General features: G+C 67.8%; 51 protein-coding genes (2 of these 51 only partly in view). 10 read left to right on the top strand and 41 right to left on the bottom strand.

The window, feature by feature from the left end; translation table 11 throughout:
* The 3 genes in view from AC1DOQ_RS14815 to AC1DOQ_RS14805 are tightly spaced (each overlapping or abutting the next) and all read left to right on the top strand, a layout consistent with a single transcriptional unit that may run on beyond the window.
* Window positions 1–1,549, top strand: the 3' portion of a protein-coding gene (locus AC1DOQ_RS14815) for a GH92 family glycosyl hydrolase (RefSeq protein ID WP_477365406.1). Its footprint begins 785 nt before the window's first position; only the last 1,549 of its 2,334 coding nucleotides appear in the window; its start codon lies off the left edge, out of view; it ends in the stop codon at window positions 1,547–1,549.
* Window positions 1,546–3,834 carry a GH92 family glycosyl hydrolase gene (locus tag AC1DOQ_RS14810; protein WP_477365403.1) on the top strand — a complete coding sequence of 763 codons (2,289 nt, stop codon included), beginning with the start codon at window positions 1,546–1,548 and terminating at the stop codon, window positions 3,832–3,834. The genes AC1DOQ_RS14815 and AC1DOQ_RS14810 overlap by 4 nt, the downstream gene beginning before the upstream one ends.
* On the top strand, window positions 3,834–4,808 hold the full coding sequence (locus tag AC1DOQ_RS14805; RefSeq protein ID WP_477365400.1) for a LacI family DNA-binding transcriptional regulator: 975 nt from the start codon (window positions 3,834–3,836) through the stop codon (window positions 4,806–4,808). Before AC1DOQ_RS14810 ends, AC1DOQ_RS14805 begins: the two co-directional genes overlap by 1 nt.
* On the opposite strand, the gene sigJ is transcribed toward AC1DOQ_RS14805, so the two are convergent.
* On the bottom strand, window positions 4,796–5,692 hold the full coding sequence (gene sigJ / locus AC1DOQ_RS14800; protein ID WP_477365397.1) for an RNA polymerase sigma factor SigJ: 897 nt from the start codon (window positions 5,690–5,692) through the stop codon (window positions 4,796–4,798). The genes AC1DOQ_RS14805 and sigJ overlap by 13 nt on opposite strands.
* Before the next feature lie 110 nt (window positions 5,693–5,802).
* Between sigJ and AC1DOQ_RS14795 the strand changes: the two genes are divergently transcribed.
* Window positions 5,803–6,240 carry a carboxymuconolactone decarboxylase family protein gene (locus tag AC1DOQ_RS14795; protein ID WP_477365395.1) on the top strand — a complete coding sequence of 146 codons (438 nt, stop codon included), beginning with the start codon at window positions 5,803–5,805 and terminating at the stop codon, window positions 6,238–6,240.
* 44 nt (window positions 6,241–6,284) lie between these two features.
* Here the strand turns inward: AC1DOQ_RS14795 and AC1DOQ_RS14790 are convergent, their stop codons facing one another.
* From AC1DOQ_RS14790 to AC1DOQ_RS14765, 6 genes are all read right to left on the bottom strand, one after another.
* Window positions 6,285–6,611: a hypothetical protein gene (locus AC1DOQ_RS14790; protein WP_477365392.1), complete on the bottom strand. Its 327-nt coding sequence runs from the start codon at window positions 6,609–6,611 to the stop codon at window positions 6,285–6,287.
* Between the two features lie 40 nt (window positions 6,612–6,651).
* A complete protein-coding gene (locus AC1DOQ_RS14785; protein WP_477365389.1) occupies window positions 6,652–6,810 on the bottom strand; it encodes a hypothetical protein in 159 nt (52 codons plus the stop codon).
* Between the two features lie 247 nt (window positions 6,811–7,057).
* A complete protein-coding gene (locus tag AC1DOQ_RS14780; protein ID WP_477365386.1) occupies window positions 7,058–7,441 on the bottom strand; it encodes a nuclear transport factor 2 family protein in 384 nt (127 codons plus the stop codon).
* Between the two features lie 26 nt (window positions 7,442–7,467).
* A complete protein-coding gene (locus tag AC1DOQ_RS14775; RefSeq protein ID WP_477365383.1) occupies window positions 7,468–8,325 on the bottom strand; it encodes a protein phosphatase 2C domain-containing protein in 858 nt (285 codons plus the stop codon).
* A gap of 36 nt (window positions 8,326–8,361) precedes the next feature.
* A complete protein-coding gene (locus AC1DOQ_RS14770) occupies window positions 8,362–8,778 on the bottom strand; it encodes a secondary thiamine-phosphate synthase enzyme YjbQ (RefSeq protein ID WP_477365380.1) in 417 nt (138 codons plus the stop codon).
* Window positions 8,779–8,797: 19 nt separating this feature from the next.
* Window positions 8,798–9,691 carry a LysR family transcriptional regulator gene (locus tag AC1DOQ_RS14765; protein ID WP_477365377.1) on the bottom strand — a complete coding sequence of 298 codons (894 nt, stop codon included), beginning with the start codon at window positions 9,689–9,691 and terminating at the stop codon, window positions 8,798–8,800.
* A gap of 102 nt (window positions 9,692–9,793) precedes the next feature.
* Between AC1DOQ_RS14765 and AC1DOQ_RS14760 the strand changes: the two genes are divergently transcribed.
* Window positions 9,794–10,786, top strand: a complete 993-nt coding sequence (locus tag AC1DOQ_RS14760) for an NAD-dependent epimerase/dehydratase family protein (protein WP_477365374.1) — start codon at window positions 9,794–9,796, stop codon at window positions 10,784–10,786.
* Between the two features lie 6 nt (window positions 10,787–10,792).
* Here AC1DOQ_RS14760 and AC1DOQ_RS14755 read toward each other — a convergent pair whose 3' ends face one another.
* The 4 genes from AC1DOQ_RS14755 to paoA form a co-directional block, all read right to left on the bottom strand.
* Entirely contained in the window at window positions 10,793–11,239 is a 447-nt protein-coding gene (locus tag AC1DOQ_RS14755) for a hypothetical protein (protein ID WP_477365372.1), read from the bottom strand.
* Window positions 11,240–11,344: 105 nt separating this feature from the next.
* Complete coding sequence (paoC, locus tag AC1DOQ_RS14750) at window positions 11,345–13,546, bottom strand: aldehyde oxidoreductase molybdenum-binding subunit PaoC (RefSeq protein ID WP_477365369.1); 2,202 nt, start codon at window positions 13,544–13,546, stop codon at window positions 11,345–11,347.
* 3 nt (window positions 13,547–13,549) lie between these two features.
* Window positions 13,550–14,503, bottom strand: coding sequence for an FAD binding domain-containing protein (locus tag AC1DOQ_RS14745; protein WP_477365366.1), 954 nt, complete (start codon window positions 14,501–14,503; stop codon window positions 13,550–13,552).
* Window positions 14,500–15,180 carry an aldehyde dehydrogenase iron-sulfur subunit PaoA gene (gene paoA, locus AC1DOQ_RS14740; protein WP_477365363.1) on the bottom strand — a complete coding sequence of 227 codons (681 nt, stop codon included), beginning with the start codon at window positions 15,178–15,180 and terminating at the stop codon, window positions 14,500–14,502. Before paoA ends, AC1DOQ_RS14745 begins: the two co-directional genes overlap by 4 nt.
* Before the next feature lie 242 nt (window positions 15,181–15,422).
* Between paoA and AC1DOQ_RS14735 the strand changes: the two genes are divergently transcribed.
* Complete coding sequence (locus AC1DOQ_RS14735; RefSeq protein ID WP_477365360.1) at window positions 15,423–18,266, top strand: PAS domain-containing hybrid sensor histidine kinase/response regulator; 2,844 nt, start codon at window positions 15,423–15,425, stop codon at window positions 18,264–18,266.
* On the opposite strand, the gene AC1DOQ_RS14730 is transcribed toward AC1DOQ_RS14735, so the two are convergent.
* The 6 genes from AC1DOQ_RS14730 to AC1DOQ_RS14705 all read right to left on the bottom strand — a co-directional run bounded on the left by AC1DOQ_RS14730 (window position 18,263) and on the right by AC1DOQ_RS14705 (window position 25,001).
* A complete protein-coding gene (locus AC1DOQ_RS14730; protein WP_477365357.1) occupies window positions 18,263–18,589 on the bottom strand; it encodes a DUF5710 domain-containing protein in 327 nt (108 codons plus the stop codon). The two genes, AC1DOQ_RS14735 and AC1DOQ_RS14730, sit on opposite strands and share 4 nt — an antisense overlap.
* A gap of 36 nt (window positions 18,590–18,625) precedes the next feature.
* Window positions 18,626–21,193, bottom strand: a complete 2,568-nt coding sequence (locus tag AC1DOQ_RS14725; RefSeq protein ID WP_477365354.1) for a response regulator — start codon at window positions 21,191–21,193, stop codon at window positions 18,626–18,628.
* A gap of 114 nt (window positions 21,194–21,307) precedes the next feature.
* Complete coding sequence (locus tag AC1DOQ_RS14720; RefSeq protein WP_477365351.1) at window positions 21,308–22,195, bottom strand: ABC transporter permease; 888 nt, start codon at window positions 22,193–22,195, stop codon at window positions 21,308–21,310.
* Window positions 22,192–23,037: an ABC transporter ATP-binding protein gene (locus AC1DOQ_RS14715; protein ID WP_477365348.1), complete on the bottom strand. Its 846-nt coding sequence runs from the start codon at window positions 23,035–23,037 to the stop codon at window positions 22,192–22,194. The genes AC1DOQ_RS14720 and AC1DOQ_RS14715 overlap by 4 nt, the downstream gene beginning before the upstream one ends.
* A gap of 15 nt (window positions 23,038–23,052) precedes the next feature.
* Window positions 23,053–24,093, bottom strand: a complete 1,041-nt coding sequence (locus AC1DOQ_RS14710) for an ABC transporter substrate-binding protein (protein ID WP_477365345.1) — start codon at window positions 24,091–24,093, stop codon at window positions 23,053–23,055.
* Between the two features lie 20 nt (window positions 24,094–24,113).
* Window positions 24,114–25,001, bottom strand: coding sequence for a TauD/TfdA dioxygenase family protein (locus tag AC1DOQ_RS14705; RefSeq protein WP_477365342.1), 888 nt, complete (start codon window positions 24,999–25,001; stop codon window positions 24,114–24,116).
* Between the two features lie 267 nt (window positions 25,002–25,268).
* Between AC1DOQ_RS14705 and AC1DOQ_RS14700 the strand changes: the two genes are divergently transcribed.
* Window positions 25,269–25,634, top strand: coding sequence for a DUF2231 domain-containing protein (locus AC1DOQ_RS14700; protein WP_477365339.1), 366 nt, complete (start codon window positions 25,269–25,271; stop codon window positions 25,632–25,634).
* Window positions 25,621–26,943: a PQQ-dependent sugar dehydrogenase gene (locus AC1DOQ_RS14695; protein WP_477365336.1), complete on the top strand. Its 1,323-nt coding sequence runs from the start codon at window positions 25,621–25,623 to the stop codon at window positions 26,941–26,943. The genes AC1DOQ_RS14700 and AC1DOQ_RS14695 overlap by 14 nt, the downstream gene beginning before the upstream one ends.
* Before the next feature lie 36 nt (window positions 26,944–26,979).
* On the opposite strand, the gene AC1DOQ_RS14690 is transcribed toward AC1DOQ_RS14695, so the two are convergent.
* From AC1DOQ_RS14690 to AC1DOQ_RS14670, 5 genes are all read right to left on the bottom strand, one after another.
* The gene (locus AC1DOQ_RS14690; RefSeq protein WP_477365333.1) at window positions 26,980–28,140 is read right to left on the bottom strand and encodes an efflux RND transporter periplasmic adaptor subunit; all 1,161 of its coding nucleotides are present in this window, start codon (window positions 28,138–28,140) and stop codon (window positions 26,980–26,982) included.
* On the bottom strand, window positions 28,130–31,327 hold the full coding sequence (locus tag AC1DOQ_RS14685; protein ID WP_477365436.1) for an efflux RND transporter permease subunit: 3,198 nt from the start codon (window positions 31,325–31,327) through the stop codon (window positions 28,130–28,132). The genes AC1DOQ_RS14690 and AC1DOQ_RS14685 overlap by 11 nt, the downstream gene beginning before the upstream one ends.
* Before the next feature lie 220 nt (window positions 31,328–31,547).
* Entirely contained in the window at window positions 31,548–32,513 is a 966-nt protein-coding gene (locus tag AC1DOQ_RS14680) for a diguanylate cyclase (protein ID WP_477365330.1), read from the bottom strand.
* Window positions 32,514–32,556: 43 nt separating this feature from the next.
* Complete coding sequence (locus AC1DOQ_RS14675; protein ID WP_477365327.1) at window positions 32,557–33,516, bottom strand: chemotaxis protein; 960 nt, start codon at window positions 33,514–33,516, stop codon at window positions 32,557–32,559.
* 154 nt (window positions 33,517–33,670) lie between these two features.
* On the bottom strand, window positions 33,671–34,156 hold the full coding sequence (locus AC1DOQ_RS14670) for a winged helix-turn-helix transcriptional regulator (protein ID WP_477365324.1): 486 nt from the start codon (window positions 34,154–34,156) through the stop codon (window positions 33,671–33,673).
* 107 nt (window positions 34,157–34,263) lie between these two features.
* On the opposite strand from AC1DOQ_RS14670, the gene AC1DOQ_RS14665 reads away from it, so the two are divergent.
* Complete coding sequence (locus tag AC1DOQ_RS14665; protein ID WP_477365321.1) at window positions 34,264–35,556, top strand: D-amino acid dehydrogenase; 1,293 nt, start codon at window positions 34,264–34,266, stop codon at window positions 35,554–35,556.
* Between the two features lies 1 nt (window position 35,557).
* The gene (alr, locus tag AC1DOQ_RS14660; protein ID WP_477365318.1) at window positions 35,558–36,664 is read left to right on the top strand and encodes an alanine racemase; all 1,107 of its coding nucleotides are present in this window, start codon (window positions 35,558–35,560) and stop codon (window positions 36,662–36,664) included.
* Between the two features lie 117 nt (window positions 36,665–36,781).
* On the opposite strand, the gene AC1DOQ_RS14655 is transcribed toward alr, so the two are convergent.
* The 19 genes from AC1DOQ_RS14655 to AC1DOQ_RS14565 form a co-directional block, all read right to left on the bottom strand.
* Window positions 36,782–39,178: a DNA polymerase II gene (locus AC1DOQ_RS14655; RefSeq protein ID WP_477365315.1), complete on the bottom strand. Its 2,397-nt coding sequence runs from the start codon at window positions 39,176–39,178 to the stop codon at window positions 36,782–36,784.
* A 10-nt stretch (window positions 39,179–39,188) separates the two neighbouring features.
* Window positions 39,189–40,013 (bottom strand): ferritin-like domain-containing protein, encoded by an 825-nt coding sequence (locus AC1DOQ_RS14650; RefSeq protein ID WP_477365312.1) that lies wholly within the window; start codon window positions 40,011–40,013, stop codon window positions 39,189–39,191.
* Window positions 40,014–40,095: 82 nt separating this feature from the next.
* Window positions 40,096–40,734, bottom strand: a complete 639-nt coding sequence (locus AC1DOQ_RS14645) for a lytic transglycosylase domain-containing protein (protein ID WP_477365309.1) — start codon at window positions 40,732–40,734, stop codon at window positions 40,096–40,098.
* A gap of 4 nt (window positions 40,735–40,738) precedes the next feature.
* Complete coding sequence (locus AC1DOQ_RS14640; RefSeq protein WP_477365306.1) at window positions 40,739–41,407, bottom strand: response regulator; 669 nt, start codon at window positions 41,405–41,407, stop codon at window positions 40,739–40,741.
* 16 nt (window positions 41,408–41,423) lie between these two features.
* Window positions 41,424–41,885 (bottom strand): type II secretion system protein, encoded by a 462-nt coding sequence (locus AC1DOQ_RS14635; protein WP_477365303.1) that lies wholly within the window; start codon window positions 41,883–41,885, stop codon window positions 41,424–41,426.
* Window positions 41,886–41,944: 59 nt separating this feature from the next.
* Window positions 41,945–42,307 (bottom strand): type II secretion system protein, encoded by a 363-nt coding sequence (locus tag AC1DOQ_RS14630; RefSeq protein WP_477365300.1) that lies wholly within the window; start codon window positions 42,305–42,307, stop codon window positions 41,945–41,947.
* Window positions 42,308–42,336: 29 nt separating this feature from the next.
* Entirely contained in the window at window positions 42,337–42,807 is a 471-nt protein-coding gene (locus AC1DOQ_RS14625; RefSeq protein WP_477365297.1) for a type II secretion system protein, read from the bottom strand.
* Window positions 42,804–45,113 carry a cohesin domain-containing protein gene (locus AC1DOQ_RS14620; RefSeq protein ID WP_477365294.1) on the bottom strand — a complete coding sequence of 770 codons (2,310 nt, stop codon included), beginning with the start codon at window positions 45,111–45,113 and terminating at the stop codon, window positions 42,804–42,806. The genes AC1DOQ_RS14625 and AC1DOQ_RS14620 overlap by 4 nt, the downstream gene beginning before the upstream one ends.
* 9 nt (window positions 45,114–45,122) lie before the next feature.
* Window positions 45,123–45,677: a hypothetical protein gene (locus AC1DOQ_RS14615; RefSeq protein ID WP_477365291.1), complete on the bottom strand. Its 555-nt coding sequence runs from the start codon at window positions 45,675–45,677 to the stop codon at window positions 45,123–45,125.
* Window positions 45,674–46,288 carry a hypothetical protein gene (locus AC1DOQ_RS14610; RefSeq protein WP_477365288.1) on the bottom strand — a complete coding sequence of 205 codons (615 nt, stop codon included), beginning with the start codon at window positions 46,286–46,288 and terminating at the stop codon, window positions 45,674–45,676. Before AC1DOQ_RS14610 ends, AC1DOQ_RS14615 begins: the two co-directional genes overlap by 4 nt.
* The gene (locus AC1DOQ_RS14605; RefSeq protein WP_477365285.1) at window positions 46,285–46,821 is read right to left on the bottom strand and encodes a PilN domain-containing protein; all 537 of its coding nucleotides are present in this window, start codon (window positions 46,819–46,821) and stop codon (window positions 46,285–46,287) included. The genes AC1DOQ_RS14610 and AC1DOQ_RS14605 overlap by 4 nt, the downstream gene beginning before the upstream one ends.
* A gap of 5 nt (window positions 46,822–46,826) precedes the next feature.
* Entirely contained in the window at window positions 46,827–47,480 is a 654-nt protein-coding gene (locus AC1DOQ_RS14600; RefSeq protein ID WP_477365282.1) for a hypothetical protein, read from the bottom strand.
* Window positions 47,481–47,610: 130 nt separating this feature from the next.
* On the bottom strand, window positions 47,611–49,311 hold the full coding sequence (locus AC1DOQ_RS14595) for a GspE/PulE family protein (RefSeq protein WP_477365279.1): 1,701 nt from the start codon (window positions 49,309–49,311) through the stop codon (window positions 47,611–47,613).
* Entirely contained in the window at window positions 49,308–50,498 is a 1,191-nt protein-coding gene (locus AC1DOQ_RS14590; RefSeq protein WP_477365276.1) for a type II secretion system F family protein, read from the bottom strand. The genes AC1DOQ_RS14595 and AC1DOQ_RS14590 overlap by 4 nt, the downstream gene beginning before the upstream one ends.
* Window positions 50,499–50,671: 173 nt before the next feature.
* Window positions 50,672–51,286, bottom strand: a complete 615-nt coding sequence (locus tag AC1DOQ_RS14585) for an SCO family protein (RefSeq protein ID WP_477365273.1) — start codon at window positions 51,284–51,286, stop codon at window positions 50,672–50,674.
* A gap of 32 nt (window positions 51,287–51,318) precedes the next feature.
* Complete coding sequence (locus AC1DOQ_RS14580; protein ID WP_477365271.1) at window positions 51,319–52,920, bottom strand: hypothetical protein; 1,602 nt, start codon at window positions 52,918–52,920, stop codon at window positions 51,319–51,321.
* Between the two features lie 13 nt (window positions 52,921–52,933).
* Window positions 52,934–55,165, bottom strand: a complete 2,232-nt coding sequence (locus AC1DOQ_RS14575) for a S8 family serine peptidase (protein ID WP_477365268.1) — start codon at window positions 55,163–55,165, stop codon at window positions 52,934–52,936.
* A 9-nt stretch (window positions 55,166–55,174) separates the two neighbouring features.
* Window positions 55,175–55,630: a hypothetical protein gene (locus tag AC1DOQ_RS14570; protein ID WP_477365265.1), complete on the bottom strand. Its 456-nt coding sequence runs from the start codon at window positions 55,628–55,630 to the stop codon at window positions 55,175–55,177.
* A 9-nt stretch (window positions 55,631–55,639) separates the two neighbouring features.
* Window positions 55,640–55,924: the 3' portion of an Ig-like domain-containing protein gene (locus tag AC1DOQ_RS14565; protein ID WP_477365262.1), read on the bottom strand. Its footprint extends 1,842 nt past the window's final position; 285 of the gene's 2,127 nt are visible here — the last part of the coding sequence; its start codon lies beyond the right edge, outside the window; the stop codon is at window positions 55,640–55,642.

Raw genomic sequence — 55,924 nt, 5'->3', positions numbered from 1 at the left:
CAAGGCGCTCGAGGCGGCGCTCGACTTCGGCAAGCTGGGCGACACCCCGCTGCTGGTGAAGGTGGCCGTCTCCGCCGTCAGCGAGGATGGCGCCCTGGCCAACCTGGACGAGATGCCGGGCTGGGACTTCGACAAGGAACGGGCGAACGCCAGCGCCGCCTGGGAACAGGCCCTCGGCGCCGTCGACATCGAGGCGCCGCAGCCGATGAAGCGCATGGTGTATACGAGCCTGTATCACAGCCTGCTGGCCCCCAGTCTCTTCATGGACCGCAACGGCGCCTACCGCGGGCCGGACAACCAGGTCCACCAGGCCGACGGCTTCCGCTTCCACTCGACCTTCTCGCTGTGGGACACCTACCGCGCCCTGCATCCGCTGCTGACCCTGATCCAGCCGGAACAGCGCAACGCCGACTTCGTGCGCTCGCTGATCGCCTCCCAGCAGGCCAGCCCCTACGGCATCCTGCCGGTATGGCAGTTCGCCGGCCTCGAAACCTGGTGCATGATCGGCTACCACGCGGTGCCGGTGATCGCCGACGCCTACATGAAGGGCATCCGCGGCTTCGATCCGGAACAGGCGCTGCGGGCGATGACCGCCAGCGCCGAATACGGTCCCTATGGCGGCTTGCAGCACTACATGAAATACGGTTACGTGCCGATCGACCTCGAGCCCGAGGCGGCCTCGAAGACCGTCGAATATGCCTTCGACGACTGGACCATCGCGCGCATGGCCGAGAAGATGGGCAAGAAGGACGTGGCCGAGCGCTATTACCGGCGGGCCCAGAACTGGCGCAATGTGTTCGATCCGAAGACCGGCTTCGTCCGCGCCCGCAAGTCCACCGGCGAGTTCCGCACCCCCTTTGATCCGGTGCAGTCGAACTTCGGCAGCGACTATACCGAAGGCAGCGCCTGGCAGTATTCCTGGTATATGCCCCACGATAACGCGGGCCTGGTGAAGTTCCTCGGCGGCGACGCGGGACTCCAGGCCAAGATCGACCAGGTCTTCGACGCCAGGGTGGACGCCAACGTCTACGCCCACATGGAAGACATCTCGGGCCTGATCGGCCACTACGCCCACGGCAACGAGCCTTCGCACCACGTGGCCTACCTGTACAACTATGCCGGCGCGCCGTGGAAGACCCAGGGGCGCCTGGCCCAGATCGTCGCCAGCCAGTACAAGGATGCGCCCGACGGCCTGGCCGGCAACGACGACCTGGGCCAGACCTCGGCCTGGCTGGCCTTCACCGCGCTGGGCTTCTATCCGGTGGCGCCGGGGACCAACGAATACGTGATCGGCCGCCCCTTCGTCGAGAAGGCGACGCTGAACCTGCCGAACGGCAGGCGGTTCACGGTGCGCGCCGTGAACCTGTCGGACGCCAACGGCTACGTCGGCGGCGTCACCCTGAACGGCAAGGCGCTGGCGCGCAGCTACCTGCGCCACGAAGACATCCTGGCGGGCGGCGAGCTGGTATTCACCATGCAGCCGACCCCGAACACCAACTGGGGCAAGGACCAATCCGCCCGTCCCTACACGCAAACGGCCTACCAATGAAACCGACTCTCTTCGCCGCTGCACTCGGCCTGGCTGCCCTCGCCAGCTTCCACGTCCAGGCAGCGCCGCTGGACCACGTGAACCCGCTGATGGGCACCGACAGCAAGCCCGAACTCTCGAACGGGAATACCTATCCCTCGGTCGGCATCCCCTGGGGCATGAACTACTGGACGCCGCAGACCGGCAAGATGGGCAATGGCTGGGCCTATACCTATACGGCCGACCGGATCCGCGGCTTCAAGCAGACCCACCAGCCCTCGCCCTGGATGAACGACTACGGCCAGTTCGCCATCATGCCGGTGACGGGTGCCAAGCGCTTCAAGGAAGACGAGCGCGCCAGCTGGTTCTCGCACAAGGCGGAGCTGGCCAAGCCGGACTACTACCGCGTCTACCTGGCCGACAGCGACGTCACCGCCGAGCTCACGCCGACCGAGCGCGCGGCCCAGTTCCGCTTCACCTTCCCGAAGACCGAGCAGGCCTGGGTGGTGATCGACGCCCTCGACAAGGGCTCTTACGTGAAACTGATCCCGGGCGAGCGCAAGATCGTCGGCTACTCGACCCGCCACGCGGGCAAGCCGCTCGCCAACTTCCGCAACTGGTTCGTGATCCAGTTCGACAAACCCTTCAAGAGCGGCGAAGTATGGGACGGCGACAAGATCCTTGCCGGCGCCCGGGAAGCGAAGGTCGACCATGCCGGCGCCATCGTCGGCTTTGCGACCGCCGACGGCGAACAGGTCGGCATGCGCGTGGCTTCCTCCTTCATCAGCCTGGAACAGGCCGAGCGCAACCTGGCGCGCGAGATCGGCAGCGACGATTTCGACGCCACCCGCGCCAAGGCCGCGAAGCGCTGGAACGAGGTGCTGGGCCGGGTCGAGATCAAGGGCGCCAGCATCGACCAGCAGCGCACCTTCTATTCGAGCCTGTACCGCATGGTGCAGTTCCCGAACAAGCTGTATGAGCTCGACGAAGCCGGCAAGCCGGTCCACTGGAGCCCCTACAACGGCCAGGTGCTGCCGGGCCGGATGTTCGCCGGCACCGGTTTCTGGGACACCTTCCGCGCCCTCTACCCCTTCCTCAACCTGATGTACCCGTCGGTCAACCGCGAGATGCAGGAAGGCCTGGCGAACGACTTCAAGGAAGGCGGCTGGCTGCCCGAATGGTCGAGCCCCGGCTATGCCAATGTCATGGTCGGCAATAACTCGGCCTCGGTGGTGGCCGAAGCCTGGCTCAAGGGCCTGCGCGGCTACGACATCGAGACCTTGTGGCAGGCCCTGGTCCACGGCGCCAACAATGCCGGCCCGATGGAAGCCGTCGGCCGCGCCGGCGTCGAGGACTATAACCGCCTCGGCTACGTGCCCTACGATTCCGGCATCAAGGAAAACGCCGCCCGCACCCTCGAATACGCCTACGACGACTTCGCCATCTACCAGCTCGGCAAGGCGCTGGGCAAGCCGCGGTCCGAGATCGCCGTGTATGCGGAGCGGGCCCGCAACTACCGCAAGCTGTTCGATCCGGAAACCGGCCTGATGCGCGGCAAGAACAAGGACGGCAGCTTCCAGGCGCCCTTCAATCCCTTCAAGTGGGGCGACGCCTTCACTGAGGGAAACAGCTGGCATTACACCTGGTCGGTGTTCCACGACGTGGCCGGCCTGGTCGAGCTGATGGGCGGTCGCCAGGCTTTCGTCGACAAGCTGGATGCGGTGTGGACCATGCCGCCCGTCTTCGATGACAGTTATTATGGCCAGGTGATCCACGAAATCCGCGAGATGCAGATTGCCGGCATGGGCCAGTACGCCCACGGCAACCAGCCGATCCAGCACATGATCTACCTGTACGACTATGCCGGCGCCCCCTGGAAGACCCAGTACTGGGCGCGCGAAGTGATGAACCGCCTGTACCGCGCGACGCCGGACGGCTATTGCGGCGACGAAGACAACGGCCAGACCTCGGCCTGGTACGTGTTCTCCGCCCTCGGCTTCTATCCGGTCACGCCGAGCAGCCCGCAGTACGCACTGGGCGCGCCGCTGTTCCCGGAAGCCGTGCTGCACCTGGAGAACGGCCGCAAGGTGAGCATCAAGGCGCCCGGCAACAGCGACACGAAGCGCTACGTGCATGCCCTCAGCATCGACGGCAAGCCGGTCGGCCGCAACTGGGTCGGCCACGATGAGCTGATGCGCGGCGCCAGGCTGGAGTTCCGCATGTCGGACAAGCCGAACCAGCGCCGCGGCACGGCGGCCGCTGATGCGCCCTACTCCTTCTCGCAGGATCCGTCGGAGAAACGCTAATGACCGTCACCGTCCGCGATCTGGCGCACCTCACCGGCTGCTCGATCGGCACGGTGTCGCGCGCCCTGAAGAACCAGCCCGGCCTGGGCGAGCCGACCCGCGCGCGGATCCTGTCCGCCGCGCGTGAGCTGGGCTACGACTTCGGCCGCCTGCGCCTGGGCGCGATCCGGCGCATCGCCTTTTTACTGCACGAGCAGCACAACACCCTGTCGTCCAGCCCCTTCTACTCGCCGGTGCTGCAGGGCGCCGAGCAGGCTTGCCGGCGCGCCGGCGTGGCGCTGTCCTTCTACGTCGTGCATCCGGGCGAAGCGGTGGCCGAACTGGTGCGCGCCCAGCAGCCGGACGCCATCCTGTGCGCCGGCTACTTCGAGCCGGAACTGGTGGCGGTGCTGCGCGACAGCGGCAAGCCCCTGGTGCTGGTCGACATGCACCTGCCGGGCTTCACGTCGGTCAATCCCGACCACCACCTGGGCGGCTACCTGGCCACCCGCCACCTGATCCGCACCGGCCGCCGCCGCATCGCCATGATCGCCGGCTCGCTGGCCCACTACAGCATCCACCAGCGCGAGCGCGGCTACCGCAAGGCCCTGTTCGAGGCCCGCATGCTGGCCGATCCGGAACTCGAAGTCCACGTGCCCGGCTGCGCCGACCCGGCCGAGGGGGTGCGCCAGGCCATGCTGAAACTGCTGGCCATGAAGCCGCGCCCCGATGCCCTGTTCTGCTACAACGACAGCGCGGCCCTGACGGCCATGCAGACCTGCCTGGACGCAGGCCTCAAGGTGCCGTCCGACATCGCCATCGTCGGCTTCGACGACATCAGCGCCGCCGCCCAGGCGATCCCGCCGCTGTCCAGCATCGCGATCGACAAGGAAGCCCTGGGTGCCGCCGGGGTCGCCCTGCTGCTGGACAAGCAGAATGCCGAGCAGACCTTGCCGGTGCAGCTGATCGTGCGGGAAAGCAGCTATGACGACTGAAGCTGGCCGACCAGCTTCGGCAAGTAGCCGAGCTTGTCCGGGTTGCGCACCACGTAGATGCCGGCGATGCGGCCATCGCGGATCTCCAGCGAGGTGACCGAATCCGGCTTGCCGTCGCGCCAGGTCAGCAGCCCCGGGGCGCCATTCACTTCGATCAACTGGTGGTGGCCATGGCCGCGCGCCGTCCACTTGCGTTCGATGCCCACCACCAGGCGTGCCACGCGGTCGGCGCCGAGCACGGAGCGCACCGTGGTTTTGGCCTTGCCGCCGCCGTCGCCCATATAGCTCACATCCTCGGTCAGCAGTTCCTGCACGCGTGCCGCCTCGCCCGAGCGCGAGGCCTCGACGAACCTGGCCAGAAGCGCCAGGTGCTGCTCGCGCCCCACCGCAAAACGCGGACGCGCCGCGCGCACCCGCTCGCGCGCCCGCTGCAGGATCTTGCGGCAGGCCGCCTCGGTCTTGCCGACCATCGCCGCCACCTCGCCATAGCCGAAATCGAATACCTGGTGCAGCAGGAACACGGCGCGCTCCTCGGGGCCGAGGCGCTCCAGCATCAGCAGGAAGGCGGTCGAGATGTCGCCGGCCGCTTCCAGCGCGGCCTCGGGTGAATCCGTCGTGTCTTCGACCAGCGGTTCCGGCAGCCAGGGGCCGACGTAGCGCTCGCGCTCGAGCATGGCGCCGCGCAGGCGGTCGATGGCCAGGCGGGTCACCACCGTCACCAGCCAGGCTTCCGGAATCCGGGCGGCATCGGCGCCGCCGTGCTGCCAGCGCAGCCAGGCTTCCTGCACGATGTCCTCGGCGTCCGCGCGCACGCCCAGCATGCGGTAGGCGATGCCGAACAGGCGCGGGCGCAGGCCCTGAAAGATGTCGATTGTCGTGTCCATGATCATCAGACGATACGGCCCGCCGGTTTGTGACAGCAAAAAAAGCTGTCACAAACGGCGCGCCCGCTTCGACTAAGGAGTGTAAGCCAACCAAACTGAAGGAGTACACCATGCAACGCCTCGATTTTTACAAAGCCTCGCCGTCCGCCTACAAAGCCCTGCTGGGCGTCGAGAACTATGTCCGCGATTCCGGGCTCGAACACAGCCTGCTCGAACTGGTCAAGCTGCGCGCTTCCCAGATCAACGGTTGCGGATACTGCGTCGACATGCATGCCGCCGATGCGCGCAAGGCCGGCGAAACCGAACGCCGGCTGTACGCGGTGGCCGTGTGGCGCGAGACGCCATTCTTCAGCCCGCGCGAACGCGCAGCCCTGGCCTGGACCGAAGCCCTGACCCGCTTGTCGGAACAGCCGGCGCTGGATGCGGATTATGCAGCGCTGCGGGAACAGTTCAGCGAGCGCGAGATGGTCGACCTCAGCCTGGCCATCGGGGCCATCAACAGCTGGAACCGCCTGGCGATCGGCTTCGGCGCACAGCCGGCGGCGTAAAGAGGAAGAACGCGGGTGGCCCGGCTACCCGCTCGGCTGCCCGCTCAGCTACCCCCGATCGGGCTGCCGAAGATGCCGACCGCGAGTTCGGCCCAGACCAGCATCAGGGTCAGCAGCAAGCCGCCGCCGATGGCGCGGCGCTGCGCGGCGGTATGGAGTTTACGGGTCAGCAGGACGAAGAGGCTGCCGATGCCGGCCAGCAGCACGCCGGCGACGGCGAAGTCCAGCACGCCCCAGTTTACCTCGGCGGTGAAGCGCATCGCCACCAGCGGCACCAGCAGGATCGCGCCGGTGCCCAGCAGCACCCGGCGCAGGTCCCTTGCCACAGTGCCCTTGTCTTGGGTGCCGAATCGTTCGTAGCGTGCGCGCATGCCTGCTTCTCCGTGGTGGGGTTGTCGTAGCTTGATTATGTCAGAGCGGTGCGGATTGGACCAGGCCGAGGCCCGACTTGGCCAGGGCCATGGCTACCGGGAGGGCGCACAGCACCAGCACGACGCCGATGCGGACCCGGCGGGCGCGCTGTTTCTGCTGCGAAAGCCGTGATAGACGAAAACCTTTATCGGTGCTCATAGGATCCCTTTCATGTACGTTTGAGTATCCTTCATGATAATACGCGCGCTCCGAAACCCGCGACACGAATGGATTGCTATATCCATATGCGTTGTTCCTGCGCATGCAGCCCTGTCTCCCCGTCACAACAGCAATTTCCTAAAGGATCGTTCAACGGAGCCTTGCCTCCAATCATGCTGCGCCGGAAGGCTTCCTGAGGCTGTGTTCGCGTTGATTCGGTCACCGAAGCAAGCGCAAGCCGCGCGGCTCAGCTGCGGTCGACGATCTTCAGGATCCCTGCCGGGCCGAAGGCGAACTCGGAGCGGCCCTTCATTTCGAGCAGGGTGCCGGCCGGTGGACCGCCGGGGACGTCGGCCGCCAGCCGGCCGCGCCAGGCGATCTCCGCCACCAGCAGTTCGCCCTCGCGGGCCAGGCCGGTCACACGCTGTTCGCGCTCCGAAAACAGGCCTTTCGACTGCTCGGCGAGCTGGCGGAAGGCCTCGATGCCGCTGCTCTCGGCGGTGAGCTGGCCGCCCGCAAAATTCTCGAAGCGAATGCCTGGTTCGAGCTGGGCCAGCATGGCCTCGATGTCGAAGGCGTTATACGCCGCCAGGTAGCGTTCGATCAGTTCCTTCTGCCTTGCTTCGCTCATGGGCTTCCTCCTCTTTGAAAAGACGATCAGCAATGCCAGGCCACGGCCGAGGCGTCGTCGGCCTGCTTGACCGCCAGCCCGGTGCCGGCGCCGCCGGTCCGCTCGTGGGCACGCAGTTCGGCCAGCAGCGTCTCCAGTCCGTCGCGCGCGCAGGCGCGGGCCAGGCCGGCGTCGGTGTACAGCGCATAGCTGTCGGACAGGCGGTAGAAGCCGTCCGTCATGGCCAGCAGCATGGACCCCGGTTCGGCGCGCAGCGCATGGCGGCGCGCGGCAAACGGTCCGGCCGGCTCCAGGCACAGCCCGGGCGGCTGCAAGGCCGTGTTCTGCTCCTCGCGGCGGCGCCTGAGCATGGGCAACAGGCGCTCGCGCCGCGCCGCCGGGTCCAGCACGCCCTCGCGCGCCAGGGCGGCGACGGCCTCCTTGACCAGCGCTTCCTGCGGGTTCGCATAAGGGTCGAGGTCCTGTACGCCGCCGTCCGGTCGCAGCAGCAAGGTCTTGCAGTCGCCCAGGCAGTAGAGGATCAGTTCGGAGCCGCCGCGTGCCGGCATGATGCGGATCCAGGTCATGGCCGCGACCGGCCAGGCATACACCGGCACCGCCACGCCGTCGGTACGCGCATGAAACTCGGCGCGGACCTCGTCCAGCGCCGCGCGCACCACCTGCTCCTGCGAGCCACGGCCGGCCAGGGTCCTGCCGAAGGCCGCGCTGAAGCGGCGCACGAACCAGGCGACGTCGCCGATCTCCCTGTCGATGTAGTTTTGCTGCGCTACCGAACTGGCACCGTCCAGCACCACGATGTCGGTCACCCCGTCCTGCTCGAATACCGCCACATGATCCTCGTTGCCATGGCCATCGGCCGCCGAGGACACTGAAGTCCACCTCATCCACCTCTCCACCGGATACATTGCCTCAACTATAACTCAGCTGCCCAGCACGGTCACCACCACCCGGCGCCGATGCGGCGCGGTCCGGTGCTCCCACAGGTAGATGCCCTGCCAGGGGCCCAGCAGCAGCCGGCCATCGCCGACCGGCACCACGAGGCCGGTATCGCTCAGCATGCTGCGCGCGTGCGCCGCCATGTCGTCCGGGCCTTCGGCATCGTGGCGGTAAGCCGGGTCGCCGTCGGGCGCCAGGCGCGCCATCACGGTCTCGAGGTCGCGGCGCACGTCGGCATCGGCGTTTTCCGTGATCGTCAGCGAACAGCTGGTGTGCTGCACGAACACATGGACCAGGCCGCAGCGCAGTCCGGATGCGGCCACGGCGTCGGCGACGGCGGCGCTGATGTCGCGCGTGCCGCGCCCAGGGGTCTGGAATTCGAGGGTGGTCTGGTAGCTCATCGGCGTCTCCTCCTGATGCTTAATCGCGCCCAACATACGCCAACAGGCCTTCGACCAGCGCGTCGAAGACCGCCTTGCAGCGTGGACTGCCGCGCAAATCCTCGTGCATCGCCACCCAGGTGTCCAGCGGCAGCGCCAGCGCGTCCGGCAACAGCCGCACCAGCGAGGGCGTGCGCCTCGCCAGCGGCGCCTGGCAGATGCCGATGCCGGCCCCGGCGCGAATCAGCGCCAGCTGGGCCAGGTCGCTGTCGGTGCGCAGCGCGAACAGCTCGCGCCCGATCCCCGGCAGCCGCGCGAGGGCCTGGCGCACGAAGGGACTCATCGTGTCGGGACCGATCACCGTATGGCGGGCGAGATCGTCCAGGCTGGCCGGACTGCCGTGGCGCTCCAGGTAGGCGGGACTGGCGTGCAGACCCAGTTCGATCGCGCCGATGCGCCGCGCCACCAACTGCTCCTGGTGCGGCGCTGCCATGCGCACGGCGATGTCGGCTTCCCGCTGCAGCAGGTCCTGCATCTCGTTGGACAGCGCCAGTTCCACCTTCAGCGCCGGATGGCGCTCGCGCAGGCGCTGCAGGATGGGCGGCAAGACTTCGACGCCGATCACTTCGCTGGCGGTCACCCGCACGACGCCACGCACACCGTCGCCGAAGCTGGCGGCCGCCCGCTCCAGGGCCGCGGCCGTGCTCTGCATCGCCTCGGCATACGGACGCAAGGCCAGGGCGGCGTCGCTGGCCAGCAAGCCGGTCTGCGAACGGGTGAACAATACGAGGCCCAGCGCCGCCTCGAGGGCGGCGATGTGGCGGCCCACGGTCGGCTGGGCGACGCCCAGAAGACGCGCCGCGCCGGACAGCGATCCGGTCCGCAGCACGCCGAGGAAGGAGCGGTAAAGCTCCCATTCGATGGTCGGAGTCATACATTAATGTATAGCAGCCATACCAAGTTATGCAATTCCATTTGACTACCGCCTCCTCTAATCTGTGGGCATCTTCACCACATCACCACATCGGGAGCAAATATGGACAGCAAGACGGTACTGGTACTGGGTGCCACCGGCGGCATCGGCGGCGAAGCGGCACGCCAGCTGCGCACGGCCGGCTGGACGGTCAAGGCCTTGAAACGCGGCCTGGAACGGGAAGGCCCGGGCGCCGATGGCCTGCACTGGATCCGCGGCGACGCGCTCGACGCCGGGGACGTGCTGCGCGCCGCGGCCGGCTGCGCGGTGATCGTCCACGCCGTCAACCCGCCGGGCTATCGTGACTGGGACAAGCTGGTGCTGCCCATGCTGGCCAATACCATCGCCGCGGCGCTCGCGGGCAATGCGCTGGTCGTGCTGCCGGGGACGGTCTACAACTACGGTGAGGACGCGTTTCCGCTGCTGAAGGAAGACGCGCTCCAGCATCCGGCGACGCGCAAGGGCGCGATCCGGGTCCGGATGGAAGCGGCGCTGCGTGGATTCTGCGACGGCGGCGGACGGGCGCTGGTGCTGCGCGCCGGTGACTATTTCGGTCCGCAGGCGGCCAACAACTGGTTCTCGCAAGGCCTGGTCCGGCCAGGCCGGCCCGTCACGCGCGTGCTGAACCCGGCGCAGCCGGGCATCGGCCACCAGTGGGCCTATCTGCCGGACGTGGCCGCGGCGATGGTCGCCCTGATCGACCGGCGCGCGCAACTGGCGCCTTTCGCGGCCTTTCACATGGCCGGCCATTGGGATGCCGACGGCACCGGCATGGCGCATGCGATTGCGGGAGCCGTCGTGCGTGCCGGCGGCCGGCGGCCGCGCATCAGCGCCTTCCCCTGGTGGCTGGCGCGCCTCGCGGCGCCTTTCCACGCCACCATGCGCGAGCTGCTGGAAATGCGCTACCTGTGGCGGCAGCCGGTCAGGATGGACAATACCAGGCTGCTGGCAGTGCTGGGCAGGGAACCGCACACGCCGCTGGACCGGGCGGTGGAGGCAACGCTGGCGGGACTGGGCTGCCTGCCGGCGCCGCCGCTGGCCGAACGTCTCGCCTGAAACGGCTTACTGGAGCAGGCGCGGCGCCGCAGACTTGCGGAATTCCGCCAGGTGGGAGGACGGGATCAGGTTGATCTCGGCCGAGTGGAAATGGTCGCACAGCGGCCGCACGGCGCCGTGCTCCGGCTTCCAGCAGGCGGCCTGCTCGCCGTCTTCGTAGATATCGACGGTCCAGCCGGCGCCGCCGATCGATTGCACGATGCCGCTCACGCCGGCCTCATAGCCGGCCGGCAGGTCGAAGGCGATGCGCAGCACGGTGGCATCCGGCAGGCGCGGATAGGGCGTCGTGTAGAAATCGTAGAGTTCGGCCACCGGCCAGAACAGGGCCAGCACCTGCTGCAGCACGGCCTGGGCGTTCTCGCCGCCACGTCCGGTGACGACGATGCGCACGCCCAGGCGCAGCCATTCGTCGGGCGCCGCTTCGGGACGTTCCAGGGTTTCGACGGTCAGCATGGCATTGGACTCCGGTAGGTTGACGCTCGTCATACTACTACCGCTTCCCACCAAGAAGCTCTCCAAAAATCACAGGACCGCGATTCTTCGCTCGACCGGTTGCAGCTACGCCACGGAAGGTAATTTCGGCAACAGCTTGTCGAGGGTGACAGGATAATCGCGAACCCGCACGCCGGTGGCATTGTAGATCGCATTCGCGACCGCCGCGCCGACCCCGCAGATCCCCAGTTCGCCCACGCCCTTGGCCTTCATCGGCGAGGAAACCGGATCGGTCTCGTCGAGGAAGACGACTTCCTGGTGCGGGATGTCGGCATGCACCGGCACCTCGTACATGGCGAGGTCGTGGTTGATGAAGCAACCGATGCGCTGGTCGACCACCAGCTCTTCCATCAGGGCCGCGCCCACGCCCATCGTCATCGCCCCGATCACCTGGCTGCGCGCCGACTTCGGATTCAGGATGCGGCCGGCCGCGCACACGGCCAGCATGCGCCGCACCCGGGTCTCGCCGGTGACGGCGTCGACCCCGACTTCGACGAAGTGCGCGCCGAAGGTGGATTGCTGGTACTTCTTGTCGAGCTCACCATACTCCATCTTGTCCTCGGCATTCAGCTCGCCGCCCTCGGCCGCCTGGCGCAGCGGGAAGCGCTTTCCACCCGCCGACACCATGCCGTCGGCGAATTCGGCCCCGGCCGGATCCAGCCCCAGCTTCTGCGCCACCATCTCGCGCAGGCGCACGCAGGCCGCGTAGACGCCGGCGGTCGAGCTGTTGCCGCCCCACTGGCCGCCCGAACCTGCGGACACCGGGTAGTTCGAGTCGCCCAGCCGCACCACCACCCGCTCCAGCGGCAGGCCCATCATCTCGGCCGCAGTCTGGGCGATGATGGTGTAGCTGCCGGTGCCGATGTCGGTCATGTCGGTCTCCACGGTCACCTGGCCGTCGCGCTCCAGGCGTACCCGCGCCGCCGAACGCATCACCAGGTTGTTGCGGAAGGCGGCGGCCATGCCATGGCCGACCAGCCAGCGGCCGTCGCGGACCTGGCCCGGCACCGGATTGCGCTTGTTCCAGCCGAAGCGCTCCGCGCCCTGGCGCAGGCAGTCGACCAGGCGCCGCTGCGAGAATCTGCGCTCGCGCTTTTCCGGATCGACCTTGGTGTCGTTGATGATCCTGAAGGTCACCGGATCCATCTTCAGCTTTTCCGCCATCTCGTCGATCGCGATCTCGAGCGCCATCATGCCCGGCGCCTCGCCCGGCGCGCGCATCGCATTCGCTTCCGGCAGGTCCAGGGTCGCCAGGCGCAAGGCCGTGTAGCGGTTCGGACCCGCATACAGCAGGCGGGTCTGCTGGACCGCGGTTTCCGGCTTCCCGCCCGGCAGGTCGCCCGACCAGCTCTCGTGGGCGATGGCGGTGATGCGCCCTTCGCGCGTGCAGCCGATGCGGATGCGCTGGATGGTGCCCGGCCGGTGGGTCGTATTGTTGAACATGATGGCGCGCTGCAGGGTCACCTTCACCGGCCGCTTCGCCGCCCTCGCGCCGAGCGCCGCCAGCAGGGCTTCCGAGCGCAGGAACAGCTTGCCGCCGAAACCGCCGCCCACATACGGCGAGACCAGGTGCACGTTCTCCTCGCGGATGCCGAGGGTTTTCGCCATGTCCTTCATGCCCCAGTTGACCATCTGGTTCGAGGTGAAGATGGTCAACTTGTCGCCCTCCCAGCGCGCGATCGAGGCATGCGGCTCCATCATCGCGTGCGACTGGTCGGGCGTGGTGTAAATGGCGTCCAGCTTGACCGGGGCCGCGGCCCAGGCGCCCTTGAAGTCGCCGGTGCGGGTCTCTGGCTTCTCTTCCTTCTTCGCCAGGCCGGCGCCGTCCTTGGCCCTGGCGAGATCGTACTCGCCCCTGGCCTTCGCATACTCCACCTTCACCAGGCCGGCGGCGGCGCGCGCCTGCTCGAAGGTTTCGGCCACCACCAGCGCCACCGCCTGGTGGTAGTGTTCGATCTCCGGCCCGCCCAGCAGGTTCGCGGTGTYGTACTTGCCCTTGCCCAGCTTGCCGGCGTTCTCCGCCGTGACGATGGCGATCACGCCCGGCGCCCGCTTCGCCGCCGACAGGTCCATGGCCACGATGCGGCCCTTGGCGATGCCGGCGCCCACCACATAGCCGTAGGCGGCATCCGGGATCGCCTTGTTCTGCTCATAGGCATAGGGCGCGGTGCCGGTGGTCTTCAGCGGACCATCGATGCGCTCGGTCGGGCGGCCGACCACCCGCAGGCGGTCGATCGGATTGGTCCCGGCTGGCGTCGTGAATTTCATGCCTCAAGCCCTCCTTGCTTCGAGCAGGACCCCGTCGATCGTGCGCTGCACGAGGGGCACCTTGAATGCGTTGTCCTGGCTGGTGCGGGCGCCGGCCAGCAGTTGTTCCGTCACCGCCCGGCCGCCACGCGCAAGCTGCTGTTCGGCGCCGGGGATGCGCCAGGGCCTGTGGGCCACGCCGCCCAGCGCCACCCTGCCGCTGCCGTCCGCCTGCACCACCGCGGCCACCGACACCAGCGCGAAGGCATACGAGGAGCGGTCGCGCACCTTCTGGTAGAAGTGGCGCCCGCCCAGCGGCTTCGGCAAGCTCACCGCGGTGATCAGTTCGCCCGGCGCCAGCACGTGCTCGATGTGCGGCGTGTCGCCCGGCAGCCGGTGGAAGTCCGCGATCGGGATCACGCGCCTGGCGCCGTCCGCGCGCACCGTCTCGACCTGCGCATCCAGCAGCCGCATCGCCACCGCCATATCGCTCGGATGGGTGGCGATGCAGGCTTCGCTGGTGCCGACGATCGCGTGATGACGGTTGAAGCCGCCGATCGCCGAACAGCCGCTGCCCGGCTGGCGCTTGTTGCAGGGCTGGGCCGTGTCGTAGAAATACGGGCAGCGGGTGCGCTGCAGCAGGTTGCCGGCGGTGGTCGCCTTGTTGCGCAGCTGCGGCGACGCGCCGGCCAGCAGGGCCCGCGACAGCACGGCGTAGTCGCGCCGCACGCGCGGATCGGCCGCCAGGTCGGTGTTGCGCACCAGGGCGCCGACGCGCAGGCCGCCGTCGCCGGTCGCCTCGATACGGTCCATGCCGGCACCGTTCACGTCGATCAGGTGGACCGGGGTCTCGATCTCCAGCTTCATCAGGTCGAGCAGGTTGGTGCCGCCGGCGATGAAGCGCGCGCCCGGGGTGGTGGCGGCGGCCTGCGCTGCCTCGGCCGGTGTGCGCACGCGCTGGTAGGTGAAGGCCCTCATGCCCTGGCCTCCACGCCGGCGACTTCCGAAATCGCCTCGATGATGTTGGAGTAGGCGCCGCAGCGGCAGATATTGCCGCTCATCCGCTCGCGCATCTCCATCGGCGACAGCAGCGGGCGCGCATTCAGGTCGGCCGTGGCGTGGCTGGGGATGCCCTGCTTCACCTCGTCCAGCATCGCCGTGGCCGAGCAGATCTGGCCGGGGGTGCAGTAGCCGCACTGGTAGCCGTCGTGCTTCACGAAGGCCGCCTGCAGCGGGTGCAGTTGACCGGGCTTGCCCAGTCCTTCGATGGTGACGATCTCGGCGCCCTCGTGCATCAGCGCCAGGCTCAGGCAGGAATTGATGCGGCGGCCATCCGCGATCACGGTGCAGGCGCCGCACTGGCCCTGGTCGCAGCCCTTCTTGGTGCCGGTCAGCCGCAGGTGCTCGCGCAGCAGGTCGAGCAAGGTGGTGCGCGTGTCGACGTCCTGCTCGTAGCGCTGGCCGTTGACGCGCAGCGCGACTTTCGAGAGTACCGGCGCCGGGGTCGATGCCTCCGCGGTCTTCGTCGCGCCCGGCGCCTGGGCAGCGGCGCCGCCCGGCAGCGCGGCCGCGGTGGCCGACAGCGCGCCCGCGATCAGCAATTCGCGCCGCCCGCTGTCGATGCCGGCGCCCTCAATCCTGACATGCTCGTTCATGCTGGCTTCCTTTCTGGAGATTCGCGTCGCCATCTTAAGTCGATTCCCGCTCCGCACCGCACACTGTTCGGCCCGGAGGGATTTGCACCAAATCGATGCACGCCGAATTCCGACATTTCCCATAGAAAAACCTGCCCTGAAGCATCTTCAAGTCCTTGCCGCGCCGGGCGGCCGAGGCGTGCGGACGGTGCCCGCGATACTTCGGTACAATCCTGCGTTTGACTCCACCGGATCCGTCCACGATGAATCACCGCGATGCTTTCCTCGCCAACGGCGGCGACGCCGGTGCGCGCACCCTTGCACGCGACTGGCACGCGCATCCGCTCGGACCGATCGAGGGCTGGCCGGCCTCGCTGCGCATGTCGCTCGGGATGGTGCTGGGCTCCTCCTTCCCGACCTTCCTGGCCTGGGGCGAGGAGTTCTTCGTCTTCCACAACGACGCCTATGCGCCCCTGCTGGGCAACAAGCTCGAAGGCGCGATCGGTACCCCGCTGCCCCGGCTGTGGTCCGAAGTCTGGGACACCATGGCGCCGCTGGCGCGCCGCGTGCTGCACGGCGAGGCCCTGTTCTTCGAAAATTTCAAGCTGACGGTGGAACGCAAGGGCTACCCCGAACTGGCCTGGTTCACCTTCTCTTACAGTCCCCTGCGCGACGACACCGGCGTGGTGCGCGGGCTGCTATGTACCGTGGTCGAAGTCACCGACAAGGTGCTGGCGCTGGCGCGCCACAAGGAAGCCGAGGAGCGCTACGCCCTCAGCATCGAGGCCTCGGGGAATATCGGCACCTGGGCGTATGAACTCGATACCGGCGCCACCTTCGTCGACGAGCAGTTCGCCCGCCTGTTCCAGGTCGATGCGTCGCTGGCGCGCGCCGGCACCGAGCTCGAACGCTTCACCGACATGATCCATCCGGACGACCGCCCGCGCGTGGTCGCCGCGATCGAGCACGCGATCGCCACCGACACCTTGTACAACATCGACTACCGCATTCCTCAGCTGTCGCGGCCGGAGGTCTGGGTCAACGCGCGCGGCAAGGTCTTCCGCGACCCCGTCACGGGCAGGCGCCGCTTCGCCGGCGTCGCGGTCGACATCACCGAGCGCAAGAAGGCCGAGCTGGCGCGCGACGAGAGCGAGCGGGTCGCCTCGCAGGCGCTGCTGCGCGAACTGGAGAACCGGCGCCGCCTGGACGTGCTGCTGGATGCCGCCCCGGTCGGCATAGTCTACGTCGACGCCGCCGGCAACCTGATGGCGGCAAATGCCACCAACCGCGAAATCTGGGGCAGCCATCCGGCGCCCGGCGAAACCGAAGGCTACGCCGAGTGGAAAGGCTGGTGGCCGGCCGGCGATCCGCGCGCCGGCCAGCGCATCCACCCCGACGAGTGGCCGATCTCGGGCGCGCTGCGCGGCGAGGACGTCAACGGCGGCATCGCCGAGATCGAACCGTTCGGTGCGCCCGGCACCCGGCGCACGATCCTGATTCGCACCGCCGCCATCCGCAACGAACACGACGAGATCGTCGGCGCGGTGGCCGCCAACCTCGACATCACGGCGCGGATCGCGGCCGAGCGCGCGATGAAGGACAGCGAAGCAAGGTTCCGTTCGATCGCCGACCTGATTCCGCAGCTGGTCTGGTCGGCCGACGCCAGCGGCACCAACGACTACCTGAACATGCGCTGGCGCGAGTTCACCGGCATGCCCGAGGAAGAACTGGCCGGCCATGGCTGGGGCAGGATCGTCCATCCCGACGACCTGCCCGGCCTGCAGGAAGCCTGGGCGCGCAGCCTGGCGGCGGGATCGCCCTACGAGGTCGAGCACCGCCTCTACCACCACAGCGGGGCATGGCGCTGGGTGCTGAACCGCGCCTTGCCGGTCACCGGCGAGGACGGCGCCATCGTGCGCTGGATGGGCGCCCTGGCCGACATCGACGACAAGAAGCGCAACGAGGAAGAACTGAAGGCGGCGGCGCGCCGCAAGGACGAATTCCTGGCCATGCTGGCGCACGAGCTGCGCAATCCGCTGGCGCCGATCAGCAGCGCCGCCCAGCTGCTGGTGCGCGCCGCGGCCGACGAGAAGCGGGTACGCCAGTCGAGCGAGATCATCATCCGCCAGGTCCGCCACCTGACCGGCCTGGTGGACGACCTGCTGGACGTCTCGCGTGTCACCCGCGGCCTGGTCGAGCTGCAGCGCGACCGGGTCGACCTGAAGGCGGTCGTCGCCAGCGCGGTCGAGCAGGCGCGCCCGCTGGTCGAAGCGCGCCGCCACCGCCTCGACCAGGCCATGGACGCCGACCCGGCCTGGGTCGACGGCGACCGCATCCGCCTGGTGCAGGTGGTGGCGAACCTGCTCAACAACGCCGCCAAGTACACGCCCCAGGGCGGCGCGATTGCACTGTCGCTGGAAGTCGGCGAAGGCAGCGCGACGATCTCGGTGCGCGACAACGGCATCGGCATCGGGCCCGAGCTCCTGCCCCAGGTGTTCGACCTCTTCACCCAGGCCGAACGCACGCCCGACCGCGCCCAGGGCGGGCTGGGCCTGGGCCTGGCGCTGGTGAAAAGCCTGGTCGGCCTGCATGGCGGCAGCGTCGAGGCCGACAGCGCGGGCGCCGGCCAGGGCAGCCTGTTTCGCATCGTGCTGCCGCTGGCGGAGGCGGGACGCAATCGCGCAGCCGGCGACGGCCGCACGGTGGCGCCGGAGGAGCTGCCCGGCCTGTCGATCCTGATCGTCGACGACAATCACGATGCCGCCCAGTCCCTGGCCGAGATCCTGCACGCCCTCGGCCACCAGGTCGCGGTCGCGCACGAACCACAGGTCGCGCTGGCGCTGGCGGAACAGGACTGGCCCCAGGTCTTCATCCTCGACATCGGCCTGCCGGACATCGACGGTTATGCGCTGGCGCGGCGCCTGCGCGCGATGGCGGAACAGAAGCCGCACGAGCGCCGTGCGGTGTACCTGGCGCTGACCGGCTACGGCCAGGCCCACGACAAGGTGCTGTCGAAGGCGGCCGGATTCGACCGCCACTTCGTCAAGCCGGTCGACCTCGAGGCCCTGCTGGCGGCGCTGGGCGAAGCGCCCGCGGCGAAAAGCTAGCGCGGCGCCAGCGCCCTGAGCGCCTTCAGCACGTCTTCGCGGGCGGCGGTCCAGCCCTTTTCCGCCAGCAGCGGCGCGCACTGGGCGCAGGGCTCGAAGGGATTGCAGGCGTGGTCGACCTCGACATAGCGGCTGCCGGTCACCAGCTTGGCGGCGCGGGCATCGCGGTCGGATGGCGGCTCGCCCTCCTTCGGCATCCAGCGGGCGAAGGCGTCGAGGGCGACGCCGGGCGGCACATACCAGCGCTTGCGGCTGGGATTCCAGCGTGCGCCGAGTTCGCGGGCCTGGTCTTTTTCCGCGTAGGGAACATTCAGAAACGTCATGCCGCCATCATACCATCGGCGCCGCCAGGCCGGGCCTCAGTCCAGCCGCTCCAGCACGCCCTCGAGGTCTTCCAGCCGGTAGGGCTTGGCGACGATCCAGAACGGGAAGCCGACCTCGTCGCGGTCCGGCGCGCCGTAGCCTGAGGCGAACGCCACCCGCAGCGCCGGTTGCCGCTGCACCGCCAGGCGCGCCAGCTCGACCCCGGATTCGCCGGCCAGGTCGATGTCGGTAAACAGCAGGTCGAAGCGGCTCTCCTCCAGCAGGCCGGCGGCGGCGGCGAAGGTGCCGGCGCCCTTGACGTCGTGGCCGAGGGCGTCGAACAGGCTGCAGGTGGTCCGCATCAGGTCCGGATTGTCTTCCGCCACCAGGATCCGGCGCCGCGCCGCGGACGGCGTCACGCTGCCGGGTGCCGGCGCCGCCGGGATGGCGCGGTTGGCCAGCAGGTGGCGTACCTTGCGCGCCAACTGCTCGCGGCCGTAGGGCTTGGACAGCAGCTCGACGCCGGGATCGAGGCGGCCGCCGTGCACGATCGCGTTCTGCGTATAGCCGGAGGTGAACAGCACCGCCAGGCCGGGCAGCAGTTCCTTGGCCTGGCGCGCCAGCTCGGGGCTGCGCAGCGGGCCGGGCATCACGACGTCGGTGAACAGCAGGTCGATCGGCATGCCGCTCTTGACGATGCACAGCGCGGCGGTGGCGTTGTCGGCCTTCAGCACGCTGTAGCCCAGGCTGCCGAGCATCTCGACCACGGTGCGCTGCACCGCCGGATCGTCCTCGACCACCAGCACGGTCTCGCTGCCGCCTTCCACCGGGCCGCCGGTCAGGCGGGTGGCCGTGTTCTCGGCCTCGAAGCTGCGCGGGAAGTACATCTTCACCGTGGTGCCTTCACCGGGCTCGCTGTAGATCTTGAAGTGGCCGCCGGTCTGCTTGACGAAGCCGTAGGCCATCGACAGGCCGAGGCCGGTGCCGACGCCTTCCGGCTTGGTCGTGAAGAAGGGTTCGCAGGCGCGCTCCAGCACGTCGCGGCCCATGCCGCTGCCGGTATCGGACACCGCGATCATCACGTACTGGCCGGGCGTCGTGTCCGGCTCGGCCGCCACGTAGGAATCGTCCAGCAGGGCGTTGCCGATCTCGATGGTGAGGCGGCCGCCGCCCGGCATGGCGTCGCGCGCATTGATCGCCAGGTTGAGGATCACGTTCTCGAGCTGGTTGGGGTCGACCACCGTATTCCACAGGCCGCCGCCGCGCACGGTCTCGATCTGGATGGTTTCGCCCAGCGCGCGCCGCAGCAGGTCGTCCATGCCGCCGACGATGCGGCCGGGATTCACCACCACCGGCTGCAGCGGCTGGCGGCGGGCGAAGGCCAGCAGCTGCGCGGACAGCTTGCCGCCCCGCTCCACCGCCTGCAGGGCTGAGCCGAGCAACTGCCGGCCCTCGCCGTCCGGCAGGCGGCGCTGCAGCAGTTCGAGGTTGCCGCCGACCACCTGCAGGATATTGTTGAAGTCATGTGCCACGCCGCCGGTCAGCTTGCCGATCGCTTCCAGCTTTTGCGAGCGCTGCAGCGCATGCTGGGCCGCGGACAGCTCCTCGGTGCGGGCGCTGACCAGGGACTCCAGTTCGAGCTGGTGCCGCGCCAGTTCGTCCTGCGCCAGTTTTTGCTCGCTGACGTCGCTGCCCTGCACGAAGATGCCGATCACGGCGCCCATCGGATCCAGCACCGGCTGGTAGATGAAGTCCAGGTGGCGGGTCTCGCTGCCGCCGTCCCGGCCGTTGTCCAGCACCACCGGCACCGAACGCCCGATGAAGGGCTTGCCGCTGCGGTAGACCTGGTCGAGGAGGTCGCCGAAGCCCTGGGCCACCACTTCAGGCAGGGCCGCGCGAATGGTCTTGCCGATCAGTTCGCGGCCGCCGGTGAGGCTGCGGTAGGCGGCATTCGCCAGTTCGTACACATGCTGGGGCCCGCGCAGTACGCAAATGAAGCCGGGCGCCTGCTCGAACAGGCGCTGCAGGTGCATCTTGTCGCCCTGCAGTTCGTTGGCCAGCTTGAGGGCGGCGTGGGCTTCGGCCAGGGCCGCGGTGCGCTGCTCCACCATGCGCTCGAGTTCTTCCTGCTTGCGGCGCAAGCCTTCTTCGGCCAGCACCCGCTCGGTCACGTCATTCCCCTGCGAGAAGATGCCGACCACGGTGCCGCCGTCGTCGACGATGGGCTGGTAGACGAAGTCGATGTAGCGCAGGGTCGCCTCGCCGCCGCCGGCGGGAATCACGCCCAGCGGCAGCGCGGTGCCGACGAAGGCCTGGCCGCTGGCGAACACCTGGTCGAGCAGCTCGAAGAACTGCTGGCCCTCGAGTTCGGGCAGCGCCACCCTGACCGGCTTGCCGATGATGTCCTTGAAGCCGGCCAGTCGGTGGTGGGCATGGTTCTGCAGCTCGTACACATGCTCCGGCCCGCGGAAGAAGCAGACGAAGCCGGGCGCCTGCTCGAACAGGCGCAGCAGCTCGCGGTAGGGGCGGCTGATCTTGGCCTGTTCGAGCGCGGATTCGGTGGCGAGGGCGGGCGTATGCTGGGCGATGGTGTTGACGGGCTGGCTGGTCGGCGAAGGGCTCATGTTGCGGAGGATACATCAAGCAGGGGCCGCTTCAGGAAGAATGCAAACGGCAATTTCGTCAATTTTAACTTTTCGCCGTCACCTCGACAAGAACATGTCTTCAAATTAACACATTCAGCCCTGCATGCCCCAGCGCCTGACCGTCAGGCGTTCCACCGCGTTGAACACGATATGTTCGAACAGCAGGCCGATCACGATCACGGTGGCGAGTCCGGCAAACACCTTGTCGGTGAACAGCTCGTTGCGGCTCTGGAAAATGTACCAGCCGAGGCCACCCTTGCCCGAGGTGGTGCCGAACACCAGCTCGGCCGCGATCAGGGTGCGCCAGGCGAAGGCCCAGCCGATCTTCAGGCCGGACAGGATGGCCGGCAGCGCCGCCGGCACCAGGATCTGGGTGACGATCCGGAGCCCGCCCAGGCCGTAGTTGCGGCCGGCCATGCGCAGGGTCTGCGGCACCGCACGGAAGCCGGCGTAGGCATTCAGCGACAGCGGCCACATCACGGAGTGCACCAGCACGAACACCAGGCTGCCCTTGCCCAGCCCGAACCACAGCAGGGCCAGCGGCAGCAAGGCGATCGCCGGCAGCGGGTTGAACATGGCGGTCAGGGTCTCCAGCAGGTCGCGGCCGATGCGGCTGCTCATCGCCACGGACGTCAGCAGGAAGGCACCCGCCACGCCGGCCAGGTAGCCCTGCAGCAGCACGCCCAGCGACACCCCCACGTAGCGTGGCAGCTCGCCCGACACCACGCCGTCCACGAACGCGCGCGCGGTCTGCAGGAAACCCGGCAGCAGCAGGTCGTTGCCGGCCACGTGGGCCGCCCATTCCCACAGCGCGGCCAGCAAGGCCAGCAGCACGGCCTTGCGCAGCCAGCCGGCTTGCAGCAGGGTCCGGCCCAGGCGTTCGCGGGCCGTGGCGGGCCGCGCTGCCGCCTCGAGCGGCGGCGGTGGCAGCAGCGGCAGCTCGTATTCCGGCCGCACCGGCGGTTCGACGCCGGCGTTCATGAGCGCACCGCCAGGGCCGGCACGGCCACGGTGACGTCCTCGTCGGGCCGGGACGGATCAAGGCTCTGTTCGCCGAACAGCAGGCGGTGGATGCGCTGGGCCGCGGCCTGGAATTCGGCGCTGCCGCTGCTGGCGAGGCTGAACTGGTGGCTGTTGATTTCGGCCCGCACCCGGCCCGGATGCGGCGACAGCAGCAGGATGCGGTTGCCGACCACCAGCGCTTCCTCGATCGAATGGGTGACGAACAGCATGGTGAAGCGGGCTTCTTCCCACAGCGTCTGCAGCTCTTCCTGCATGCGGCGGCGGGTCAGCGCGTCCAGCGCCGCGAAGGGTTCGTCCATCAGCAGGATGTCGGGCTGCATCGCCAGCGCACGGGCGATCGCCACCCTCGCCTTCATCCCGCCCGACAGGGTGTGCGGATAGCTGTCGGCAAAGCGCGCCAGCCCGACCTTCCCGATCCAGTGCAGGGCGCGCGCCTCGGCCTCCTTGCGCTTCACGCCGCCGGCCAGCAAGGGGAACATCACGTTCTGCCTGACCGTCTTCCACGGCGGCAGCTGGTCGAATTCCTGGAACACGACGATGCGGTCGCGCCCGGGCCCGACGATGCGCCGGCCGCGCAGCAGCAGGCCGCCGGACGTCGGCCGGACGAAGCCGGCGGCGGCCTTCAGCAGGGTCGACTTGCCGCAGCCGGAAGGCCCCAGCAGCACGAAGCGGTCGCCTTCGTGGACGTCGAAGCAGACCTCGTGGGTGGCGCGCACGCGGGCGCCGCCGCTGGTGTAGTCGATGCTCAGGTCCTGGGCCTGCAACAGGGGTGCCGGCGCCTGGAAAGGATAGATGTTCATGCCGCGCCCTCCCCTTCAGCTGCCCGACGCCAGCGCCGGATGCTCGAAGAAGTAGTCGCGCCACGACGCCGGCTGCTTCCTGATCGCGCCGGCCTGGTGCAGGAACCGGGCGAGGCCCAGGGTGTTCTGCGGCGCCACCTTGAACTGGATCTGCGGATTACCGATCACCTTCAGGAGAAAAGCGCGGTCGGCCCTGGCCCTGGTCACGCGCAGGTAGGCGTCGGCGGCCAGCTCGCGGTTGGCGCCGACCAGCTGGGCCGCCTCGTTCAGCGCATCGATGAAGGCGCGGTAGGTCTTCGGGTTTTCCTTCACCCATTTTTCGGTGGCGTAGAGCACCGTGGACGACGCCGGGCCGCCCAGCACCTCATAGGAATTCAGGACGATGTGGGCTTTCGGATTGCCGGCCAGTTCCTGTTCCTGGAAAGGCGGATTGCCGAAGTGGCTGTTCAGCTCCGTCTGGCCGGCGATCAGCGCGGCCGCGGCATCCGGATGCGGCACCGATTGCGTCAGGCGGTCGAGGCGCGCGAATTCCGCCGTGCCCCAGCGCTTCGCCGCCGCCATCTGCAGGATCCGCGCCTGCACCGACACCGACACCGCCGGCAGCGCGATGCGGTCCTTGTCGCTGAAGTCGGCGATGGTCTTCACGTTCGGGTTGGTGGTGACCAGGTAGTAGGGAAAGTTGCCGAGGGAGGCGATGCCGCGCACGTTCTGGCGGCCGGCGGTGCGGTCCCAGATCGTCAGCAGCGGGCCGACGCCGGCGCCGGCCACGTCGATGGAGCCGGACAACAGGGCATCGTTGACGGCATTCCCGCCCGACAGCTGGACATACTCGACCTTGACGGGCACGCCCTGCAGCCTGGCGTGCTTCTCGATCAGCTTCTGGTCTTCGGCCACGTTCAGCAGCAGGTAGACGAGGCCGAACTGCTGGGCGATGCGCAGCTGGCCCTCGGCGCGGGCCGGGGTGGCGAGGACGGTGGACAGGGCCAGCGCCGACAGGGCCAGGCCGGTGGCGAACGTCGATACGTAACGAAACGGGGTGCGGAATGGGGTGCGCATGGTGGTTTTCTTGTGATGGTTCAGAAGGGGACGTCGCCTTCGATGGTGGTGCGGTAAAGCTTGCGGCGCTGGTCGTCGGGGCAGCCGGCCGCCAGGTGCATCAGCGAGCGGTTATCCCAGAACACCATGTCCTGCGGCTGCCACTGGTGGCGGTAGATGTGCTCGGGGCGGGTGCTGCGGTCGAACAGCTCGTCCAGCAGCGCCCGGCTCTCGTCGTCGGGCAGGCCGACGATGCGGGTCGTGAAATGCTCGCTGACGAACAGCGCCTTGCGCCCGGTCTCGGGATGGGTGCGCACCACCGGATGCACGACCGGCTTGACTTCGTCGATCTGGGCCTGGGTCAGGTTCGGGCGCCAGGGATTACGCTTCTGCAGGTCGGCATAGCGGTTCAGGTAGCTGTGCTCGGCCTTCAGGCCGGCGACGGCGCGCTTCAGGTGCTCGGGCAGGCTTTCCCAGGCCGTGTGCTGGTTGGCGAACAGGGTATCGCCGCCCTCGAGCGGCAGTTCCTGGGCGTGCAGCATCGAACCGAGGCTCGGTTTCTCCTTGTACGACAGGTCGGAATGCCAGAAGTGGCCGGCATCGCCCAGGCCGATCGGCTGGCCGTTCTCGCGGATGTTCGAGACGATCAGGACTTCGGGATCCGACGGCAGCTGGAACTGGCGCAGCACGTGGATCTGCAGCGGACCGAAACGGCGGCTGAAGGCCACCTGCTGGCCGGGCGTGATGTACTGGTGGCGGAACACCAGCACGTGGTGCTCGAGGTGGGCGCGGTGCAGGCGCGCGAAGTCCTCGTTCGACAGGGGCCGGGACAGGTCGAGGCCGAGCACCTCGGCGCCCAGCGGGGCGCCGAAGGCCTTGATGACGAAGTGCTGGCGGGTGTCGGAGACTTCTTTGAGTACGGCGGACATGGCGGCTTTCGGATGAGTCGGGATGCGTCCAGCTTATGCCCGCATGATTGCATCGACAACGAAGCTTTTCGAGGAAGCTCATGCAAATTTTGCTGCGCCGACAGCGATCCAGTCATGCGACGTGTTGTTCCATATCCATGCTAATGTCACAACACATTTGTTCACATCCAGAGAGGCAGCAACATGAAAACAGAAACACACACATCCCGATTCAGCATCACATCGGCGATATTCGATGTACTCGACCCCATACCCTTCGGCTTCTTCGTGGGCGCGCTCATCTTCGACATCCTCTATTCAAATACCTACACCGTGCTGTGGGTAAAAGCCGCAGCCTGGCTGATCAGCATCGGCCTGCTGTTCGCCATCATTCCCCAGCTCATCAATCTCGGCCGCACTTGGTTCGGCAAGCGCCGCATCCGGACGCGTAACCTGGCCATCAATTTCTGGCTGCAGGTCATCGCCATCGTCGCTGCCCTGTTCAATGCTTTCGTGCACAGCCGCGATGCCTATGCCACGATGCCGGCCGGTGTCTGGCTGTCCGTGCTGACGGTGCTGGCCATGGTGATCGGCCGGATCGTGCTGGCTGCCGACTACGTCGTCTACGAGGAGGTCAGCCATGGACAAGCGTAAACACGGATGGCGGCTGAGCCTGGGCATGGCGGCCGTGATGACGCTGGTGCTGAGTGCCTGCGGCGAGAAGGCCCAGCTGAATATTTCCCAGCAGGTGGGCGGCAACCCGCAAATGCCCAAACCCAAGGACTTCCTGGTGCCGCCGATGCAGGTGCCCGACGGCGTCGGCTGGAAGGGCGACGCCAAGCCGCAAGTCATCGCCGGCCTGCAGATCGAAAAGATCGCCTCCGGCCTGCTGCACCCGCGCCAGCTGCTGGTGCTGCCGAACGGCGACGTGCTGGTCGTGGAAGCCAACGGTCCGGGCGAGGAAGCCGTGACCACGCCGAAACAGGTGATTGCCGGCAAGGTCAAGAATAATTCCGGCAAGGGCGGCAAGGGCGGCAACCGCATCACCCTGCTGCGCAGGAAGCCCGGCGGCAGCGGCGAGTGGGACAAGTTCGTGTATATCGAAAAGCTGCACTCGCCCTTCGGCATCCAGCTGGTCGGCGACACCCTGTATGTCGCCAACACCGGCAACATCATGAAGTATCGCTACACCCCGGGCGAGACGAAGATGTCCGACCCCGGCGTCGAGCTCGGCGACCTGCCCAGCACCGTCAATCACCACTGGACCAAGGCACTGCTGGCGAGCCCCGACGGCAAGCATCTCTACGTCGGCAGCGGCTCCAACAGCAACATCACGGAAAACGGCCTGGAAGTGGAGTACCGGCGCGCCGCCGTGCTGGAAGTCGATGCCGCGACCGGCGCCAGCCGCGTCTACGCGTCGGGCATCCGCAATCCGACCGGCCTGGGATGGGAACCGCAGAGCGGGAAGCTGTGGGCCATCGCGAACGAGCGGGATGAAATCGGCGCCGACCTGGTGCCGGACTACCTGACCTCGGTGAAGGAAAAAGGCTTCTATGGCTGGCCCTACAGCTACTACGGCCAGAACGTCGACCGCCGCGTCCAGCCGCAGCGCCCGGACCTGGTCGCGAAGGCCATCAAGCCGGACTACGCGCTGGGCTCCCACGTTGCCGCACTGGGCCTGTGGTTCTACACGGGGAATATGTTCCCGCAATATAAGGGCGGCGCCTTCGTTGCCGAGCACGGCAGCTGGGACCGCACGCCGCTGAGCGGCTACCAGGTGATCTTCGTGCCCTTCGCGAACGGCATGCCCAGCGGACCGGCCCAGTCGATCGTGACCGGCTTCCACTCGGCCGACGAGAAGCAGCTGTTCGGTGCGCCGGTCGGCATGGCGCAGGATGCGGACGGTGCCCTGCTGATCGCGGACGACGTGGGTAACGTGGTCTGGCGGGTCACCAAGCGCTGAGCAAGGTGACGTGGGCACGGTGTGCCCACCCTGCCCTCAACCCTTGCGGGCCTGTGCGGCGGCGGCCACTTTCACCTGGTCGCCATCCGCCAGCCCATCCGGCGGGCTGTCGATGATGCGGTCGGCCTTGCTCACCCCCTCCCCCAGCTGGATCACATTGCCGTAATCGCGCGCGATCGTCACATTCTTGATGCGCACGCGGTTGCCGGCATCCAGCACCGCGACCTGGGCGCCGTGGCGGCCCATGATCAGCGCACCCGGCGGAATCGCTACCGCGTCGTCGGCCATTGCGGCCTGGTCGAAGCGCACGGTGGCGAAGGCGCCCGGCAGCAGTTCTCCTTTCGGATTCTCGACCGCCAGCTGGACCAGCATGGTGCCGGAGCCGGCATTGATGGCCTGGGCCAGCGATTCCACCCTGGCCTGGTAAGCGCTGCCCGGACGTTCCGGCACGCTCACGCGCGCCGTGCTGCCGGGATGGATCGCGGCCACCTGGCGCTGCGGCACCTGCACGTACACGCGCAGGCGGCGCAGGTCGGACACCACGAACAGCTCGCTGCCGGAACTGGCGGTGGCGCCGGCATTCACCAGCGCGCCGACGTCGGTATTGCGGGCCGTGACCACGCCGTCGAAGGGCGCCACCAGCCGGGTATAGCGCTTGAGCGCCTGCTGGCGGTCGACGCTGGCCTGCAGCGCCTGCACGGTCGACTGCTTGGAGATGAAGTCGCCCTGCTTCTCGTCGGCTTCCTGTTTCGACACGGCGTTCTGCGCCACCAGCGACTGCCAGCGCTTGGCCGTGCTCTCGGCCAGCGCCAGGTTGCTGCGCGCGACCGCCAGCTGGGCCTGGGCCTGGCGCAGGTCCTGGTCGAGGTCCGGGGTTTCGATGGTCGCCAGCACCTGGCCGGCCGCTACCTTCGCGCCGATGTCGACGTTCCAGTGCGCCAGGTAGCCGGACACGCGGGCGTAGATCGGCGCGCGCGCCCAGGCTTCGATGCGGGCCGGCAGCTCCAGCGGACTGCCGGCGACGTCCTTCATCGACACCAGGTTCACGGTCGGCACCGCCTGCTCCGCGGCGGACTCCTTGAGCTGCCCGGCCTGGGAATGGCGGGTAGCGAGGCCGCCGATCACCACCGCGGCGGCGACGGCCAGCGCGAGGGCGCCGACGACCAGCGGGCGCGTGGAAGAAGATTTAGCTTGCATGGGCAGGAACTCCGGATTGGGGTGGCAGGCTGGAATCCACCGCGCGGCGCTGCGCGCGGCCGTGGACCAGGCTGAAAACGACGGGGACGAAGACCAGTGTGGCGATGGTCGAGAACACCAGGCCGCCGATCACGGCGCGGCCCAGCGGGGCATTCTGTTCGCCGCCCTCGCCCAGGCCCAGGGCCATCGGCAGCATGCCGATCACCATCGCCAGGGCGGTCATCAGGACTGGGCGGAAGCGTACGAAGCCGGCTTCCAGCGCCGCCGCGGCGGCATCGCCCAGCACCTCGAGGCGCTCGCGCGCGAAGCTGATCACCAGCACGCTGTTGGCGGTGGCCACGCCCATGCACATGATGGCGCCGGTCAGCGCGGGCACCGACAAGGTGGTGTGGGTGGCGAACAGCATCCACACGATGCCGGCCAGCGCCGCCGGCAGCGCCGAGACGATCACCGCCGGATCGAGCCAGGACTGGAAGTTGACCACGATGAGCAGGTAGATCAGGCCGACCGCGCCCAGCAGGCCGAACAGCAGTCCCGAGAAAGCGCGCTCCATGGTGCGCACCTGGCCCAGCATCTCGACCGTGGCGCCCTTCGGCACGTCGGCCCTGGTTTCCTCGAGCACCTTGCGGATGTCGGCGGCGACGGCGCCGAGGTCGCGGTCCTGGGTGGTGGCATGGATCTGCACCATCGGCGTGACGTCGTACTGGCTCACCAGCGCATTGCCGTTGGCGCGTTCGAAGCGCGCGATCCCGCCGAGGGTGGCGGCGTTGGCGCTGGCCCCGTTGCCGACCGGCAGATTGGCCAGCGCGGACAAGGAATCCAGCTGGACCTCGGGCGTCTGCATCACGATCGGATAGGTCACGCCGGTGGCCGGGTTCAGCCAGTAGGTCGGCGACACCTGGCTGGAGCCGGCCAGGTTCACCACCATGCTGTTGGTGACGTCGCGCGTGGTCAGGCCGAGCAGCTGGGCCTGGGTGCGATCGACTTCGACATTGAACATCGGCGAGCGGTTCGACTGCTGGATGCGGGCATCGGCCACGCCGGGGATCGCGCGGATGCGCTTCAGCAGCTGGTTGGCATAGCCGAAGTCGGCATCGAGGCTGCGGCCGCGCACCTGCACGTCGATCGGCGCCGGCGAGCCGAAGTTCAGGATCTGGCTGACGATGTCGGCCGGCGGGAAGGAGAAGGTGGTGTCCGGGAATTCGCGCGGCAGCACTTCGCGCAGCTTGCGCACGTAGTCCGCGGTCGGCGCATGGTCCTCGCCCAGCGCGATCTGGAAGTCGCCGTCCTGGGTGCCGATGGTGCCGGTGTTGTTGTAGGTGAGGTTGATGCTCGAAGCCGGCTTGCCGATATTGTCGACCATGGTCACGATTTCCCTGGCCGGGATGACCTTGCGGATCGCCTCTTCGATCCTGGCGAAGCGCTTGGCGGTTTCCTCGACCCGCGTGCCGATCGGTGCGCGCGCATGGATCAGCACCTGGCCGGAATCGACCGCGGGGAAGAAGTTACTGCCCAGGAAAGGCACCAGCAGGAAGGACAGCGCCACCACGGCGATGAAGCCGGTCAGGAAGGGCCGGCGGTGCTGGATCGAGTGCTGCAGGATGCCCTTGTAGCGGTGGCGCAGGCCTTCGAAGCGCGCCTCGAAGCCGCGCTGGAAGCGCTGGAATGCATTGGTCGGCTTGTGCGCATGCTCTTCGCGAGGATCGTGGGCGCGCAGCAGCCAGTTGGCCATGGTCGGCACCAGGGTACGCGACAGGATGAAGGAGCACACCAGGGCAAAGATCACCGCCTTCGCCATCGGCACGAACAGGAAGCGCGCCACGCCTTCGAGGAAGAACATCGGGATGAACACGATGCAGATGCACAGCAGCGATACCAGTGCCGGCGCGACGATCTGCTGGGCGCCGTCCATGATCGCCGGCTCGACCGCCTTGCCCTGCTCGAGGTGCCAGTTGATGTTCTCGATGGTGACGGTGGCGTCGTCGACCAGGATACCGACCGCCAGCGCCAGGCCGCCGAGGGTCATCAGGTTGAGCGTCTCCCCGGTCGCCGCCAGGGCGATGATGGAGCCCAGGATCGACAGCGGAATCGAGACCGCGATGATCACGGTCGAACGCCAGCTGCCCAGGAACAGCAGGATCATGATGCTGGTGAGGGCCGCGGCAATCGCGCCTTCGAGCGCCACGCCCTTGATGGCGGCGCGCACGAACACCGACTGGTCGTTGATCGGGACCACCTTGAGGGCGTCCGGCAGGCTGGCCTTGAGCTGGTCCAGCTTGGCGCGCACGCCGTCGACGATCGCCAGCGTCGAGGCGGAGCCGTTCTTCAGGATCGACATCAGCACCGAGCGGCCGCCGTCGACGTGCACGATATTCGTCTGCGGCGCATTGCCGTCGTGGACGTCGGCGACGTCGCCGAGGTAGATGGTGGCACCGTTCACGACCTTCACCGGCAGGCGCGCCAACTCTTCGATCGCCGACGGCGCGTTGTTCAGCTGGATCGTGTATTCGAGGGCGTCGATCTTCTGGCTGCCGACCGGCGTCAGCACGTTCTGCGCCGCCAGCGCATTGGCGATGTCCTGGGCCGACAGGCCGCGCGCCTGCAGCGCCTCGGGCTTGACGTCGACGGCTACCTGCCGCTGCTTGCCGCCGTAGGGCAGCGGGATGGCGGCGCCCGGCACCGTTACCAGAGGGGTGCGGATCGTGTTCAGGCCGAGGTCGAACAGCTGCTGCTCCGACAAGCCCTTGCCGGACAGGGCCAGCTGCAGGATCGGCACCGTGGCCGCGTTGTAGTTGAGGATCAGCGGCGGCGTGATCCCGGCCGGCATCTGGCGCGAGGCCGATTGCGAGATCGCCGTCACCTGGGCGTTGGCGACCGCGATGTCGACACCAGGCTGGAAGAAGATCTTCACGACGCTGATGCCGGAGTAGGTATTCGCCTCGATGTGTTCGATGTCGTTGACGGTGGTCGTCAGCGAGCGCTGGAACAGGGTCGAGACCCGCCCCGCCATCTGGTCGGGCGGCAGGCCAGTGTACTGCCAGGCCACCGCGATCACCGGCATTTTGATGTCGGGGAAGATGTCGGTGGGCGTGCGCACCGCGGCCAGCGGGCCGATGATGAGCAGGGTGAGCGCCAGCACGACGAAGGTATAAGGCCGTCGAAGCGCGACGCGGACAAGACCAAGCAGCATGGAATACTCCGGGCTAGGGCCTGCTGCCGGTGATCTGCCGTCATCTTCCTGTAATGACGGCGCATCTGCAGCAAAGCCGGGATACAAACCCAGTAATATGCGCCAAAACCGCCACGCTGGCTAGGGCGATGGCGCGCAAAGCGCCATGAATTTCTTGCATCAATACACGCCGGCGCCACAACGTCAATACAAGACCGCCGCCGCACTCGTAGGTGCGTCAAGCCTCGCCGTCGAGCACCACGCGGTCGCGGCCACCGCGCTTGGCCGCGTACAGGGCCTTGTCGGCCGCTTCGATCAGCGCCTTCGCATCGTCCAGGCGCCCCTTCTCCAGGCTGGCCACGCCGATGCTGAGGGTGACGTAGGGACGCACGGCGCCCGGTGCGTGCTGCAGGTTCAGCGAGGCGACGTATTCGCGGATGTTCTCGGCCAGCCGGCGCGCCTGGGCGGCATCGGTGTCCGGCAGGATGGCGGCGAATTCCTCGCCGCCGTAGCGCGCGGCGACGTCGGCCGGACGCTTCAGCCTTGCCGCCAGCGCCTGCGCCACCGCCGCCAGGCAGGTATCGCCGGCCTGGTGGCCGAAGTGGTCGTTGTAGGCCTTGAAGGAGTCGATGTCGGTCAGCAGCAGGGACAGCGGGCCGCCAAGGCGCTGGGCGCGCCGCAGCTCGCGGTCGAGGGCGACGTCGAAATAGCGGCGGTTGGCGATGCCGGTCAGGCCGTCGACATAGGAACGGGCGCGCAGGGATTCGGCGTGGTCGAGCAGGCGCCGTTCGCGCTCGACGGTCCCGCTGACGTCGCGGATCTCGACCAGGCAGAAGGTCTCGCCCTCCTCCCGGAACGGCGATACCGACACCGCCTGCTCGATCAGGGGCCCGTCGAAACTGCCCGCGGCGCGCAATGGGAAAGGGCTGCGATTGTCCGTTTGCGGGATCGCGGCCGCGGTATCCTCGGCCAGCGCGGCCAGCACCGCCGCCTCCACCCGCGAGCCGCGCAGCTCGGGGAAGACCTCGCACAGCGTGCGCCCCATGACGCGGGCCGCGGCGCGGCCGCAGCGCGGCGTCAGCCAGCTGTTCCAGAGCACGATGCGCTGCTCGGCGTCGAGCACGATGACGCCGCCGTTGACGAGGTTGAGAACGCGCGCGGCCAGCAAGGCGGGCGCGTCGGCTTCTGGCTTGGTAGTGATCACTTGGCAGTTTGGAAACAAGTCGACTGCCGGATCATACCGGAACTCAGGGGCGCAGAATAGCGCGCAGGGTCCGCGACAGGTCTTCGGCCGAAAACTTCGCCACGTAGGCGTCGGCGCCGACCTTTTTCACGTGTTCCTCGTTGGTGGTGCCCGACAGCGAAGAGTGGATCACCACCGGCAGGTTCGAGAAGCGCTGGCTGGTCTTGATGCGCCGGGTCAGGGTGAAGCCATCCATCTCCGGCATCTCGAGGTCGGTCAGCACCGCGGCCACCTTGTCGTAGACGCTCTTGCCTTCCGCTTCGGCCGAGGCGGCGATGCCGTTCAGCTGCTCCCAGCACTCCTTCCCGCTCTTGGTCATGACGAAAGGCAGGCCCATGGCATCCAGGCCCTGCTCGATCAGGGCGCGCGCGACCACCGAGTCGTCGGCGGCCAGCACCACGGCGCCCGGTTTCACGGGGATCCTGTCGCCGACCGCGTGCTGGAGCTGGCGGTCGTCGGTCGGCGGGTTCAGGTCGCGCAGGATGGTCTCGACGTCCAGCACCTGGGCCAGGCGGGCCGGCTGGCCGTCCTGCGGGTCGAGGCGGGCGATGCTGGTCACCATGCCGCTGCCGGCGCTGTGCTCGGACGACATCACCTGGCTCCAGTCCAGGCGCACGATCTCTTCCACGCTCTCGACGGCGAACGCCTGGGTGGTGCGCGCAAATTCCGTCACCAGCATGATGTTGAGGCCGGTCACCGGCTTGACGCCGGCGATGCCCGGCAGGTCCAGCACCTGGATGATCTGGCCGCGCAGGTTGACCACGCCGAGCACGTGCTTCGGCGCGCCGGCGATCGCGGTAATCTCCGGCATCGCGACGATCTCGCGGATCTTGAAGACGTTGATGCCGAACAGCTCGCTATGCGCACCGTTCTCGTCGCCGCCTAGGCGGAAGAGCAATAGCTCGAATTTATTGGTGCCGGTGAGGTTGCTGCGCTCGTCGACTTCCTGCTGAACCGATTTCATGTCCCATCCCGAATAGTTATGATTCCTCTGGGAAATGATTTTAGTGAGGATCGAGGGCGCTGTGTCGGTACGGGGCCAAGTCTTGCGCGGTTTCGCCGGTTTGTGTTCCAAAAAACCACGGAATGCTCTTCCCGTCGTTCCCGCATGACGGGACCTAGCTGCTGATCGACAAAGACAAAGTCTCCTTGACCTCCTCCATCACCACATAAGACTTCGACTGCGCCGAATCCGCCAGGTGCAGGATCTCCCCCAGCAGCCGCCGGTACTCCGACATCTCCGGAATCCGCGCCTTGATCAGGTAGTCGAAGTCGCCCGACACCAGATGGCATTCCATCACTTCCGGAATGCCCAGCATCGCCCGGCGGAAGCGCTCGAAGGCTTTTTCCGACTTCTGCAGCAGGGTGATCTCGACGAACACCAGGATCTGCAAGCCCATCGCCTGCGGATTGACCCGCGCGTAATACCCGGCGATGACGCCGTCGCGCTCCATCCTCTTGACCCTTTCGATGCAGGGCGTCAGCGACAGTCCGACCCGTTCGGCCAGGTCCTTCATCACGATCCGGCCGTCGCTTTGCAGGATGGACAGGATGTGGAGGTCGATCTTGTCGAGGACCCGGTTCGACTCCTTCTGGACGCGCATGAAGATTCACCAAATCTGAAAATAAATATAGAAACAATTATGGCTATATCACATATAAGATAGCAAGATCTTCTGCAACATCCAAATCAATTTTTTCTGAGAACACTATGCGAGTAATCGTGCTGGGAAGCGGTGTGGTCGGCGTCACGACTGCGTATTATCTGGCGAAGAGCGGCCACGACGTGACCGTGATCGACCGACAACCGGGGGCGGCGCTGGAAACCAGCTTCGCCAATGCCGGCCAGATCTCGCCCGGCTACGCTTCGCCCTGGGCCGCGCCCGGCATTCCGCTGAAGGCCTTCAAGTGGCTGTTCCAGCGCCACGCGCCGCTGGCGATCCGTCCGGACGGCTCGCTGTTCCAGTTGCAGTGGATGTGGGAGATGTACAAGAACTGCGACGCCGACCGCTATGCCGTCAACAAGGAGCGCATGGTACGCCTGGCCGAGTACAGCCGCGACTGCATCCGCGAACTGCGCAACGAGATCGGCATCGACTACGAAGGCCGCCAGCAGGGCACCCTGCAGCTGTTCCGCACCCAGGCCCAGTTCGACGGCGCCGCCAAGGACATCGAAGTGCTGCGCCAGGCCGGCGTGCCCTTCGAGGTGCTGGACCGCGAGCAGCTGTCGAAGGCCGAGCCGGCCCTGGACAAGGTGCGCGGCAAGCTGGTCGGCGGCCTGCGCCTGCCGAACGACGAAACCGGCGACTGCCAGATGTTCACCACCAAGCTGGCCGCCCTGGCCGCGGAGCTCGGCGTGCGCTTCGAATACGGCGTCGACATCCGCGCGATCGAGTCGCAGGGCGACCAGATCACCGGCGTACGCACCGATAAAGGCACCCTCACCGCCGACCGCTACATCGTCGCCCTGGGCAGCTATTCGCGCCTGCTGCTCAAGCAGTTCTTCCGCGTCCCCGTCTATCCGCTGAAGGGCTACTCGATCACGGTGCCGATCACCGACGCCGCCCAGGCGCCGGTATCGACCATCCTGGACGAGACCTACAAGATCGCCATCACCCGTTTCGAGAACCGCATCCGCGTCGGCGGCATGGCCGAAATCGCCGGCTACAGCAAGCAGCTGAACCCGGCCCGCCGCGCAACCCTGGAGATGGTCGTGACCGACCTGTTCCCGGGCGGCGGCGATGTCTCGAAAGCCAGCTTCTGGACCGGCCTGCGCCCGATGACCCCGGACTCGACCCCGATCGTCGGCGCCACCCCGCTGCGCAACCTGTTCCTGAACACCGGCCACGGCACCCTCGGCTGGACCATGGCCTGCGGCTCGGCCAGCGTGATCGCCGACCTGGTCAGCGGCAAGGTCCCGGCCATCCACACGGACGACCTGGCGATCTTCCGCTACGCCGGTGCGCGCCAGGCGGACGCCCGTACCGAATTCGCGAAGGCCTGAGATGGTCGCTAGCGTGCACACCGCCCGTGCCGGGGCGGTGCTGACGGTCGACCTGGCTGCGGTGCGCGCCAACTGGCGCCTGCTGCAGACGACCGTCGGCAAGGCCGCCTGCGCGGCCGTGATGAAAGCCGATGCCTATGGCCTCGGCATGGACATGGTGGCGCCGGCGCTGGCCGAAGAAGGCTGCCGCGTGTTCTTCACCGCCCACCTCGAGGAAGGCATGCGCCTGCGCCCGCTGGTGCCGGACGACAGCACGATCTACGTGCTGCACGGACCGCCGCCCGCCGCCACCGCGGAATTCGTCGAATTCGGCCTGGTCCCGGTGCTCAACGATCCGGCCCAGATCGCCGACTGGCGCGCCGCCTGCCGCAGCCGCCAGCAACGCCTGCCGGCCGCGCTGCAGTTCGATACCGGCATGTCGCGCATGGGCCTGGCCCCGGTGGACGTCGACCGGCTGCTGGCCGATCCGGTATGGAAGGACGAGTTCAAGCCGGTGCTGGCAATGAGCCACCTGGCCTGCGCCGACGAGGCCGATCATCCGATGAACCGCGCCCAGCGCGAACGCTTCGCCGTCCTGCGTGCCCGCTTCCCGGGCATTCCGGGCAGCCTGGCGAATTCCTCGGCCGTGTTCCTGGGACCGGACTTCCACCACGACCTGGCGCGTCCGGGCGCGGCCCTGTACGGCGTCAATCCGCATCCGGGCATCGACAATCCCTTGCGCCAGGCGGTCGGGCTGCGCGCCCGCATCGTGCAGTCGCGCATGGTAGCGGCCGGCGACGCGGTCGGCTACGGCGCGCGCTACGTCGCCGACGGCCCGCGCCGCATCGCCACCATCGGGATCGGCTATGCGGACGGCTGGCTGCGCTTCCTGTCGGGGCGCGGGCATGCCTTCATCGATGGCGTGTCGGTTCCGATTGCGGGTACTGTGTCGATGGATAGCATCACGCTGGACGTGACCGGGATTCCGGAGGCGCGCGTCCTGCCGGGCTGCGAGGTCGATCTGCTTTGTGCGCAGCAGACGGTGGACGATGTGGCGCGTGAGGCAGGGACGATTGGATATGAGGTGTTGACGCGGTTGGGTTCGCGTTTTCATCGGGAATACCGATAACCCGTCGTCCCCGCGGAGGCGGGGATCCAAGTTCTGCCGGCGTTCCGTCAGCGCATACAAACTTGGGTTCCCGCCTTCGCGGGAACGACGGTGGTAGCGAAAACGGCGCCGCAACCGCTAGAACAAAGCTCCCTGCGGACTGGTCAATCGCCCAAAACTATCCCCCATGAACGGCAAGATCGCATCCGCCACCGGCTCCAGCTGCCTGGTCAGATAGTGCTCGTAGTCGATCGGCGCCCCCGCCCCCGCCTCGCGGACGTCGAGAGGCTCCGGTCCGGCGGTCGTCATCACATACCGGATCCAGCCGCCGTTGCGGTACTGCGCCGGCCGTCCCTGCCGGATGTGGAACTCGTCGGCGATGCGCGCCGCGCGCACGTGCGGCGGGACGTTGCGTTCGTATTCGTCCAGCGCGCGGCGCAGGCGCTTCCTGTACACCAGCAGCTCCTCGAATTCGCCGCCCAGGGTGCGCGCCACGTAGTCGCGCACGTAGTCCTCGTAGGGCTGCTCCTTGAAGATGCGCTCGTAGAGCCCCTGCTGGAACTGCTGGGCCAGCGGGGTCCAGTCGGTGCGGACCGTCTCCAGGCCCTTGTAGACCATCTCGTTGCTGCCGTCGCTGCCCGTGGCCAGGCCGGCGTAGCGCTTCTTGCTGCCCTCGTCGGAGCCGCGCACGGTCGGCATCAGGAAGCGCCGGAAGTGGACGTCGTATTCCAGCTCCAGCGCGCTCTCCAGCCGAAGTTCGTCGCGCAAGGTCTGGCGCCACCAGCGGTTGACGTGGTCGACCAGCTCGCGGCCGATGCGCTGCGCGTCCTCATCCGCGTGGGCGCGTCCGAGCCAGACGAAGGTCGAGTCGGTGTCGCCGTAGATCACCTGGTAGCCGCGCTCTTCGATCAGCTCGCGGGTGCGGTGCATGATCTGGTGGCCGCGCATCGTGATCGACGAGGCCAGGCGCGGATCGAAGAAGCGGCAGGCGGTGGTGCCCAGCACGCCGTAGAAGGCGTTCATGATGATCTTCAGGGCCTGCGACAGCGGCGCGTTCTTTTCGCGCTTGGCCGCTTCCCTGCCCGCCCAGACGCGCGTCACGATGCCGGGCAGGCAGTGCCGGGTGCGCGAGAAGCGCCCGCCGCGGAAACCCGGCACCGTGTCTTCCTCCGGCTCGGCCAGCCCCACCACCAGGCCGACCGGGTCGATCAGGAAGGTGCGGATGATGGACGGGTACAGGCTCTTGTAGTCGAGCACCAGCACCGAGTCGTAGAGGCCGGAGCGCGAATCCATCACGAAGCCGCCGGGGCTGTCGGCGCCGGGCACGTCGCCGATGTTGGGGGCGACGAAGCCCTGGCGGTGCATCAGCGGGATGTAGGAATGCTCGAAAGCCGCCACCGAGCCGCCGCTGCGGTCGGCCGCCAGCCCCGTCACGCTGGCGCGCTCCAGCAGGAAGTGCATCAGCCCGGTCTTGTCGAAGATGCGCGTGACGAGTTCGCAGTCCTTCAGGTTGTAGCGCGCCAGGGCCGGCTTGTCCTCCTCGAACATGCGGTCGATCGAGGCCATGCGGTCGTAGGGATTGTCGATCTCCTTGCCCTCGCCGAGCAGGCTTTGCGACACCGATTCGAGGCTGAAGGAGGGAAAGCTCCAGGTGGCCGAGCGCAGCGCCTCGATGCCGTCGATGACCAGGCGCCCCGGGATCTGCACGAAGTAGTGCTCCTGCTTGCCGCCGTGCTCGCGCCATTCCATCGCCGCGCCGCCGCGTCCCAGCCGCAGCGGATGGCGCAGGGCCTCGGCATGCTTCTGCAGCACGCGCAAATCGAACTGCACCAGGTTCCAGCCGATCACGGCGTCCGGATCGTGGGTCCGGAACCATTCCTCCAGCCGGTCCAGCAGCGCCGGGCGGCTTTCGCAGACCTCGTAGGCGAAATCGAGCCCGGCCGGATCGCCGTTGGGCGGTCCCAGCATGTAGACCTGGCGCTGGCCGCAGCCTTCCAGCGCGATCGAGCGCAGCTCGCCCTGCATGGTGGTCTCGATGTCCAGCGAGACGGTGCGGATCGCCGGGCGGTAGTCGCCGTCCGGCCTCAGGTGCCCGTCGAGCAGCAGTTGCGGGTCGCCCGCCGCCGGCGTGCCGGCAAACAGCACCGGCGCGCTGATGAAGCGCTCCATCAGGTAGCGCTCGGGCGGGCGCACGTCGGCTTCGTAGACGTCGACGCCGTGCTGGCGCAGGCGCTTCTCCAGCGCCAGCAGCTTGCGGTAGTGGCGGCAGTAGAGCCCCAGCACCGGGCGGTGCTGGAAGTCGGTCAGCGCCAGCTCGCGCAGCTCCCAGCCCTTTTCGCCGCGCAGGACGAATTCGGCGGCCTCGCGCTGCCCGGCCGGGATGAAGGCGACCGCGCGCTGGCCCGGCACGCGCACCCGGCGCGCACCGTCCTCGGTCGCCAGCCAGAACTCCAGCTCGACGCCGGCATCCAGGTCGCGCCAGTGCCGGGTCAGCAGGAAGCCGCGCGGATGACTGCTGTCGTCTGCCTCGTCCATCGTCCGATTCTCAGGCGTCGAAGGAAACGCTGTCGCCACGGTAGCGCGCGAGTTCCGCTTCGGTAAAACCGGCGCGGCGGCGCGCGTCCAGGTTGAACGGCCCCTTCAGCACCGGCGCCTTGTAGTGTACCGCCAGCTGCTCGTAGGTGGCGACCGGCTCCAGGCCGCGCTCGGCGCACAGGCCCAGGTACCAGCGGTTGCCGATCTCGACGTGGCCGACCTCGTCGCGCAGGATGATGTCGAGGATGTCGGCCGCCGCGATGTCGCCGGCCTGGGCCAGCTTGGCGCGCAGCGGCGGGATCGCGTCCAGTCCGCGCGCTTCGAGGGTGCGCGGCACCAGGGCCATGCGCGCGAGGATGTCGCCGCGGGTCTTCGCCACCATCTCCCACAGGCTGTCGTGGCCGGGAAAGTCGCCGTAGGCATGGCCGAGCGTACCCAGGTGGGCGTCCAGCAGCGAGAAGTGATAGGCCTCTTCCTTCGCCACCCGCAGCCAGTCGCCGTAGTAGTCCGCCGGCATGCCGGGAAAGCGCCAGACGGCGTCAAGGGCCAGGTTGATGGCGTTGAACTCGATATGGGCCAGGGCGTGGACCAGCATCGCACGGCCCTCCGGTGTGACCATCGAGCGGCGGCCGACCAGGCGCGGCGGCACCAGCTCGGGTTTGGCGGGTCGGCCGGGAATCGCGCCTTCCGGTTCGAAGACGGCGGCGGCGTCGAGGGCCAGGCTGCCGGCGGCATGCGCTTGCGCCAGGGCCGCCACGCCATCGCATTTGCTGCGCGGGTCCGTTTCAAGCAGGTGGATCAGTGCGCCTGTGCGCAGCTCGGCGGGTACGGACATCGTCGTCAATGCAAAAAGGCGCAGTGTACCAAATCCGCCGGGGCCGCCACCCGGACCACAACATGGCCGGGTTGCTTGAACCCTAATGCCCGTCCAATTGCGCGCGCACGGTGTCGCCGGCCCGCGCATCGCGATTCGAGCGGTAGCGCGACTGCACCTGCTCGACATACCGCAGGGTTTCCTTGAACGGTGGAACCTTCCGCCCATACTTCAGCAGTGCTTTCTCGCCGGCATTATAGGCCGCAAGGACGATGTCGAGCTGGTTGTCGTACTTGTCGAGCAGATAGCGAAGATAACGGGCCCCGCCATTGATGTTCTGGGCCGGATCGAAGACGTCGGCAGTACCGAAGAGCCGTGCCGTCTCGGGCATCAGCTGCATGAGGCCGGAAGCGCCGCGGGGAGAACGTGCCTGCACGTTATATCCGGATTCGACCGCGATGACCGCATGCAGCAAGGCGCCATCGAGTCCGAAGGCCTGGGCGGCGGAATCGATGATGCCGTCGTAGCGGGACTGCGGCAGCGCCCGGGAGGGCGGACCTTCGTAGGCGCGCGCGGCCGCCGCACGCTCCGCCACCAGCACCTCCGCTTTCTGGTTCTGCGGACGGGAGTTGGTCAGTACGACGACGTTGTCGCTGCCCACGTAGGTATAGACATCGGCGCAGGCATTCGTCCCCACGCAGCCAATCGACCACGCCACGGCGAACCTGGCACAGCGTCCCATGACGTCAGTGCTCCCCGAACGTGTGTCCCAGCAACCCCTGGTCGATGGCGAAGGCCGTGAGGGCCGAAGCGTTGTGCATGTCCAATTTCTGCATCAGGTTCGAGCGGTGCTTCTCGACTGTCTTGACGCTCAGGGTGAAGTAGTCCGCGATGTATTTGTTGGTGTGGCCTTCGGCAATCAGTTTCAGCACCTGGCGCTCCCGGTGGGTAAGCTCGCCGAGCGGCGTCGTGGCCGCTTCGCGCCCGGCATTCAGGTAGCGCTGGATCACTTCGCCGGAAACGTCGGGACTCAGGTAGGTCTTGCCCGACAGCACACTGCGAATGGCCACCTGCAGCTCTTCATGGGTCGCGTCTTTCAGCAGGTAGCCGTCGGCGCCCGCACGCAGGCTCGAATGGATGTACTCGTCGGCCCGATGGATGGTGACGATGATGATGCGGATCCGCGGGTAGCGCTTCTTGATGTCGATGACGGCTTCGATGCCGCTCATGCCCGGCATTGAAATATCCATCAGGATCAGGTCCGGACTCACGGTCCGCAAAGCCGCAATCGCATCCTTCGCGTTGCCGAGGTCGCCGACCACTTCCAGCGCCGGATCCATCGAGATCAGCGAGCGCATTCCGGCGCGCAGCAGCGCATGGTTTTCGACAATCAGGATCTTTCCGATCTTTTCCATGTCAACTCCAGTGTCGTTATTGTGATGCGGGCCTGGGCGGCAATGCGGTATAGCGACCGGGCGTGAAAACGAATACCCAGTCGGCATAACTGCGCGCGCCCGCAAATGCGCGGTCGGCCAGCAGGAAGTTCCCCTGTTTTAGCGGGACGCCTGCTGCGCGGCTGTACACGCCCATGATCTCTCCGGCAGCGCTCTTGACGAGTCCCCAGTCGTCGTTTCCCGTCATCGGGTCACGGTAGATTTCACGCAGGTGACGGACGGTGCCCGGCTGGCGGGGATCGCGCAACAGATCCGCCAGCGCCATGGGAAATTTGACCGCCTGGGGCGGCGCATGCTCGTAATAGTGGATGATCGCGCTGCGGATCTGGTGACCGGCGAACAGGAGTTGCTTCTCGCGCTCGCGCTGAACACTATCATGCCATCCATCCACCAGCTTGACCAGAGAAACACCGATGCCGACAATCATGATCAGGACCATGAGATAGGCAAAGCCGCCGTCGCGGGCGCAGGGGTACAAGGGTCTACGTCGGGGAACCATCACCAGTCTCCATAGATGCTGCCGTCCAGTGCCTTGCCCTCGGCCCCGCTGTGGAGGTCGGCGACACCACCCTTTTCCGGGGTATCCGGCGGCACCGCCACCCAGCTGTCGGCCTTGCCTGTCAAGGGGTCCACCGGAATCGCGCGCAGATAATGCTGGCTGACAAGCTCAGCCAGGGTTTCCGGATACACGCCATGGTCCTCGTAGTATTTGTCGAGAACATGACGCATCGCGGCGAGGTCGGCCCGCAATACTTTTTCGCGCGACAGATCGACGCTGTGGAAATAACGGGGAACGCCGATCGTGAGCAGCAGCGAGATGATGCTGAGGACAACCAGGAGTTCCACCAGCGTGAATCCCATCCTCCTGAACTTGGACGGCCTCATCGCGATCACCACCGGCTGTAGGGAACACCATTGATGCCGACCGTTTCGCTGCGCGAGTGGACGTCGTACACATCCTCACCTTCGCGCGGCTGGTCGGCGCTGCTCGCGTATTCGCGTTTGGCCCAGGTCGCATCGTTATCGAGCGCGGGATCGCTTGCCATGGGATCCCGGGGAATGCTGCGCAGAAAATAGAGGCGCACCTTGCCATTCGGGTCGGCGGCGTCGCGCTCGCCTTCCACGAGGACCTTGAGGCTGGGGGGGTAGCCCGAACTGCGTGCGGAGCGGATGATCCTGCCCTCCTCGACCGCCCGGTGGTAGGCGTCGATCGCCTCCCGCATGTCGATCAGCACGCGCCGCAGTTCGGCCTCGCGCTCGCGCTTGACGGCCAGTTCGGCCATCGGGAAGGCAACACTGGCGAGGAGGCCGACGATGGCGAGCGTGATCACCATCTCGATCAGGGTAAACCCGCGGCTCACAGCGAGGTCTCCAGCGACAGCGGTGCCGTCGCATTCACCGGCAAAGCCTGGCCGCCCGGATCGGTGCCGGTTGCGCTGCCGGCCTTGATCTGGGTCTGGGGCGCGCTTGCGAGGACCTCGAAGGTGGCGCTGACGACACTGCCCGCTCCGCTCGATCCGGCCGTGCCGGCGTTCGCAAGGCTGATCGCGATCTGGCCGTTGCCGGTACCCAGGTTCTTGGAAAACTGGGACGGTGCGCCGGCCTGGGTCACGAAATTGCCTTCGCTTACGTCCACCGGACGCAGCACCGCCGGATCGTATTCGAGTACCAGCGCCAGGGATTTCACGGCCTGCGCGCTCTGGGCATTGAGCGTGACGCTGACTTTTTCGCCCACCTTCGCCTGGCTTGGACCCTGCCATGTCAGCATCACCGGTTGTCCGGAGGGCACGGCCGGCGGGGGCGGCGCCGACGGCTGGCCCGGGACCAGCGCCGTGTGCGGCCCCGGCCGGCTGCCCGTTGCCGACGTGCTGACCTGGCCGAAGGACCGCGCCATCAGCGTGCCGTTGCGCGGCGTCGCTTCGGTACCGGCCCAGAACTCGGCGCTGCGGGCGTCGGCGCTGCGCCGGCCGCCGACCACGTGCGGCGTCATCGACAGCACGATCTCCGTCTTGCGCTTGTCGTTCTTCCTGCTCGAAAACAGCGACCCCAGTACCGGCAGGCTGCCCAGGCCAGGGATGCGGCTAGCGCTGTCGCGGTCTTCGTCGTTGATCAGCCCGGCGAGAATCTGCGTCTCGCCATCCTTCAGGCGCAGCACGGTGGTCGCATTGCGGGTGCCGACCTGGTAAGCCAGCGTGCCCGACACCGTGTTCTGCACTTCCTTCACGATCGAGCTGACTTCGAGATTGACCTTGATGCTGACGTCATTGTCCAGGTGGATCTCCGGCTCGACCTCGAGCTTCAGTCCGACGTCGAGGTACTGGACGTTCCCGGTCACCACCGGCGTTCCCGTCGATACCGGCGTGATCGCATTGGTGATCACCGGAACCCGGTCGCCGATCATGACCTTTGCCTTCTCATGGTTGCGGGCGCGGATCCTGGGGCTGGCCAGCAGGTTCGAGTCGCCGTCCTGCCACAACATGTTCAAAGTGAGCGCGGGTATCGGACTGACGATGATGTTGTCGCCATTGATATGCCGGAAGGACTCGACCGGCAGTCCCGCGGCCAGCCCGTTGGCCTGGAGCGAGAAGTTCAGCGACGACGGGTAGTTCACGCCGATTTCCGACAGCTTGGACCGGCCGACCTCGAGTACCTCGACCTCGAGCATCACTTCCGGGTCGGCGATGTCCTGGTCCTCGACCAGCCGGCCGGCCAGTTCGATCACGTCCGGGGTGTCGCGCATGATGATGGAATTGGTCTTTTCGTGGACGAAGATGTCCTTGGTCTTGAGCAGCGTCTTGATCATCGTCACGAGCTGCTTGGCGTCCGCATTCACCAGATGGAAACTGCGGATCTTCAGGTCCTGGAACTCCTTGATCTTGGCCGCGGTGTTCTGGTAGACCAGGATGGTGTTATCGCTGAGCAGCTTCTTCTCCAGCTGGGTCTGCAGGAGGATCAGGTCGATGGCATCCGCGACGGCGATGTCCTTGACGAAGATGGAGATCTTGGTATCGGTCTTGACCTCCTTGTCGAGCAGGACGTTGATCCCGCTGGATCGGGCCAGGGCTTCGAACACCACTTTCAGGGTCGCGTCGCGAAACTGCAGGGTCACGGGGCGGCGGAACTTGGCATTCAAACCCGTTCCCGACGCCAGGATGGTGGCGCGCTGCTCGTCCATTTGGCGCTGAAGGGCCTGGGCCCCGGCATGCCGGTCGTTCTCGAGCAGGATACGGTGGATGTATACCTGGGCCGCATCGACGTCGTTGTTCTTCAGTGCCGCGGCCGCGGCGTCGAGCCAGGCGGCATGGCGCTGCTCGCGGTCCAGGGCCTCGAGCCCGGCCCGGGCGCCGCGGTCCACGGGAGCGATCCGCAGGATCCTTGCATACAGCTCCCGGGCGAGCTGGTCGCGATGGGCTGCGCGCGCCGCATCCGCTTTCTCGAGCAGGCCGGCGACGGTATCGGCCTTCTGGCGCAGCAGGTTGGCACGATAGGCGGCGTTGCCCGGTTCCAGCGCGCTGGCTTCCTCGAGCTTGTGCAAGCCTTCTTCCGGCTTGCCCGAGCCTATCAGCTGCATGCCTTCGCGCTGGAGGCGCTCGGCGGCGCAGCCACTCAGCAACACGACCACGGTGCTGCACAGGACGGTCAGACGGCGGGCATGCGAGGTAATCATGGTGTGGCCTCAAACCGGATCGGTAATGGGAACGGACTGGCGCAACTGGAGCGGCAGATAGGTCATGACCAGCCCGCCCGGCAGGATCCGCTCCAGCCGGTAGGTATTGTCGATCGTCTCTCCTTGCTGGATCAGCAGCAACTGCTCGCCGCGCATCAGCATCACCACCTGCTGTGAACCATCCTTGTAGCTGCCCACGTAGACGAAGGGGTTGGGTGGCGCCGAGGGGGCCGCGGGCGGCGCCGGGGGGGCCGAGGCGACGGGCTGCGGGCTGGCTTCGCCCGCAGGCGGTGGAGGCGCCGGAACCGACCAGTTGGTGGCGGCAAAGGGATCGGCGATCTCGGCTTTCACGGCGGGCGGCGGATCGGCCGGCGCCGCCGCCTGCGCTACGGCTACCGGTGGTGCGGAGGACGAGGAGCTTGCCACAGGCGCGGGCCGCGGTGCCACGCGCGCGGTTCGGCGTACCGGCTCGGATACCTGTTCGGGACTCCAGCAGGCCGCCAGCAGCCCGGCGAACGCCAGGCTCAAGCCCGCGCGGCGACGCTTGCGCAAAGTGGCGATCACAGCGCCGGCCTCATGAAATAGGCAAGCCTGACGGTCGCATCGAGGACCGGATCGCTGAGCTTCGCGCGGCGGAACTGCACGTCCAGCAGCGCCACGGCCCGCTCCCGCGATAAGACGGCGGACAGGAAGCGGCGTACCTGAGGATAGCTTCCATGCAAGGGCAGCGTCACCTCATAGCGCACGATCTGACCGCGCGCCTCCCTGGTGACCGAATATGCACCGTCGTTCAGGGACAAGCCGTATTCGCCCGCATAGCCCACCAGGCGGTCGAGCCGGTCCGGGAACCCGCGCTCGTCGGCGAGCGCACTCCGCAGCCGCTCGATGCCGTCCGCGGGCACCGGGTCGGCGACCGCCGGCCGCTGGGGACGCGGTAGGCTCAGGCGCTGCCGGCTGGCGGCGATCGCGTCGAGCGAAGGCGCGATCGACAAGGGATACAGGGACGCCGCGGCGAACGCCAGCAAAATCGCTGCCATTCCCTGGGAACCGAGCCGGCCCCGCAACAGGCGCAGGCGTTGCCTTAGCGCTGCCAGCCGGACCGCCAGGGCCTCATGCCGGAATCGCACGGGCCGCGATCCGGTACGGGCCTGGGCAATGAAGGCGGATATGCTCATATGCTTCTCTCCCATCTCAATTCCATCGAAAACCTGACCGCTTGCCGGGGGTCGCCCGGATCGACATGGTGTTCGCGCAGGTACACGCCCGGATAGGCGCCGCTTTCCTGCAGCCGTTTCAGGAAGGCCAGGAGCGCCGCCATGCTGCGCGCCTCGCCGCCCAACTGGAGCTGCGGCCGCCCAGGCGTGGGCGTCAGCGACAGCAGGCTGACGTCGGCTCCCGTGCTGTCCTCGATCGCCGAGAACAGGCGCTCCCAGGGCTTCGCGAGTTCCGCACGCAGCTGCGCGGCCAGGGTCTCGTCGGATGGCGCGACGCGCTTGCGCGGACGCTCCTGGGCCTGCTTCGGCGCGCCGACTCCGGCCGCCTGCTGGCGCGCCTCTTCGAGTTGCTGCAGTTGCAGGGCCGACTCCGCCAGCCGCAAGGCATACAGCCCCTGTGCCCCGCAAGCCAGCAGCGCCGCGGCGAGGGCCAGCGCAGGCGCCCGCAGCCAGCGAGGCGCTTGTTCGCCATGGTCCAGGCGGAGCAGGTGCATGCGCTTCATTCCTCGCCCCCCGCGACGCCGGCGCCGCCGAGGGGCACGATGCGCCAGCCCGGCGCCGGCACCGGCTCCGCACCCCGGGCGTCGTCGTCGAGGTATACCACCGCGGCTTCGCGCTGCCCGTCATGCAGGCACTCTTCGCGCGCAAGCAGGTCCGCCAGCGCAAAGCGCCATTGGGGCGTCACCCGCAAGCTGCGGGCGCAGATCCATGCCCCCTCCTCCCAGCGCACCATGCCCAGGCTGCCGGCGTCATGCAGCAGCAGCCAACCCGCCGGCTCCATGAGCTGGGGCAGATGGCGGTTGGCGCTGTCCGCCAGCGCCGGCACCAGGGAGCGCAGGCGGATGCCGTGCTCACGCAGCACTTCCTCCAGCGTCGCGATCAGGTCCGGATCGACAGCGCTGGCCAGGCGCGGCCGCTCGCCATGCCGGCGGTCGACCCGGATGTCCCAGGCGGCCGTGCCCGCATCGTAGAGCTGGCCGAACCGGTGCCGCACGTAGACGGCCTCCTCGTCCTCGTTCACCAGCGCCGCCGTCTTCGACAGCACCGCGTAACGCACCATGCTGTCGGCCAGGACCACGCGGGCCCGCCCGCCCGGCTGGCCCAGCTTGTCCAGCTGCCGCGCCAGCGCTTCGAGCGCTGACGGCCAGGCCACGCCGGCCCCGCCATCGGTATCGGCGTACGAGAGCGCGCCACCGGTTTCGCTGCGTTGCCAGCCACGCGGCGAGAGCGTGGAATGACGTCGGCGCACGCCCACCGCGGCGTGGCCGAGGCGGATGTTCCAGTCAACGAACGACAAAGGTGACACGATTGATCTCCTGCAAGGTGGTCTGGCCCGACAGTGCGATATCGACGGCGATCTCGCGCAGCTGACGTGTGCCATTGCGCTCGGCGGCTTCGCGGATCAGGCGCAGCGGCGCGCGTGCGACGATGAGTTCCCTGATCTCGTCGTTCAGCAGCAGCAGTTCGCCGATCGCGCGGCGGCCCTTGAACCCGGTGCCGCGGCACGCGCCGCAGCCGCAGCCCGCCATCAGGCGCGCGCATTCGGCGCGCGATCCATCGATGCCGGATTCCGCCAGCAGGGCCGGATCCGGGGCCATGGGCTGGCTGCAGGCCGGACAATTCACGCGCAACAGACGCTGCGCGATCACGCCGTTCAGCGCCGACACGAAACTGTAGGGATCGACGCCCATGTGCATGAAGCGCCCGATCACGTCGAAGACATTGTTGGCGTGGACGGTCGTGAAGACGAGGTGGCCGGTGAGCGCCGACTGCACCGCGATCTGCGCCGTTTCGGCGTCGCGGATCTCGCCCACCATGATCTTGTCCGGATCGTGGCGCAGAATCGAGCGCAGGCCACGCGCGAAGGTCAGTCCCTTCTTCTCGTTGACGGGGATCTGCAGCACGCCCGGCAACTGGTATTCCACCGGATCCTCGATCGTGATGATCTTGTCCAGTCCGTGGTTGATCTCGGCGATCGCGGCATACAGCGTGGTCGTCTTGCCGCTGCCGGTCGGCCCGGTCACCAGGACCATGCCGTACGGGACACCGGACAAGCGGCGCATCATGGCCACCGCCTCGGCATCGAACCCCAGGCTGTCGAGCCGAAGGCCGCGCATCTGGTCCGACAAGGTCTGCTTGTCCAGTATCCGGAGGACGGCATCCTCGCCGAAGATGCTGGGCATGATGGACACGCGGAAGTCCACCTGGCGCTGGCGCACCGTGACCTTGAAGCGCCCATCCTGCGGCACCCGGCGTTCCGCGATGTCGAGTTCGGCCATCACCTTGATGCGCGAGACGATTTGCTCGGCCTGGTCGGCCCCCGCCAGCGTGGCGGCAAGGGTCAGCACCCCGTCGACCCGGTACTTGATCGACAGGCCCGCGTGTCCCGTTTCGAGATGGATATCGCTGGCGCCCAGCCTGACCGCATCGTACAGCGTGGAATCGACCAGCTTGACTACCGGACTCGCATGCTCGCTGATGCGAAGGAAAGTCAGCTCGTCCGGCTCCTGGTCGGCCTGCACGTCGGTGCCGGCCTGCGGGACCATGCTGTCCATGGCACGCAGGGTTTCCTCATGGCGCCGCAGGAAGGCCTGCAGGTCGAGCCGATGCACCAGCCGCCAGCCGAAGCCGGCCGGCAGGCGGGTCTCGACCCAGGCCGCCAGCCCCGGCGCCAGGGGATCGGCGGTAACGGCAAGCGGCAGGCCGTCGGCATCCCGCATCGCCATGCAGCGGCGTTCGCTCGCGTCGCGGAAGCCGATGCTGTCGAACAGCGGCATGAAAGTGGCGAGCATGGCGGCATCGACCGGCGCATAGCCCAGCGTCCGCCCGAGGCGGGCGAGGAATCGCTGCGGGTCCAGCCCCGCGGCCTCTTCCAGGATCTCGGTGGCGCGTCCCGGCATGTCGCCCGCCTGCCGCCGCGCCGCACGCAGTTCCTCGGGCGAAAACCGGTCGCGCGCGGCATCGGCGATGACGGCGGCGTTCATTGGATGTTCCCCGCGAGGTCGAAGATCGGGAGGTACATCAGCACCACGATCCCGCCGATCATGGCGCCGATGAGGATCATGAGGATCGGCTCGAACAGCTTGGTGAACTGCTCGATCCAGCGGGCCAGCTCTTCTTCGTAGAAGCTGGCGATGCGTTCCATCATCTCGCCCATCTGGCCGGTGCGTTCGCCGACCCGCATCATGCGCACCGCCACCGGAGTGGTCAGGCCGAAATCCTCCATGGAACGCGAGATCGCATGTCCTTCACCGATGTGCCGCGCCGCTCTTGCCAGCTGGGACCGCATCTGCATCTGCAGCAGATCGCTGACCATCGGCAGCGCTGTGCCGATCGGCAAGCCGCCACGCAGCAGCATACCGAGGGTCCGGTACACGCGAGAAAGATAGAACAGGCGAAGCCGCGCACCGACGGCCGGCAGCTTCCATGCCCGGCGCTGGCACCAGGCACGGACCGGTGCCAGCCGCGCGGCATACACGGTGCCGCCAAGGCAGGCGGCGCCCGCTGCCAGGATACCTAGACGATTTTCGCCAAGGAATTGTCCTGCCGTCATCAACAAGCGGGACGCCCATGGCAGTTCGCCGCCGATGTCCGCATAGACCATACTGAAACGGGGTACGACGTACATCATGAGGAAGAGCGTCACCAGCACGCCGACCACGGCCAGCACCATCGGATAGATCGACGCGCCGACGAGATGGCGGCGCAGGCGATCGACCTGGCCCTGGTAGTCGATGTAGCGGCCGAGCGCCTCTTCCAGCGCCCCGGTGCGCTCGCTGGCGCGCAGGGTCGCGATATACAGCGGGGGCATTGCGGCGCCGCCATGCTCGATGGCATAGGACAGGGGCCTGCCCTCGTACAGCAGGGCCACCATCTGCCGCAGCACGCGCGCGATCTCGGGCCGGCTTTCCTTGTCCGCCAGGGTTTCGAGCGCCTCGACGACCGCCAGTCCCGCCCTGAGCAGGGCCAGCAGCTCCTGGCTGAACAGGGACAGCGGAAAGCGGGGCGGCCGGCGGTGGAACACCCTGCCCCAGGCCGCGGCGCTTCGCAGCGACAGCAGGGCATGGCCCTGCGCCAGGACCTGGCGTGCCGCATCGTCGCGGTCGATGGCGTCGATGTCGAGCGTCGCGATGTCCGCGCCGCCGCGGATGATCCTTGCCTGGAACTTCATTGCCGTTCCCCGGCGCCGGCGGGGCCGGCCTGGATCGCGAAACTGCGCGCTTGACAGTATGGATGGGAATACATGACTGGCCTGCCTGCTCGAACCTTCATGCAGGCACTGTACTAAAACGGATGCATCCCGCCCCTATGCGGCGCACCCTATTTCGGCCTACGGGGTTTACCTTATTTACCCCGCAGTTCCGCGACCAGCTGGTCGGCACTCGGAAAGCCCTCCAGCCGCACCCAGTTCCGGCTGCCGGCCGGCCGCACGAGTGTGACGGCGGCATGGTTCATCTTGTCGCCCCGGAACAGGTCGAAGGCGCGCTGCGCGGACGCGCTGGCATCGACGCTCCCGGTGTAGAAGCGCCACTCGGGGCCGGCGCCGAATTTCGCCGCATAGGCGCGCAAGGCCTCGGGCGTGTCGTTCAGCGGATCGAGGGAAATCGACATCATGCGGACATGCTCGCCGCGCCGTAGCCTGGCCGGCACCTCCGAGAGGGTACGGCTGGCGATGGGGCATACCGTCGAGCAGGTGGTGAACACGAAGTTCAGCAGCACCGGGCCGTCGAAGGCGAGTTCCTCCTCCAGCAAGGTCCGCTTGCCGTCGGCGCGAGTCAGCGCGATCGGCGCCGGCGACGGCCGGTACATGCCCGCACTCCGTACCAGCGGCGGCAGCGGGACGGCCGCGCCCGCTTTCGACTGGTCGTGCGCATGGCACGGCATCGTTGCACCACCGAGCACCAGTACCAGGATGGCCAGGGACCTGTACAGGACACGGCCTCGATCGGACTTTGACATGTTGACCTCCAGAGAAACTCGTATCGGCAGGATCAGGGACCCGCGGCGGCCACGGAGGCGCTTACCGGCTCCGTCTCGCCGCTCACATAGACTTCATGCGCGGCGACACGCATGTCGCGGCCCAGGCTCAGGTGCGGATACATCGACGGCAGCACCGTGACGTTCACATTGTGCTCGACCAGTTCGACCAGGTACTCACGCGAAAAGCTGTCCAGCATGTGCATCATGGCTTCGCCGACCATCGACAGGGCGAACAGCGTATCGACCTGCACCGCTTCCTCGCCGTCGGGAATCCCGCGGGCCCGCAGCCAGTCGCGCACGCGGCGCACGCGACGCTCATGCGCGGCGCCGGTGTCCCAGCGCGTGACCAGCGAACTGCGCTCCCAGCCCGGCGGCGCCACCGGCGCCAGTGAACCGGAAAGGTAGATCGTACCGTCCGCCGGCGGGGACAAGCCCGCAAGCCGCCCCGCGTCGAGCCAGACGACGGTGGCGATGTCGCCCGCACGGCCGAGCCGCAGGTCCGGCCGGGGCTGGTCCCGCAGCACCTGGTCGGCCAGTTCGATCCGGTCCGCCGGCAGCGCCCGCCGCAGCGCCGCCGCGGCGGTCTCCGCCAGCGGGTCGCCGCCGCGGTAGACCTGGGTCACGCGGCCGGCGTGCAGGGTACCGGCCAAGTGGCGCGCCAGGCCTTCCGCCTCGAGGACGATGCCGTCCGAAAAATAGACCGTGTAGCGGTTCGGCGCCGCGACCGCCGGCAGCAAGGTCTGCGGCAAGATGCATGGCAGCTTGCGCCGTTCGCTGAACCGGTGCACCGTCGTCCAGTCCTGGTCGCCCAGCCCGGAGACCAGTGCGAACACCGGCTGCGAACGGTAGAAGCGCTCGAGCTGTTCGCCCCAGCCGTCGGGCGGCCCCTCCAGTTGCCAGACATGCGACACCCAGCGGCGATATGCACGCTGCATACGCATGGCGCCGGCGCTGCGTCGCGCCGGCTCCGAACGCACCGCTGCGTTCTTGTCGCGGATGAAGGCGTCGAGAGCCGCGAGCAGCGCGGCCCGCCGCGGTGGCGGCACGCCGGGCTGGATCACGGTCGCGAAATGCACATCGCGGTCATCGACACCTTCGGGTGCTGCCGCGCCGAGCGTGTGCAGGTAGGAAATCAGGTCGCGCAGGTCGCCCGCCGACAGCGCATACCGCGGCATCAGCGCGCCGAGTGCTTCTCCACGCATGTCGACACCGCTACGCAGGGTCCTTGCCAGGCTCGCGTCGTCGTAGGGAGGACGCTGCGGCTTGCCGAGCTGGTGGGCGATTCTCTGGCTGGCGGCTGCAGGGGCGCGTTCATGGAACAGGTCGTTCGCAGTGATCGGCCGCACCACGAAGGCGCCTTCCGCGGTGCCGAAGCCGCTCGGCCTGTGGCATTGCACGCAGGCCGCTTCCTGGCCTTGCAGGACGATGCCATTCGCGCCAACGCCCCGGATCGCCGTGCCGTCGCGAGTGACGCCGCTGCGGTAGATGCGCTCTCCGGCCGCCGCCGCCGTGACGGCGGGCGCCTTCTGCGCGGCCTGGGCGGCGGCCGACACCTGCCCCAGCAAGCATCCAGCGGCCAGCAGGACGGCCACTGCCCGGTGCCCGAACCTCATGCCCATGGCCGCCTCACTGGACCTTGACGGTGACCGTGGCGGTGTTCGACCACAGTCCCTGCGTATTCTTCACCCGGTAGGTGAAGGATTCGTTGCCGCTGAACCTGAGCGCCGGGGTGTAGGAGACGGTGCCGTCGCCATTGACCCTGGCGGTGCCGCCTTTTCCCGGCGCGTTCACGATCGCCAGTGTCGACGGTGCGATCGTGCCGCCATTCGCATTGTCGTTGGCGAGCACGGCAAGCGTGCGCGCCGCATACGGCGCGCTGCGGTAGACCGGCGCCGTATAGCTGTCCGCCACCGCCAGCGGGGCCTTGGCGGCCGCCTGCACCGCCAGACTCACCGTTGCCGCCGAGCTGCTGGCCGAGGCGTCGGCGGCGCGGTAGCTGAAACTGTCCGCGCCGCTGTAGCCGGACACCGGCGTATACCGGAAGCTGCCGTCGGTGTTCAGCACCAGGCTTCCGTGCACCGGCGCCGTCACCGGGAAGGCTTGGATCGGATCGCCGTCCGGATCGCGGTCGTTGGCCAGCACGCCCGGTGCGGCGATCGAGAGGATCGTGTTGGTGGCGACCGTATAACTGTCGGCACCCGCCAGCGGCGCGCTGTTCGCTTTCTGCACGGTGACCGAGAAGCCTTGCGTGGCCTGCAGTCCGGACGGGTCGGTGACCTGCGCCACGGCGCCCTGGGTGCCAACCTGCTGCAGGGTCGGGATCCAGTTGATGACGCCGGTGGCGGCATCGATGGCCATGCCGGCCGGCGCGGTCTTCAGCGCATAGGCCAGTTTGCCGCCCTCGGGGTCGCTGGCCTGCAGCGCGTAGACATAGGTCTGCCCCACCATCACGGAAGCCGGCGCGGCCGACGTGATGACCGGGGCGCCGCCGCCGGCGCGCGCGGCCAGCAGCTCGCGCGCCGCGCCGACGTCGATAACGCCATAGCCGTACTGGTTGTCGGGCCCGGCGTCGCCGAGGTCGCGCGCGCTGTCGACCAGCGCGGTCTCGATCGTCGACAGCGGCGCCGCCGGGAACGCTCCCGCCAGCAGGGCCAGGGCGCCGCTCACGTGCGGTGCGGCGAACGAGGTGCCCGACACCGTGGCGTACAGCGGCATGCCGCCGAACGACAGGTCGGTGCTGACGACGTTGACGCCGGGCGCGACCAGCTTCGGATACACGCCGCCGTCGCAGGCGGACGGGCCACGGCTGCTGTAGGGATCGAGCGCGAGCGAGGCATCGAGGGATCCGACGGCGACCGCCCCGGGGTTCGAGGCCGGACTAATGCTGGTCGCCGGATCGGGTCCGCCATTCCCGCCCGCGAATACGATCGAGATCCCCGCCGCCTTCAGCGCCTGGATGTCACCCGCGAACTCGGCGTTGCAGCTGCCGGGCGCAAGCCCGTTCAGGCCCCAGGACGCGTTGACCACGTCCGGCGCGTCCAAGGTCGCCACATTGCCGTCGGGATCCAGCAGCCATTGGAAAGCGAGATGAATCTTGCTCAGGCTTCCCGTCCCGCTGTCATCGAAAACCTTGGCCGCGATCCAGCGTGCGCCGGGCGCCATGCCGATCGGCGTGCCGCTGGCGGACGCGCCCACCATCAGCCCCACGGTCTGGGTGCCGTGCCCGCTGAAATCGTAGGGCGTGGCGTGCTGGGCATAGGGGTCGTACCAGCTGTTGGTGCCGCCGCGCCAGCTGGCCGCCAGGTCGGGATGCGCGGCGTCAACCCCGGTGTCCAGGCTCGCAATCACCGCACCGCCACCGTTCAGTCCCATTCCCCACAGCGCCGGCGCCGCGACCGCGTCCAGATTCCAGCGGCCCGACGGCACCGCCGCGGCCTTGGGCGCGCTGGCGAACAGTACCGGACCGTCGTAGCCTATCCGGCCGATCAGCGGGTTGCGGGCAAGTTCCTGCAGGGCCCAGACCGGCAGCGTGACGGACACTGCATTGATGATCCACAGCTGCTGCGGATTCGCGACGCCGAACTGGGCCAGGAGCGGCCACAGCGTCGACGCCCCTGCCCCGGCCTTCGCCTTCAGCGCCTTCACTACCGCGTTGTCGCGCTTGCGCCGGTCGGTCACCTTGAAGTTGCTCAGGTCGACGCGGTCGGGCAACTGGATGATCACGGGCAGCACGTCCGCCGCCTTGTGCTCCGCCATCTTTGCGGCCAGTTCGGGCGTCAGCACCCCCGCCGCCGCCGGCTGCGCCAGCAGCGCCGCCAGCAAGCCGCTTCCCAGTGCGGCTCGGATCCCAGTCTTCATCGCCTTCTCCTATTCGACCGTCAGGCGTGCCAATGGCCGGCCGTCGACCGCGAGCTGGACCGTTTCGCCGGCCTGCACGGCATGTCCTGGATTGACGAACAGGACGAAGTAATCCCGGTCCTGGTACAGTACATGGTTGCGCGCAGTCTGGCGCATGGGTCCGATGACTGGCGACTCGGGGATGCCGAGCGCTGCGCCCCGCCGCGGGTCGAGCAGCTGGACCTTCCTCTTCGAATCCAGCAGCACCGCCGCCTTGGCCGGATCGGTGACGCGGTAGCGCAGGTCGAGGATGTAGCCGTGGGCCGACAGGTGCAGGCCATGGACCGCGATACCGAGCGAGTCGCCGAGGGCCGGATCGCCGGCGGCGGCCAGCGGAACGACCGCCGGCGGCGTCGCACATCCCGCCAGCGCCGCGGCGCCGGCCACGGCCGCGAGCCAGCGGCGGAAAAGGTGGCGTTTGTTCATGGCCGCCTCCTAGTTCACCTGGACCGTCACGACGGCCCATCCGGTGCCGTTGGTACTGCCCGACTCCTTGCCGAGGCGGTCCTTGACGCGGTACTCGAAGGTGTCGGTTCCCGTGAAGTTGTAGCGCGGCGTGTAGGTGACGCCGGCCCCGCTGAGCGTCGCCGTGCCGCCCTGTGAGGTCGTAGCGCTGGAGCCGCCACTGCCGCCGCTGCCCGGCTGGCGCACGCGTGCCACCGCCAGCGGCAGCTGGTTCGCCGCATCCATGGTGGCGCTGTCGGGATCGGTGTCGTTCGC

This window comes from Massilia sp. 01N417 (assembly GCF_056399645.1).
This window is presented reverse-complemented; position numbering and strand designations above follow the sequence as displayed.

Excerpts from the sequence above, each read along its gene's own strand:
- AC1DOQ_RS14810 (WP_477365403.1), top strand. The coding sequence starts at position 1,546 with ATGAAACCGACTCTCTTCGCCGCTGCACTCGGCCTGGCTGCCCTCGCC.
- AC1DOQ_RS14805 (WP_477365400.1), top strand. The coding sequence starts at position 3,834 with ATGACCGTCACCGTCCGCGATCTGGCGCACCTCACCGGCTGCTCGATC.
- sigJ (WP_477365397.1), bottom strand. The coding sequence starts at position 5,692 with ATGGACACGACAATCGACATCTTTCAGGGCCTGCGCCCGCGCCTGTTC.
- AC1DOQ_RS14795 (WP_477365395.1), top strand. The coding sequence starts at position 5,803 with ATGCAACGCCTCGATTTTTACAAAGCCTCGCCGTCCGCCTACAAAGCC.
- AC1DOQ_RS14790 (WP_477365392.1), bottom strand. The coding sequence starts at position 6,611 with ATGCGCGCACGCTACGAACGATTCGGCACCCAAGACAAGGGCACTGTG.
- AC1DOQ_RS14785 (WP_477365389.1), bottom strand. The coding sequence starts at position 6,810 with ATGAGCACCGATAAAGGTTTTCGTCTATCACGGCTTTCGCAGCAGAAA.
- AC1DOQ_RS14780 (WP_477365386.1), bottom strand. The coding sequence starts at position 7,441 with ATGAGCGAAGCAAGGCAGAAGGAACTGATCGAACGCTACCTGGCGGCG.
- AC1DOQ_RS14775 (WP_477365383.1), bottom strand. The coding sequence starts at position 8,325 with ATGAGGTGGACTTCAGTGTCCTCGGCGGCCGATGGCCATGGCAACGAG.
- AC1DOQ_RS14770 (WP_477365380.1), bottom strand. The coding sequence starts at position 8,778 with ATGAGCTACCAGACCACCCTCGAATTCCAGACCCCTGGGCGCGGCACG.
- AC1DOQ_RS14765 (WP_477365377.1), bottom strand. The coding sequence starts at position 9,691 with ATGACTCCGACCATCGAATGGGAGCTTTACCGCTCCTTCCTCGGCGTG.
- AC1DOQ_RS14760 (WP_477365374.1), top strand. The coding sequence starts at position 9,794 with ATGGACAGCAAGACGGTACTGGTACTGGGTGCCACCGGCGGCATCGGC.
- AC1DOQ_RS14755 (WP_477365372.1), bottom strand. The coding sequence starts at position 11,239 with ATGCTGACCGTCGAAACCCTGGAACGTCCCGAAGCGGCGCCCGACGAA.
- AC1DOQ_RS14745 (WP_477365366.1), bottom strand. The coding sequence starts at position 14,503 with ATGAGGGCCTTCACCTACCAGCGCGTGCGCACACCGGCCGAGGCAGCG.
- paoA (WP_477365363.1), bottom strand. The coding sequence starts at position 15,180 with ATGAACGAGCATGTCAGGATTGAGGGCGCCGGCATCGACAGCGGGCGG.
- AC1DOQ_RS14735 (WP_477365360.1), top strand. The coding sequence starts at position 15,423 with ATGAATCACCGCGATGCTTTCCTCGCCAACGGCGGCGACGCCGGTGCG.
- AC1DOQ_RS14730 (WP_477365357.1), bottom strand. The coding sequence starts at position 18,589 with ATGACGTTTCTGAATGTTCCCTACGCGGAAAAAGACCAGGCCCGCGAA.
- AC1DOQ_RS14725 (WP_477365354.1), bottom strand. The coding sequence starts at position 21,193 with ATGAGCCCTTCGCCGACCAGCCAGCCCGTCAACACCATCGCCCAGCAT.
- AC1DOQ_RS14720 (WP_477365351.1), bottom strand. The coding sequence starts at position 22,195 with ATGAACGCCGGCGTCGAACCGCCGGTGCGGCCGGAATACGAGCTGCCG.
- AC1DOQ_RS14715 (WP_477365348.1), bottom strand. The coding sequence starts at position 23,037 with ATGAACATCTATCCTTTCCAGGCGCCGGCACCCCTGTTGCAGGCCCAG.
- AC1DOQ_RS14710 (WP_477365345.1), bottom strand. The coding sequence starts at position 24,093 with ATGCGCACCCCATTCCGCACCCCGTTTCGTTACGTATCGACGTTCGCC.
- AC1DOQ_RS14705 (WP_477365342.1), bottom strand. The coding sequence starts at position 25,001 with ATGTCCGCCGTACTCAAAGAAGTCTCCGACACCCGCCAGCACTTCGTC.
- AC1DOQ_RS14695 (WP_477365336.1), top strand. The coding sequence starts at position 25,621 with ATGGACAAGCGTAAACACGGATGGCGGCTGAGCCTGGGCATGGCGGCC.
- AC1DOQ_RS14690 (WP_477365333.1), bottom strand. The coding sequence starts at position 28,140 with ATGCAAGCTAAATCTTCTTCCACGCGCCCGCTGGTCGTCGGCGCCCTC.
- AC1DOQ_RS14675 (WP_477365327.1), bottom strand. The coding sequence starts at position 33,516 with ATGAAATCGGTTCAGCAGGAAGTCGACGAGCGCAGCAACCTCACCGGC.
- AC1DOQ_RS14670 (WP_477365324.1), bottom strand. The coding sequence starts at position 34,156 with ATGCGCGTCCAGAAGGAGTCGAACCGGGTCCTCGACAAGATCGACCTC.
- AC1DOQ_RS14665 (WP_477365321.1), top strand. The coding sequence starts at position 34,264 with ATGCGAGTAATCGTGCTGGGAAGCGGTGTGGTCGGCGTCACGACTGCG.
- alr (WP_477365318.1), top strand. The coding sequence starts at position 35,558 with ATGGTCGCTAGCGTGCACACCGCCCGTGCCGGGGCGGTGCTGACGGTC.
- AC1DOQ_RS14655 (WP_477365315.1), bottom strand. The coding sequence starts at position 39,178 with ATGGACGAGGCAGACGACAGCAGTCATCCGCGCGGCTTCCTGCTGACC.
- AC1DOQ_RS14650 (WP_477365312.1), bottom strand. The coding sequence starts at position 40,013 with ATGTCCGTACCCGCCGAGCTGCGCACAGGCGCACTGATCCACCTGCTT.
- AC1DOQ_RS14645 (WP_477365309.1), bottom strand. The coding sequence starts at position 40,734 with ATGGGACGCTGTGCCAGGTTCGCCGTGGCGTGGTCGATTGGCTGCGTG.
- AC1DOQ_RS14640 (WP_477365306.1), bottom strand. The coding sequence starts at position 41,407 with ATGGAAAAGATCGGAAAGATCCTGATTGTCGAAAACCATGCGCTGCTG.
- AC1DOQ_RS14635 (WP_477365303.1), bottom strand. The coding sequence starts at position 41,885 with ATGGTCCTGATCATGATTGTCGGCATCGGTGTTTCTCTGGTCAAGCTG.
- AC1DOQ_RS14630 (WP_477365300.1), bottom strand. The coding sequence starts at position 42,307 with ATGGGATTCACGCTGGTGGAACTCCTGGTTGTCCTCAGCATCATCTCG.
- AC1DOQ_RS14620 (WP_477365294.1), bottom strand. The coding sequence starts at position 45,113 with ATGATTACCTCGCATGCCCGCCGTCTGACCGTCCTGTGCAGCACCGTG.
- AC1DOQ_RS14610 (WP_477365288.1), bottom strand. The coding sequence starts at position 46,288 with ATGAGCATATCCGCCTTCATTGCCCAGGCCCGTACCGGATCGCGGCCC.
- AC1DOQ_RS14605 (WP_477365285.1), bottom strand. The coding sequence starts at position 46,821 with ATGCACCTGCTCCGCCTGGACCATGGCGAACAAGCGCCTCGCTGGCTG.
- AC1DOQ_RS14595 (WP_477365279.1), bottom strand. The coding sequence starts at position 49,311 with ATGAACGCCGCCGTCATCGCCGATGCCGCGCGCGACCGGTTTTCGCCC.
- AC1DOQ_RS14590 (WP_477365276.1), bottom strand. The coding sequence starts at position 50,498 with ATGAAGTTCCAGGCAAGGATCATCCGCGGCGGCGCGGACATCGCGACG.
- AC1DOQ_RS14585 (WP_477365273.1), bottom strand. The coding sequence starts at position 51,286 with ATGTCAAAGTCCGATCGAGGCCGTGTCCTGTACAGGTCCCTGGCCATC.
- AC1DOQ_RS14580 (WP_477365271.1), bottom strand. The coding sequence starts at position 52,920 with ATGAGGTTCGGGCACCGGGCAGTGGCCGTCCTGCTGGCCGCTGGATGC.
- AC1DOQ_RS14575 (WP_477365268.1), bottom strand. The coding sequence starts at position 55,165 with ATGAAGACTGGGATCCGAGCCGCACTGGGAAGCGGCTTGCTGGCGGCG.
- AC1DOQ_RS14570 (WP_477365265.1), bottom strand. The coding sequence starts at position 55,630 with ATGAACAAACGCCACCTTTTCCGCCGCTGGCTCGCGGCCGTGGCCGGC.